40 protein-coding genes and 1 riboswitch (1 of these 41 only partly in view) are annotated in these 57,671 nt (G+C 54.0%); of the genes, 15 read left to right on the forward strand and 25 right to left on the reverse strand.

Going from position 1 to position 57,671, the window contains the following annotated elements; genetic code table 11:
• Nucleotides 1-14, reverse strand: partial view of a bifunctional alpha,alpha-trehalose-phosphate synthase (UDP-forming)/trehalose-phosphatase gene (locus TH63_RS14065; RefSeq protein ID WP_048922857.1) — the 5' end (the start) only. The gene continues 2,161 nt to the left of window position 1, outside the view; only the first 14 of its 2,175 coding nucleotides appear in the window; its start codon is at nt 12-14; its stop codon lies off the left edge, out of view.
• A 263-nt stretch (nt 15-277) separates the two neighbouring features.
• Between TH63_RS14065 and TH63_RS14075 the strand changes: the two genes are divergently transcribed.
• The 3 genes from TH63_RS14075 (at nt 278) to TH63_RS14085 (ending at nt 4,966) form a co-directional block, all read left to right on the forward strand.
• Nucleotides 278-1,354 (forward strand): mechanosensitive ion channel family protein, encoded by a 1,077-nt coding sequence (locus tag TH63_RS14075; protein WP_048921496.1) that lies wholly within the window; start codon nt 278-280, stop codon nt 1,352-1,354.
• Nucleotides 1,355-1,464: 110 nt separating this feature from the next.
• Nucleotides 1,465-3,777: a TonB-dependent receptor gene (locus TH63_RS14080; RefSeq protein ID WP_048921497.1), complete on the forward strand. Its 2,313-nt coding sequence runs from the start codon at nt 1,465-1,467 to the stop codon at nt 3,775-3,777.
• A gap of 73 nt (nt 3,778-3,850) precedes the next feature.
• Nucleotides 3,851-4,966 (forward strand): PepSY-associated TM helix domain-containing protein, encoded by a 1,116-nt coding sequence (locus tag TH63_RS14085; RefSeq protein WP_231583479.1) that lies wholly within the window; start codon nt 3,851-3,853, stop codon nt 4,964-4,966.
• Nucleotides 4,967-5,212: 246 nt separating this feature from the next.
• Here TH63_RS14085 and TH63_RS14090 read toward each other — a convergent pair whose 3' ends face one another.
• The 4 genes from TH63_RS14090 to TH63_RS14105 form a co-directional block, all read right to left on the reverse strand.
• The gene (locus TH63_RS14090; RefSeq protein WP_048921498.1) at nt 5,213-6,436 is read right to left on the reverse strand and encodes an RtcB family protein; all 1,224 of its coding nucleotides are present in this window, start codon (nt 6,434-6,436) and stop codon (nt 5,213-5,215) included.
• A 551-nt stretch (nt 6,437-6,987) separates the two neighbouring features.
• On the reverse strand, nt 6,988-10,263 hold the full coding sequence (locus TH63_RS14095) for a S41 family peptidase (protein WP_053093818.1): 3,276 nt from the start codon (nt 10,261-10,263) through the stop codon (nt 6,988-6,990).
• A gap of 304 nt (nt 10,264-10,567) precedes the next feature.
• The gene (locus TH63_RS14100; RefSeq protein ID WP_048921499.1) at nt 10,568-11,161 is read right to left on the reverse strand and encodes a thymidine kinase; all 594 of its coding nucleotides are present in this window, start codon (nt 11,159-11,161) and stop codon (nt 10,568-10,570) included.
• A gap of 314 nt (nt 11,162-11,475) precedes the next feature.
• A complete protein-coding gene (locus TH63_RS14105) occupies nt 11,476-11,796 on the reverse strand; it encodes a 2Fe-2S iron-sulfur cluster-binding protein (protein ID WP_048921500.1) in 321 nt (106 codons plus the stop codon).
• Nucleotides 11,797-11,829: 33 nt separating this feature from the next.
• On the opposite strand from TH63_RS14105, the gene TH63_RS14110 reads away from it, so the two are divergent.
• Nucleotides 11,830-12,903, forward strand: coding sequence for a hypothetical protein (locus TH63_RS14110; RefSeq protein ID WP_048921501.1), 1,074 nt, complete (start codon nt 11,830-11,832; stop codon nt 12,901-12,903).
• 90 nt (nt 12,904-12,993) lie between these two features.
• Here the strand turns inward: TH63_RS14110 and TH63_RS14115 are convergent, their stop codons facing one another.
• The 11 genes from TH63_RS14115 to TH63_RS14165 all read right to left on the reverse strand — a co-directional run bounded on the left by TH63_RS14115 (nt 12,994) and on the right by TH63_RS14165 (nt 25,110).
• A complete protein-coding gene (locus TH63_RS14115; protein WP_048921502.1) occupies nt 12,994-13,185 on the reverse strand; it encodes a hypothetical protein in 192 nt (63 codons plus the stop codon).
• A gap of 58 nt (nt 13,186-13,243) precedes the next feature.
• Nucleotides 13,244-14,521 (reverse strand): rod shape-determining protein RodA, encoded by a 1,278-nt coding sequence (rodA, locus tag TH63_RS14120; RefSeq protein ID WP_048921503.1) that lies wholly within the window; start codon nt 14,519-14,521, stop codon nt 13,244-13,246.
• Between the two features lie 3 nt (nt 14,522-14,524).
• On the reverse strand, nt 14,525-16,357 hold the full coding sequence (gene mrdA / locus TH63_RS14125; RefSeq protein ID WP_048921504.1) for a penicillin-binding protein 2: 1,833 nt from the start codon (nt 16,355-16,357) through the stop codon (nt 14,525-14,527).
• Entirely contained in the window at nt 16,354-16,878 is a 525-nt protein-coding gene (locus TH63_RS14130) for a hypothetical protein (protein ID WP_048921505.1), read from the reverse strand. The genes mrdA and TH63_RS14130 overlap by 4 nt, the downstream gene beginning before the upstream one ends.
• A complete protein-coding gene (mreC, locus tag TH63_RS14135) occupies nt 16,871-17,752 on the reverse strand; it encodes a rod shape-determining protein MreC (RefSeq protein ID WP_048921506.1) in 882 nt (293 codons plus the stop codon). The genes TH63_RS14130 and mreC overlap by 8 nt, the downstream gene beginning before the upstream one ends.
• A 12-nt stretch (nt 17,753-17,764) precedes the next feature.
• Entirely contained in the window at nt 17,765-18,793 is a 1,029-nt protein-coding gene (locus TH63_RS14140; protein WP_048921507.1) for a rod shape-determining protein, read from the reverse strand.
• Nucleotides 18,794-19,791: 998 nt separating this feature from the next.
• Nucleotides 19,792-21,321, reverse strand: a complete 1,530-nt coding sequence (gene purH, locus TH63_RS14150; protein WP_048921509.1) for a bifunctional phosphoribosylaminoimidazolecarboxamide formyltransferase/IMP cyclohydrolase — start codon at nt 21,319-21,321, stop codon at nt 19,792-19,794.
• Nucleotides 21,322-21,546: 225 nt separating this feature from the next.
• A complete protein-coding gene (gene purN / locus TH63_RS14155) occupies nt 21,547-22,155 on the reverse strand; it encodes a phosphoribosylglycinamide formyltransferase (protein WP_048921510.1) in 609 nt (202 codons plus the stop codon).
• 611 nt (nt 22,156-22,766) lie between these two features.
• On the reverse strand, nt 22,767-23,603 hold the full coding sequence (locus tag TH63_RS14160; protein ID WP_048921511.1) for a TIGR03915 family putative DNA repair protein: 837 nt from the start codon (nt 23,601-23,603) through the stop codon (nt 22,767-22,769).
• A 20-nt stretch (nt 23,604-23,623) separates the two neighbouring features.
• Nucleotides 23,624-23,773 carry a hypothetical protein gene (locus TH63_RS20375; protein ID WP_156180626.1) on the reverse strand — a complete coding sequence of 50 codons (150 nt, stop codon included), beginning with the start codon at nt 23,771-23,773 and terminating at the stop codon, nt 23,624-23,626.
• Nucleotides 23,774-23,844: 71 nt separating this feature from the next.
• Nucleotides 23,845-25,110: a putative DNA modification/repair radical SAM protein gene (locus tag TH63_RS14165; RefSeq protein WP_048921512.1), complete on the reverse strand. Its 1,266-nt coding sequence runs from the start codon at nt 25,108-25,110 to the stop codon at nt 23,845-23,847.
• 217 nt (nt 25,111-25,327) lie between these two features.
• Here TH63_RS14165 and TH63_RS14170 point away from each other — a divergent pair, with 217 nt between their 5' ends.
• The 11 genes from TH63_RS14170 to metF all read left to right on the forward strand — a co-directional run bounded on the left by TH63_RS14170 (nt 25,328) and on the right by metF (nt 46,130).
• The gene (locus tag TH63_RS14170; RefSeq protein ID WP_197088563.1) at nt 25,328-27,202 is read left to right on the forward strand and encodes a BamA/TamA family outer membrane protein; all 1,875 of its coding nucleotides are present in this window, start codon (nt 25,328-25,330) and stop codon (nt 27,200-27,202) included.
• A gap of 633 nt (nt 27,203-27,835) precedes the next feature.
• Nucleotides 27,836-31,630, forward strand: a complete 3,795-nt coding sequence (locus TH63_RS14180; RefSeq protein WP_197088564.1) for a PKD domain-containing protein — start codon at nt 27,836-27,838, stop codon at nt 31,628-31,630.
• 11 nt (nt 31,631-31,641) lie between these two features.
• Nucleotides 31,642-32,673: a PorP/SprF family type IX secretion system membrane protein gene (locus tag TH63_RS14185; protein ID WP_048921515.1), complete on the forward strand. Its 1,032-nt coding sequence runs from the start codon at nt 31,642-31,644 to the stop codon at nt 32,671-32,673.
• Nucleotides 32,674-32,861: 188 nt separating this feature from the next.
• On the forward strand, nt 32,862-33,698 hold the full coding sequence (locus tag TH63_RS14190; RefSeq protein ID WP_048921516.1) for a CvfB family protein: 837 nt from the start codon (nt 32,862-32,864) through the stop codon (nt 33,696-33,698).
• A gap of 33 nt (nt 33,699-33,731) precedes the next feature.
• Complete coding sequence (locus TH63_RS14195; protein WP_048921517.1) at nt 33,732-36,251, forward strand: DUF5916 domain-containing protein; 2,520 nt, start codon at nt 33,732-33,734, stop codon at nt 36,249-36,251.
• 19 nt (nt 36,252-36,270) lie between these two features.
• Nucleotides 36,271-36,927 carry an oxidoreductase gene (locus tag TH63_RS14200; RefSeq protein WP_048921518.1) on the forward strand — a complete coding sequence of 219 codons (657 nt, stop codon included), beginning with the start codon at nt 36,271-36,273 and terminating at the stop codon, nt 36,925-36,927.
• A 191-nt stretch (nt 36,928-37,118) separates the two neighbouring features.
• Nucleotides 37,119-37,904 carry an SAM-dependent methyltransferase gene (locus tag TH63_RS14205; protein ID WP_048921519.1) on the forward strand — a complete coding sequence of 262 codons (786 nt, stop codon included), beginning with the start codon at nt 37,119-37,121 and terminating at the stop codon, nt 37,902-37,904.
• Nucleotides 37,905-38,050: 146 nt separating this feature from the next.
• Complete coding sequence (locus tag TH63_RS14210; RefSeq protein WP_048921520.1) at nt 38,051-38,560, forward strand: hypothetical protein; 510 nt, start codon at nt 38,051-38,053, stop codon at nt 38,558-38,560.
• Between the two features lie 946 nt (nt 38,561-39,506).
• On the forward strand, nt 39,507-40,652 hold the full coding sequence (locus tag TH63_RS14220) for a fatty acid desaturase family protein (RefSeq protein WP_048921522.1): 1,146 nt from the start codon (nt 39,507-39,509) through the stop codon (nt 40,650-40,652).
• Between the two features lie 414 nt (nt 40,653-41,066).
• Nucleotides 41,067-41,175: riboswitch (SAM riboswitch) on the forward strand.
• A gap of 82 nt (nt 41,176-41,257) precedes the next feature.
• Nucleotides 41,258-44,947 (forward strand): methionine synthase, encoded by a 3,690-nt coding sequence (metH, locus tag TH63_RS14225; protein ID WP_048921523.1) that lies wholly within the window; start codon nt 41,258-41,260, stop codon nt 44,945-44,947.
• A gap of 229 nt (nt 44,948-45,176) precedes the next feature.
• Entirely contained in the window at nt 45,177-46,130 is a 954-nt protein-coding gene (gene metF, locus TH63_RS14230) for a methylenetetrahydrofolate reductase [NAD(P)H] (RefSeq protein WP_048921524.1), read from the forward strand.
• 214 nt (nt 46,131-46,344) lie between these two features.
• On the opposite strand, the gene TH63_RS14235 is transcribed toward metF, so the two are convergent.
• The 9 genes from TH63_RS14235 to TH63_RS14275 all read right to left on the reverse strand — a co-directional run bounded on the left by TH63_RS14235 (nt 46,345) and on the right by TH63_RS14275 (nt 57,671).
• Nucleotides 46,345-47,283 carry a DUF4249 domain-containing protein gene (locus tag TH63_RS14235; RefSeq protein WP_048921525.1) on the reverse strand — a complete coding sequence of 313 codons (939 nt, stop codon included), beginning with the start codon at nt 47,281-47,283 and terminating at the stop codon, nt 46,345-46,347.
• Between the two features lie 6 nt (nt 47,284-47,289).
• Nucleotides 47,290-49,665: a TonB-dependent receptor gene (locus tag TH63_RS14240; RefSeq protein ID WP_076606497.1), complete on the reverse strand. Its 2,376-nt coding sequence runs from the start codon at nt 49,663-49,665 to the stop codon at nt 47,290-47,292.
• Between the two features lie 112 nt (nt 49,666-49,777).
• Entirely contained in the window at nt 49,778-50,710 is a 933-nt protein-coding gene (locus TH63_RS14245; protein WP_048921526.1) for a succinylglutamate desuccinylase/aspartoacylase family protein, read from the reverse strand.
• Nucleotides 50,697-51,632 (reverse strand): 30S ribosomal protein S6--L-glutamate ligase, encoded by a 936-nt coding sequence (gene rimK, locus TH63_RS14250; protein WP_048921527.1) that lies wholly within the window; start codon nt 51,630-51,632, stop codon nt 50,697-50,699. The genes TH63_RS14245 and rimK overlap by 14 nt, the downstream gene beginning before the upstream one ends.
• 22 nt (nt 51,633-51,654) lie before the next feature.
• Nucleotides 51,655-52,122 carry an ATP-dependent zinc protease family protein gene (locus TH63_RS14255; protein ID WP_048921528.1) on the reverse strand — a complete coding sequence of 156 codons (468 nt, stop codon included), beginning with the start codon at nt 52,120-52,122 and terminating at the stop codon, nt 51,655-51,657.
• Nucleotides 52,123-52,427: 305 nt separating this feature from the next.
• On the reverse strand, nt 52,428-53,639 hold the full coding sequence (locus tag TH63_RS14260) for a PQQ-dependent sugar dehydrogenase (RefSeq protein ID WP_048921529.1): 1,212 nt from the start codon (nt 53,637-53,639) through the stop codon (nt 52,428-52,430).
• 30 nt (nt 53,640-53,669) lie between these two features.
• On the reverse strand, nt 53,670-54,479 hold the full coding sequence (locus TH63_RS14265) for an alpha/beta hydrolase (protein WP_048921530.1): 810 nt from the start codon (nt 54,477-54,479) through the stop codon (nt 53,670-53,672).
• Between the two features lie 161 nt (nt 54,480-54,640).
• Complete coding sequence (locus tag TH63_RS14270; protein WP_156180628.1) at nt 54,641-55,096, reverse strand: hypothetical protein; 456 nt, start codon at nt 55,094-55,096, stop codon at nt 54,641-54,643.
• A gap of 28 nt (nt 55,097-55,124) precedes the next feature.
• Nucleotides 55,125-57,671, reverse strand: a complete 2,547-nt coding sequence (locus TH63_RS14275; protein ID WP_048921532.1) for a family 20 glycosylhydrolase — start codon at nt 57,669-57,671, stop codon at nt 55,125-55,127.

A 57,671-nucleotide genomic window follows, 5' to 3' on the forward strand; every position in this document is an offset into this window, starting at 1 on the left:
ATGGTCTTAGGCATAGTGTCGTTTTTTGGTGAAAAATATGGGAAGGTGCCAAGAGCTGGGCCAGGTTTTTTGACCATGGCACCTTACTTTAACAGTAAAGAAGCAAGCGGTATATATTCCGCTCCTCTCCTAGTTTACTCTTTTCAAAGCCTATAAGTTTACGTCTAGGCGAATAGTACAAAATCAACCAAAAGGGACCAAACCCGTTCCAAGGCAGAGACGCAACTTTTATTTCCTGCACCAGGTAGGGGTAAACTTGCCTTGCTTTTATGAGAATATGATAGAAGACATCAAACATGTCATTCAAGACCACCTCCCCTTATTCTTTAAGGGATTGGCCATTATTGTGGGCGGGCTGCTGATAGGCTATTTTATTAAATTCCTGATCATCAGGTCTATTTCACTATACAACAGCCGTTACCCAAAGGTCTGGCTACAGGCGGTCCTCGACCACATTAACCGGCCCCTCTCCTATTTCCTACCGCTTCTGGTATTGGCCATGGTGCTGCCACTGGTACCTTTGGCGCCCTATGGGCTGGAAGTGTTGCGCCGAATTGTGGAAATAAGTCTCACCTGCTCCTTTGCTTGGCTCCTTATTGGCTGGGTGTATGTGGTACAGGACAGACTCCGGCATAAGTACCAACTAGACAAAGCCGATAACTTTAAAGAGCGGAAGCTCTTTACGCAGCTGCAGTTCATCAAAAAAATAGTGATCATCCTGATTGTGTTTTTCACGGCGGCGCTGGTCCTGATGAGCTTCCCTACGGTCAGAAAAATAGGCACGGGGTTGATCACTTCGGCTGGGATTGCGGGTGTGATTATTGGGTTTGCGGCCCAGCGGTCCCTGGCCAACTTATTGGCCGGTTTCCAAATTGCCTTTACCCAGCCTATAAGAATAGATGATGTGCTGGTGGTGGAGAATGAGTGGGGCCGGGTAGAGGAAATCACACTTACATATGTGGTGCTGCGCATCTGGGACCAGCGCCGGCTCATTCTGCCCCTGAATTACTTTATTGAGAAACCCTTTCAGAACTGGACCCGCACTACCACCGAACTGCTGGGCAGCGTCTTTCTCTACCTGGACTACACCGCCCCCCTGGAGGAACTGCGCACGGAACTCAACCGCATCTTGCCTGAGAACCACCTCTGGGATGGCCGGGTGGCGGTACTACAGGTAACAGAGGCAAAGGAACGTACGCTGGAGATACGTATTCTGGTAAGCGCCCAAGACTCTGCCAGCGCCTTTGACCTGCGTTGTTGGGTACGGGAAAAACTCATCATGTACGTGCAGGAACATTACCCGAACTGTCTGCCGCAGACCCGCACCATCATGCCGGTAGGCCCCATAGAATGATCTTCGTCATCTATTTAGATTTTCTCTAAATAATTTTTTGTTTCCTATTTCCCTGCTCCTAGCTTTGCATCAGTTTTGAATGATTCTAAATAAGCTGCTGCCTAAGCCCTATGAACAGGTCCTTTTTACTCTGCCTTCTTTTCCTTGCCCTTCCCTTCCTCTTATTCGCGCAGAGCAATGGCCGTCTGGAAGGCCGCATTCAGTCTCTGAAAGGCGAGGCCCTGCCTGGTATTAGCGTGGGATTGGAAGGTACAACTCTGGGCAGCACCACCGATGACGAAGGAAAATTCGTGATCAAGAACGTTCCGGCAGGTAGCTATACCTTGCAGGCCACGGGCATTGGCTATGAGTCGCTGCGCCAGGCGGTCACCATTCAGGTGGGTCAGGCCACGCCTTTGTACATGCGCCTCAATACCTCAGATTTCACCTTATCAGAAGTAGAGATTACCGGTAACCGCAGCGGCAATTACCTGGAGCGCGAAGGCACCACCGCCACCAAGATGGAGGCAGCCCTTCGCACGGTACCACAATCGGTGCAGGTGATCTCGCGCCGGGCCCTGGACCAGTTGCAGGTAGTGAAGATTGAAGACGCCATGCGCAACGTGAGCGGGGTATCGGTAGAGACCGGTTTTGGCAGTAGAACAGATATTTTCCAGATAAGAGGCTTCAGAACAGACCAGAACAGCATCTTCAAGAACGGCTTTAGGAACCCGGCCCGTACCTACCGCGAGAGCGCCAACGTGCAGCAGATTGAAGTGATGAAAGGCCCGGCCTCTGTGCTGTATGGCGTAAGTGACCCCGGCGGACTCATCAACATTACCACCAAAAAGCCAACTGCCTACACCTTCCAATCTCTGCAACTGACCGCTAATAACTTTGGGTTAATCAGGCCGGCGGTAGATTTGGGTGGCACCGTTGGGGAAAGCAAAGCCTTAAAATACCGCTTTAACGGAGTGTATGAACGCAATGGTAGCTTTAGGGATTTCATGAAGAACAAGCGCTATTTCGTGGCACCGTCTATCACGTATGACTTCTCGCCTAACACCACCTTGAGCGTGGAGGCCGAGTTACTGAACCACAACCAACCTTCTGACCGGGGTATTTTTGCGGTAAACGGCAAGATTGCCGATGTGCCCCGCAGCCGCAGCTTAGGTGAGCCCGACAACTACTCTTTCTACCAGAACCGCTTTGTGCAGTACAACCTGCTGCACAAACTCAATGACACCTGGAGCCTGCGCCACGCCGCCAACTTCAATTACGGCACGGAGACCCGCAAACTGGTGGAGCAGACCACGCTGGTAAAGAATTCAGACCGCCTCATTAACCGCCGCTACCAGGACCAGTATTACTTTGAGCGCTACTTTGCCACCCAAAATGAGTTATATGGCCGCTTTACCACCGGCGACCAGATTCAGCACCGCACCGTGGCCGGCGTAGAGTACAGTTCTTTCCTGCTGGACCTGAACGTGAAACGCGCCGCCTATGACGTGCTGGACATCTACAACCCGGTCTATAGCAGCAAACCGAAGCCCGTTGACAAGCTGGCCACCTCCCAGGATTACCAGGACGTGACCCGTAATTACGGTTTCTACGTGCAGGATTTCATTACCATTCGCCAACGCCTGAACGTGTTGCTGGGCGGCCGCTATGACATCTATGACTACCGCTCTGAAGACTACTTAGGCAAAAACACCGTGGAGCAGAAAAATTACGCCTTCAACCCCCGCATTGGTGTATTGTATGAATTGTACGGACCGCTTTCTGTGTTTGCCAACTTCTCTACCGGGTTCCAGACCGAGATTGGCCGCACCCTGGAAGGCGACACCTTTGATCCATTGACTACCACCCAGCGGGAAGGCGGTGTTAAGTTAGGCCTTTTCCAGGACCGTCTTAACCTGACTACCAGCTACTTCAAGATCAAGAAAAGCAACGTTTCTGCCGCTGACCCCAGAGATATCAATTTTAAAGTACAGATTGGCGAGATCATCAGCGAAGGGATGGAAATTGACGTAACGGGAGAGGTTTTACCCGGCCTGAACACCATTGCCACCTACAGCTACATCAACGCCAAAGTGAGTTCTGACGGCACTACCCCCAAAGGCACCCGCTTCCAGAACGTGAGCCCCCACAACTTCACCTTCTGGAGCACCTATGAACTGCAGAGAGGCCCTTGGAAAGGCCTGGGCTTTGGCGGCGGCTTCACCTCAGTGCAGTCGCGTCCCGGCGATGCCACCGACAGCTTTAGATTACCCGGCTACACCAAAGTAGACGCCACCATTTTCTACCGCATTGAACACTTCCATCTCAGCGTGAACGTAAAGAACCTGACAGATGAGCATTACTATGACGGAGCGCAGTCATCTACGGCCATTATGCCGGGTGCCCCGCGCACCATCATTAGTACTGTGGGTATAAACTTTTAACCTAACTTCCACTACTTTTACGGCGCCAGCCTTCCGGCATATTCTGTGTTGAAAGGCTGGCGCTTTGATTTTTATGAGGCTGAGGCAGATTCTGGTTTTAGTACACCTGTGGGTGGGGTTGGTTTGCGGGGCCGTGTTGTCTGTAGTAGGCATCACGGGTTCTTTGTATGTGTTCCAGCCGGAGCTCACGGCCCTGCTGTACGCTGACCAATACCAAACCAAAAATAGCGGCCCGGTTTACCCGGCCCTTGAGATAGTCAGAAAAGCCGAAGCTCAGTTTAAAAGCCAGCTGGCCACGCTCAACTTTCCTACCCGCGAGTTGGAGAACTACCAGGTAAAGCTCAAAGACAAGAAAGAGTGGCTGTATTATGACCTGCACACCGGCCAGTTCCTGGGCGAGATGAAAAACCGACGGGGCGTGTTTGAAGGCGTTCTGGAACTACACCGGCAACTGACCATGGGTGAAACCGGCTCCACTATCACAGGCACCTGCGCTTTATTGATGGCGTTTGTCCTGCTCTCTACCGGTCTGTACCTCTGGTTCCCGCGCAAGAAGCGTTTGTTGCGTGACGGGCTGCGCTACAAACCCCACGCCGGACCCAAACGCCGCACCTATGACCTGCACAATGTGACCGGCTTCTACGTGGCAGTACCGCTTTTCTTCATGGCCATCACGGGCGCTTACTTCGCATTCCCCGAAGGCACCCAAACAGCTGTGAACCAACTTACCGCCACCAAAGAACGCCTGCCCGAAGGCAAGAAGCTGAAATCTGTATACGCCCTTGACGCCCCTGCGCTTACCGTAGAACAGGCCCTGGCCCGCATGAGCAGCTTCTACCCCACCCTACCCAAACGCAGCCTGGCCATGCCCAAAGACAGCATAGGCACCCTCTTCTTCACGTTTGTGAAAGACGCCACCGTAGGCGCCGGCCCGGAACTCCGGCCCATGGTCTACCTGGACCAATACTCCGGCCAGGTCCTTTTCCAGTTTGACCCGCACACGGCCCCTCTTGGCGCCAAGATACTCCGCAACTGGTTTATCCCTTTTCACTTCGGGGAGATTGGCGGCTATGTGACCCGCGTGCTTTGGTTTATCCTGGGTTTTCTGCCGGCCTTTCTGTGGGTTTCTGGCTTTATGATCTGGCGCAACAAACAGAAGAAGAAAAGGCTGCAGTTGAAACTGGCGTAGCCAATCTTGTTTTAAGCCTGTTTTTGGGAAAACGGGCTTAAAACGTATTACATGCATTTAGCCTCTGTCTATCTAGTTTGCCCACAAGGTCCTTTCAGGATGACAAAAAGGGAGTGAGTAGGTGAGTGAGAAAGTGCAAAACCTTCTCTGGTTCAAGTTTTCAACTTGGACCTAACATGAATGGAAGTTTTCAACTTCCGTGAGGCACTAGCCTCACTAGTAGCGGTACCTGCCACATATACCAACTCAATCTTTGTACGGGTCATACACATCTTCCCCGGCCATGGCTACGCCCAGCGGTTTGAGGGTGTGCAGTACGCGTATGGTGTTGCCCTGGTACTTCAGGACGTCTTCCAGTTTCTTATAGGCTTCGGGGGCTTCATCGGCACCGGCGCCACGCAGTTCAATGCCTTTTTCTTTCATGCGCTGTTGTACGGCGTCAAAATCTACCAGACCCTTAGATACCACTGTTTTACGTTTCACGCCGTTTTTGTCGCGCATCCATTTGGTCTTGCCTGCGGCGGCCCGGCGGCTGAGCAGGCGGCCCGCGCCGTGTACTGTAGAATATAATCCCCGAACGGACAGCTCACTTTCCACGCCCTCTATGATTACAGAATTGTCAGACATATTAGCCCCAATAAAGCCTTTCTGCCCGGGGAAAGCGGGAGTACAGCCCTTACGCACTACCCAGTAGTCTTCACCCTGGTGCCGCTCAAACCACGCGAAGTTGTGGTGGTTGTGGATCATTTCCGTGGACTTGGCGCCCAGAATCTGTAGCACTTTTTCTACCACCACATCGCGGCCCGCGTAGGCGTATTCGCCGGCCAGAGACATGGCGGCTATGTAGTCCTGGCCCAGGGCAGATTGAATATCAAACAAGATAGGCGGTCCATCCATGGGGCCTTCCTTGGCTTTGTCAAAAAAACCGAGGCCCTGTGACATGGCAATAAACCCGGTGGCGGTCCGGTGCCCGAAGCCCCGGGACCCGAAGTGCACGCCAATCCAGAGGTAGCCTTCCTCGTCCTCGAACAGGTCTATGAAATGGTTGCCGCTGCCCACGGTGCCCAGCTGTTCCGCGGCTAGTTTTTTAAGTTCGCGCTGGGGTCTAAAATCGGCTTTGCCGATGTGGTCCAGCACGGGGTGGTCAATGGGTTTGGGGTTGGGCCGCCCTACGCCAAAACCGATGCTGCGCACGATCTGGTTCATGATGCGGGCAATGTCCACGTCTTGCGCCAGCAGGTCGGTGCGCACGGCTTTGTTGCCGCAGCCAATGTCAAACCCCACCCCAGAGAGCGACACGTGGTTCTTGTAAGCCACCGCGCCGCCAATGGGGTGCGCGTAGCCGTAATGGGCATCGGCGGTGAGCACGCCAATGTCTTCTTCGCTCACGCAGCGCTGGATTTGGTCAATGGCGCTTTGGTCAATAATCTCTTCCCCAAAAACGGTGATGTTGTTCAAGACAATAGCCATGGCGGTACAAGTTGGTGGCTATGGCTATACGGAAAATCTGAAGTTCGTTTTGGGGCTGTTTTCGGGAAAACAGGCTTAAAACAGGAATCTTCCGCTGCAATGCGTGGTAGAGACAAGGCAATGCCTTGTCTCTACAGTTGCCGATGACATCTACTGTTGGTTCAATCTAATGGTACTCTGCCCTATGTTTCTTGCCCGGCGGCCCATCCAGGTCCCTCCCCTCCATTGTCATCCTGAAAGGACCTTGTGGGCCAATGGTAAACAAGAAACTATGCAATTTAAACCTGTTTCTCTTCTTAAGCACATAGGAGAAAGAGGTAATTGTGGTATGCCCGGGGCCTTTCTAGTTCGCCCACAAGGTCCTTTCAGGATGACAGAGGAGAAGGAAAAGTTGTTTAATTCCCTTTTGTTACCAGACCTCGTAGTGCGCGCAGCTCCTACGAGTGTCTCTGCGATTTGCGTTTTAAGCCTGTATTTCCAAAAACAACCCCAAAATGCAAAAGCCCCACCATTACTGGCGGGGCTTCTTCCATTCTCAAGAATCAAACTCTTTACCTCTTCTTAGGCAATTCCTGCAACAACACTTCCACGGCCTTCTCCAACTGTTGGTCGCGACCTTGGGCTACCAGGGCGGGGTCGTTGGCGACCAGGTAATCTGGCTCTAGTTGGGTGTTCTCCAGGAACTTGCCGCCGCCCAGGGTACGGTAACCAATCTGCGGAATCCCGAAGACCATGGTAGGGTCAATCAGGGTTTCCCACCAGACAAAGGTACCGGTTCCGGCCACGGGCATGCCCACGGTTTTGCCCAGGCCCTGCTCCTTGTAGAGTACGGGGAAGATGTGCGCATCGGAGTAGTTGCTCTCGTTCATGACCACAATAGACGGACGGGTCCATTTGTTGCGGGGCTCCGAGGAAAGGAACTGACCGCGGGGCATAAACTCGGCGTAGGGTTTGGTGTTCAGGAAACTGATGAGGTCATCATGCAGGTTTCCGCCGCCGTTGGAGCGGGTGTCTACCACCAGTGCCTCTTTGGTGGCGCTTTTGCCCAGGGCCTCTTCATACACGGTGCGGTAGCTGGCGTCATTCATGCCTCTAATGTGCACGTACCCTAAACGGCCACCCGACAAGCGGTCTACCTCCTTGCGGCGATTTTCCACCCAACGCTGGTACAGCAGTTCATTTAATTCTGCCGCTGTAACCGGCTTCACGGTTTCCTCCCAGCGCTGCTTGGTTTTCTCATTGTAGAGAGACACCAGCGTGTACTTGCCGGCCTTGCGGTTCAGGAATTGGTCAAAATCAGTATTGTCTTCAATGGCCTGGCCGTCAATTTTCTCCAGGATAATTCCTGATTTCACCTTGGAGCTGGCGCGGTCAAAAGGACTCAGGTTGATGACTTCTTTCACTTTCAGGCCGGGGCCGGTGTACTGCTCGTCATAGAACAGGCCCAGAGAGGCGGTGGCATCAGCGTTGGCCTGGCGGTGGCTGTAGCGGCCGCCGGTGTGCGAGGCGTTCAATTCGCCCAAGAGCTCGCTAAGGACCTCAGCATAGTCATAGTTGTTAGCGATATGCGGCAGGAACTGACGGTAATTATCAGTATAGGTTTTCCAGTCTACGCCGTGCAGGTCTTTCACGTAGAATTTCTGCTCCAGCTCCCTGATGATGTGGTCATACATGTAGGTGCGCTCGGCGGTGGCGTTCAGGTTCATCTCGCCGTTCACCTTGAGGGTTTCCTGCTTACCGGTCTCGGTGTCCAGCTTAAGAATCTTGCCTTCGGTGAGCACGAACAGGTTTTTGCCATCTTTGCTCATCTTCATGTTACCGCCACGGGCGCCCAGTTTGGCCAGCAGCTTGGTGTCATTGTCGCGCAGGTTGGTTACCCACAGGTCATGGCCTTTCTCAAAGCGGCTCAGGTAGAACAACCGGTCGCCTTTGAGGGACACCACGGCATCTGCCAGATCTGAGGACGTGACCGTGAGGCGCACTTTGCGGTAAGGCAGGTTGTCCAGTTCCAGGGCCATTCCGGCCGGGGCCGCGGTTTTAGAAGCTTCTCCCTTCTTGCCTTTGGCTTTAGCGTCTTCTTTTTCAGACTGGGCTTTGGAATCTGCCTCGCGTTTTTCCTGGTCTTCCAGCAGGGTGTAGTCTTCTTTGTTCAGCTTGAAGCGGTCAAAGGCATCTTGCGTGGTGAACAGGGCGTAGATATCGCCGGTGCCGGAGTTGTTTCCGTTGCCGCGCAGGCCTTCGCGGTTAGAGTAATAGGTGATCATCTTACCACCCATCATCCACTTGGCCGCTTCTTCACCGTAGCCGCTCTGGCTCAGGTTCATCACCTCGCCTTTGCCGCTGGCGGAGATCAAACCTACTTCACTAATCCATTGCTTGGCTTGGTTGTAATCCACTAAGAACCACTTGCCGTCCGGTGACCATTCATAGTACTGGTCTCCGTCTGAGTAGGAGTAGTTGTTGGAGTTGGCCAGGATGGTGCGCACCTGCTTAGAGGCTTTGTTCACCACTTTCAGCTCCACGCGGTTTTCCAGAAAGGCTACCTCTTTGCCGTCTGGCGAGTAGGCCGGCTGGAATTCCTCGGCGGCGGTGGCAATGACCGGCTCTTCCTTCAATACCGTGGAGGCATAGAAATAAGGCTCGGCGCTGCGCCCAATGCTGGTTTCATACACGTTCCAGCTGCCGTTTCGCTCGCTGGCGTACAGAATTTTGCGGCCGTCTGGCGAGAAGCTCACACTGCGCTCCTGCTCCGGGGTGTTGGTGATGCGGCGCGTAATGCCGCCTTCCACCGAAGACACGAACACCTCGCCCCGGTTCACGAACACCACTTCCTTGCCGTTAGGCGACACTTCCATTTCGGTCATGCCACCCGAGATTGGCAGCACGGTCTCCAGGTTGGAACGGGTATCTGCGTACAGTTGAATGGCTACTTTCTGGGGCTGCGCGCCAGGCTTGAGAGTATAAATCTCGCCGTTGTAGGTAAAGGAAAGCACGCCGTCTTTGGAACCGCTCAGGTTACGTACCGGGTGCTTTGTAAAGCTGGTGACCGCCGTGCTTTGCTTGGGGTTCTGCAGGCTCATCTTGCGCACGTTGAACGTGCCGTTGGGCTGCTCGCTCAGGTAATACAGCTCCTGCCCACCGGGCGCAAACACCGGCTGACGGTCTTCGCCCACGTTGTCGGTGAGTTTGGTGTGCTGTTTGGTTTTAGTGTTGTAGGCCCAGACGTCTCTGGCTGAGGAGGAAGTCTGGTGCTTCCGGAAGTTGTTCTCGGGGCTCTTTTTGTCCTGGTAAACCACCAGATCACCGTTGGCGCTGTACCGGGCCGCCTCGGCGGGCGTGGTCAGGACCATGGCGTTGCGGCCTCCGCCCAAAGACACGCTGTACAGCTCTGGGAATGCCGCCGAGGGGAACATGGAATTTGAGGCCGCATCTACCCTTGAAGAGGTAAAAATCACGCTCTTGCCGTCGGGCGTAAAGTCTGAAGGCACGTCTGCGGAGGAGTGGAAGGTAAGGCGCTTAGCCTCCCCGCCCTGGGCCGGCATCACGAACACGTCAAAGTTGCCGTGGCGGTCAGAGGCGAAAGCGATCTGCTTCCCGTCTGGGGACCAGACGGGCGTGTGCTCATAGCCCTCGTGCATGGTGAGCGGCGTGGCGTTTCCACCGGCGGCCGGCACCTTATATAAATCTCCCTTATAGCCGAAGACAATGGTCTGCCCATCCGGGGAAATGGCGGGCGTAGACAACCAAAGCGGCGTCTGCGTCTGGGCCATACCGCTTATACTCCCGGCGCCCCAAAGCACCAGCGCGGCTAGAAACCTCTTTTTCATGTGTAAGCTGTTGTTAGTTAGAATGGAATACTAAATGTAAGGAAAGATAGCATGTTTTCAAGCAGCGGCTGGTACAAAAAGAAGAAATGCGTTTTGGAGGTGTTTCGGGGAAAACAGGCTGGAAACAGGTGAGTATTTTCTGTAGGGGCAATCCCTTGTGGTTGCCCTAACGCGGTTGCAAACGCAAAAGGGCAACCACAAGGGATTGCCCCTACAATTGCCACTGACAAAAACGAAAAGCCGTTTTGAGGCCGTTTTACAGAAAACAGGCTCAAAACGGCTCTTTGCTAACTCAGAACTTACTTTACAATTTCCCTTTCATTCCCTCCTGGAAACAATGGCGGCAGCGGGCTTCATAGGAATCGGTTTCGCCCAGCAATACCTTCTCCTGAGAGGCGGCGTTTCTGAAGGAGTAGGACGCGATTTCGCCGCACTGAACGCAGATGGCGTGTACTTTGGTCACGTATTCGGCTACGCCCATTAAGGCAGGCATGGCCCCGAAGGGTTTGCCCAGGTAGTCCATGTCCAGGCCGGCCACGATCACGCGCACCCCGCTGTTGGCCAGTTGCACACAGACCTCGGTGATGGCCTCGTCAAAGAACTGGGCCTCGTCTACGCCCACCACGTCGCAGCCGCTGCCCAGCAGAAGCATGTCGTTGGCGAACTGGATGGGCGTGGACCGGATAGAGGTGGCGTTGTGAGAGACCACGTCCTCTTCATGGTAACGGGTATCAATGGCGGGCTTGAAAATCTCTACCCGCTGCCGGGCTATCTTGGCGCGGTTCAGCCGCCGGATTAATTCTTCGGTCTTCCCCGAGAACATAGACCCGCAAATCACTTCTATCCAACCACGCTTATGGGCTTGCTGGCGGTTTCCCACCCGGGGTTCTATGAACATGTTACTTTATTGAATGATTGAGAGATTGAATGATGGAGAGAATCAGGAGCGCCCCATCACATAACGAAGGTACTAGCGCTACCCCCTTTCCTAATGCACAACTTTTCCACACAGTTATCCATTTTCCTGAAGAACAAGGAATTGAATGATTGAGAGAGTGAATGAGTGAGAGAATAAACTAACCGGGAGAATTGGGTGGTGTAGATTTGAAAATGGCGCAACGGTCCAATCTACCATCTCAAAATTTCCGGATCTCCCTTCCAATCCATTTACCCCATTCTCTCAATCTCTCATTCATTCAATCATTCAATCTCTTACCCACTATAAGAAAGATGCGGAAGTTTCGTTTGATTAGGGACGCGGACGGTGACGGGGCCGGTGAGTTGGGCCTGGCAGGTGAGGCGCTCGTTGGGTTTGAGGCGACCGTTCTCCCGGAAACGGGTTTCGGGGGCCGTGTCAGGGGCCAAGTTCTCAGCGCCTTCCACCACAATCATGCGGCAGGTGGTGCAGCGGCCTTTGGCGCCGCAAGCATGCATCCAGTCAAGGCCAGCCAAATGAAGGGCGCCCAAAACTGTCTGCCCCTGTGCCACGTTAACCACTATTCCACCTAGATTCTGCACCGTTAATTCGGCCATATTTCGCTATCTTTACAGCGTATGCTTCCGCCAATGAAAGACAAATATAATCAAATACGCCTGGCACAGTACAGCCAGGCGCTTGCCCAACGTCTCAGCGAAGAACACTTTGCGCACCATGAGAACGTTACCGCCCAGCAACTTATCTCTTTCACCCCTATTAAACAGGTAAACCTTTTCATGATCAGAGAGCTGCTCACGCTCTGGAACCATGAGATGGCCAACCTACGCAGCCCTTACTTTGATTTTGAGCACCCAGAGGTGAAAGACGCCCTGGTACAGTTCATGAACGTGCTGTCCCGCAAGATTTCCATCAAGCGCCCGCACTTTGAGCCCTTGCTTTTGAAAGCCATTCAGGACACGTTCCGGACGGTGCTGGAGCCCGTGGCGGTATTTGAGGAGAAGTACCTGCGCCTGGATGATGTGTCTACCGCTAAACTGCAGGATACCCTTAAGTACCAAGATATTGATAAGGACCTCTATCGCCAGTTCCTGTCATTGCTTCCGCAAGGCAGCCTCGACCGCAGCCAGATTACCGCCCAACTAGAGCAGTTTCTGGCGCAGAACACAACCCAACGCACTTCATTAGAAGAGCTGGTGAGCCGGTTCAATGAGTTGCTCCCACTTAGAGCCATGGAATTGCTGAACCCGGTGGAAGCGCCAGTACAGACCCCTACTCCGGCCGTGAGCACCTATGTAGCCCCTGCCCAACCGCAGCCAAGACCGCCCTTCATACCCGCGTCCCGCGAGGCAGATGAAGACGAAGACACCTTGGTAAGCCAGCGGTTCCAGACCGAGCATAAACCCACGTTGAACGACCGCCTCAAGCAGCCCAACAACGTAACGTTCATTGACCGCAACCAGGAACAGAAGATTGGTTCTTTGAAAGACGCCATCTCTATTAACCAGCGCTTCTCGTTCATCAATGAGCTGTTTGAGGGCGATAACATGGCCTACCACGCCGTGATCAAAGACTTAGACGCCTACGGCAACCCGCAAGACGCCAAGAACTATCTGCTGCAGGAGGTAGGCAGCAAGTACAACTGGTCTAAAAAAGAAGAACACGTGCAGAAACTGGCCAAACTTATTGACCGCAAGTTCATGTAATCGTTTTGGCCCTGTTTTGCTGAAAACATGCTTAATACGCCCGGCCCTTGTATAGGAGCCGGGCGTTTTGTTTTGGTGCCTATAAGGATTTTATGGAAGCTTCCGTAGCAATCGGCCAATGACTACGGTAGTCTGGCCATTCTCCACAAACCTGACCAGCATCGCGCCGTTCCTTCCCCTGATGCACTTGCCGGCCGGGTTCCTGACTGCCACGCAGACGGCGCCTTTCAAGCTATTGGCCGTGTGCCGGTCTCCCAGATAACGGTACTGCGTTTCAGGCATGTTTTTCAGAAAAGAGGGCTAAAACAGAATTCTCTTGGTACGTGCTACTTACTACGCCTTACCCTCTTCCCAAATCCAGTTTGCGGTGGGCGTCAATGGCCAGCAGGATGAAGAGCAAAATGGTGAACGACCAGAGCGAAGAGCCGCCGTAGCTGAAAAACGGCAGCGGGATACCCACCACCGGGGCCAGCCCAATGGTCATGCCCACGTTCACCAGAAAGTGGAAGAAGATGATAGAAGCCACGCAATAGCCATAGGTTCGGCCAAAGACGGAACGTTGCCGTTCGGCCACGTAGATGATCCGGAGCAGCAGGCCTATGAACAGCCCAATGATGACCAAGCTTCCTAACCAGCCATGCTCCTCGCCCACGGTGCAGAAGATAAAGTCGGTGCTTTGCTCGGGCACGAAATCGAACTTGGTTTGGGTACCCTCCAGAAAGCCTTTCCCGAAGAAGCCTCCGGAACCGATGGCAATCTTGGACTGGGTCACGTTCCAGCCCACACCCAAAGGGTCCACCTCGGGGTCAACCAATACCTTAATGCGGTTCTGCTGGTGGGGCTGCAACACATCATCCACAAAGTAGCTCACACTGAACACCATGATTACAACCGCGGCCCAGATACCGGCATACGTATACAAATACCGCTTGATCCTGTGGAAGTTGAACCAGAGATACGCGCCCATCAGCACCGTGACAATACCCACCAGGTACCACTGCGGAATCAAGAGAGTGAGCACAAACACAAACACGGCCACGGCCCCAATAATCAGGATCAAGGGCGACATTCCTTCTCTAAAGAACGGCAGGGTAAAGGCAGCAAAGACCAGGGCAGACCCCGTCTCATTCTGCAGAATAATGATGATGGGCGGCAACAATGCCAGGCCGGCCAGCTTGGCCTGATCGCGCCAGTTCTGCTGCCGCAGGTTAATCCCGCTCATGAATCTGGAGACGGCCAGGGCGGTCGCAAACTTGGCAAACTCAGCGGGCTGCAAGCGCACCGAATCTGTGATTACCAGCCACGACCGGGAACCCTTGATGGGCGAAGCCAGTAACAGCGTACCCAGCAAAACCAGAATAACCAACCAGTAAATACCGTAGGCCAGCGAGTCATAGGCCTTGTAATCAATGGCAAAAAGCATCACAATTATCACCACCGAGGTCCCGATCCAGGCCAGCTGCTTCCCGGAGTTGAGCGAGAAGTCAAAGATGCTGGCCACGTTCTCTGGGTTATAGACGGCGGCGTAAATGTTCATCCAGCCCAGCAGCACCATCAAGCCATAGAGCCCAATGGTGATCCAGTCAATGTTGCGGGTAAGTTTATAGGAGGTCCGCATAGGTTAGTCAATTGAATAGAAGCCGCCTTTGATGATCCAGTCTTCCCAGTTCTTCCGTGGCGCCGTCTTAATGGTATCGGTGAGGTATTTCTCTATCAGGAGGCTGGCCATGGGTGCCGCAGCCACCGCCCCACCACCCGCATTCTCCACATACACCGCAATGGCAATCTTAGGGTTATCCTTAGGCGCGAACGCGATGAACACCGAGTGGTCTTTGCCGTGCGGGTTCTGCACCGTCCCGGTCTTTCCACAGACCACCACGTTGATATGCTTTAACTGGGCGTAGCGGGCCGTGCCAGACTCTACCACCCGTTGCATACCCTCCACTACCGCCGGGAAATGCCGGGGCTCCACTGAGGTGTAGCGTTTCACCAGGTACTCAGGCAGAGGTTTGCCCTTGTCCCCTACTGAGCGCACAATGTGTGGCGTGTAGTAATGGCCCCGGTTGGCCAAAATGGCAGCAAAGTTGGCCATCTGCAAAGGCGTTACACCCGTCTCCCCCTGCCCGATACTGATGGAGTAAATGGTTGGGAATTTCCAGCCTTTGGGGCCGTAGATCTTATCATAGAACTGCGCCGAAGGCATCATGCCCTTTTTCTCGTTGGGTAAGTCAACCCCAACCTTGGTGGCAAAGCCGAAGGTCTGGATATGCTTGCGCCAGATGTCCAGGCCCTGGTGCGTGTCCTGGTAGATGTTCTGGGACCTGCCTTTGTTCACCACCGAGCGGAACACCTGGTAGAAATAAGGGTTACAGGACTGCTCAATGGCAATGCCCAGGTTGGCCGGGTACGGGTGCCGGTGCGAACATTTCACCAACGACCAGTTGCATGGATACCCGGTCTCAGGGGTAAGCACGCCTTCCTGGAGAGCAATAAGGGCCTGGGCCAGTTTAAAGATAGAGCCCGGCGGGTAGGTGGCCATGAGCGGCCGGTTAAAGAGCGGCTTCACCGGGTCAACCAGCAGCTTCATGTAGTTATTACCCAGCTCTTTACCGGTCAGTTGCGAGGGGTCATAATACGGCGCCGACACCAAAGACAGGATCTCACCGGTACTAGGTTCAATGGCTACAATGCTACCGGTCTTGCCAGCCATCAGCTTTTCGCCGTAGGCCTGCAGGTCCAGGTCAATGGTAGTGGTCAGGTTATTGCCGGCTACGGATAAGGTGTCATAGGCGCCGCTCTTGAAGGAGCCCTTCTCAATGCCGCGCACGTTCACCATAGTGTACTTGACACCGCGCTTGCCCATCAGGAACTGCTCGTACTGACGCTCCAGGCCACTGATGCCCAGGTAATCGCCCTGGCGGTAGCCCCGGTAAGAGGAGTCCTCCAGCTGGCGCGGGCTGATCTCGCCAATGTAGCCCAGGGCGTGCGCCAGGCTTTTATGCGGGTACCCGCGCACCGTACGGGCGTTTATGTAGAAACCCGGAAAATCGACCAGATTGTCCTGGATGGCGGCAAACTCGGCGTTGGTAAGACGCTGCAGGAATGGAGAGGATTTAACGTAGGAATAGGCCTTGGCGGCTTTTATTTTTTCGCGGTACTCAGGCAGGGTCATGCCTACCAGCTGGCAGAATTTGAGGGTGTCAATGGCTTTGGCCTCTTTGGGCACCACCATAAGGTCATACACCGGGGTGTTCTCTACCAGCAACTTCCCGTCGCGATCATAGACCAGCCCCCTGAACGGGTACTGCACCACCCGACGCATGGCGTTGTTTTCCGCCGCCGTTTTGTAGCTATCGTCCAGTACCTGCAGGTAGAAAAGCTTGATGAGATAAACCGCCCCAATGGCAATGAAGATGGCCTGGATTACGTATTTGCGGCCTTCTAAGTATTTCATCTAAATCCCCTTGCCCTTCGCTCAAAAAATAACATCTGAAAAATAATCAGCACCGTTCCGGTGAACAAGGTACTGGCTATTATCTTGGCTAACGTAAAACCTATTAATTTAAATCCGTTGAGCTCCAGAAAAAACAGGGCGAAATGGTGCACGAAGATAAGCGCGGCGCCATAGGTCAGAAACCAGCGCCAGCCCATGGAGGGCAAACTGGCGTTGTCTGAAACCTCGTACCCGTCTCTGGGGGTGATTAACTGAAGCATGGAGGGCCGCAGGTAGGCCATAAGCACCGTGGCGGCGGCATGCACCCCAGACGTGTCATAAAACAGGTCAACGGTAAACCCGGCCACAAAACCCAGAAGCAGGAGCAATACCTTGTCCATCTCAATGGGCAAAAACAGAATAAAGCCCACGTACACAAAGCAGAACCCGGTCTCAAACAGCACCAGGTTACGCATGAGCAACACCTGCAGGCCAAGCAGCACCACAAACTGCACTAAATGAATGAACCTGAAATTATTCATTTTCTTCGGTTATGCCTGATTTGATAAACAAGCTGTCTACTTCTTTTTTACGCTTGTTTTCCACCACGTACACATAGGAGAGTTTCTCGAAATCAACGCTCAGGCGTACTTTAATGGTGTAAAAGCTTTTGTCCAGCTCCTTGCGCACGCTAATCACGCGCCCCACCAGAATGCCCGGAGGATAAATGCCCCCGGCCCCTGAGGTTAAGACAGAATCGCCTTTGTAGACTTTCTCACTTAGGGGAATATAGTGCAGGCTGGCAGTTTCGGGGTCTTCGGTATCCCATCTGATGGAGCCCAGACTTCTGTTTCGCTTGAGCCTCACGGAAATAAGGGTCTGGGAATGGAGCAGAGACGTGACCGTGGCATAGTGCTTGGAGACTGCTTTTACCCGGCCCACTACCCCATTGGCCGTGAGCACCCCCATGCCGGGCTGTACTCCCGCGTCTGACCCAATGTTAAGGGCCAGGTGGTTGTTAAGCCCCCGGACTGAGTTGCTGGTGACCCGCGCCGGGCGGTAAGTATACAAGGCCGGACCCAAAGAATCTGCCGCCAGTGAGTCTGCGGGCACAAAAAGCGAATCTTTGGCCAGGCCCATGCTGTCATCCAGTTGCCTTTCATACAGCTGCGTGAGTTGGGCCCGTAACTGGGCATTTTCCTGGGCCAGCGTCTGGTTCACTTCCGTGAGCCTGAAATAATCAGATACCTGGCTCTGCAGCTCCAGCACCCGTCCCACGTAGTAGTTAGAAGACTGGTAGAAAGCGGCGCTGTGGTACGAGTTATTCCGGTACAGCAGGTACAAGGAGAAACCTTCAAGCAACAGGAATATCAGGAAAGCCCTAATCCGGAAGATGAAAATAAATAGTTTCCGCATGGGCGCGTGCTCTTAGCTCAATAGCACGTTGCGGAAGCCCTCAATGTTTTTCACGGCTGCGCCGGTACCGCGCACCACGGCACGTAACGGATCCTCGGCAATGTGGATAGGCAGCTTGGTTTTGGCAGCCAGACGCTTGTCCAGACCGCGCAACAGGGCACCCCCGCCAATGAGGTGAATACCGTTGTCATAAATATCTGCGGACAGCTCTGGCGGAGCAATCTCCAAGGCCTTCAGAACGGCCTCTTCAATCTTAGATACTGATTTATCCAGCGCGATGGCGATTTCCTGGTAGGTTACCTTAATTACCTTCGGGATACCGGTCATCAAGTCACGGCCCCTGATCTCAAAGTCGGCCGGTGGGTTCTCCAACTCAGTGAGCACGGCGCCCACCTCAATTTTAATTCTTTCGGCAGACCGCTCCCCAATCAGAAGGTTATGCTGACGGCGCATGTGGTCCAGAATGTCTTTGTTGAATACGTCTCCCGCTACCCGGATGGACTGGTCGCACACAATACCAGACAAGGCAATCACGGCAATCTCAGTGGTACCACCTCCTATGTCTACCACCATGGTGCCCACAGGCTGCTCCACGTCAATGCCTATCCCAATCGCGGCGGCCATCGGCTCCTGGATCATCCAGACCTCGCGGGCATCGGCGTGTTCGGCTGAATCTTTAACGGCCCGTTTCTCCACCTCGGTGATACCAGAAGGAATACAGATCACCATGCGGTAAGATGGCTGGAACAAACGCTTCTTGCCTTTGTCAATCATCTTGATCATGCCCCTGATCATCTGCTCGGCCGCGGTAAAGTCGGCAATCACGCCGTCTTTAAGCGGACGGATGGTTTTGATGTTTTCGTGGGTCTTCTCGTGCATCTGCATCGCCTCCCGCCCCACGGCTATCACCTTGCCGGTGGACCGGTCAATGGCAATAATGGAAGGTTCATCAACTACTATTTTATCGTTATGGATGATGAGGGTATTGGCGGTACCCAGGTCAATCGCTATATCGGCAGTAAAAAAATTAAATAATCCCATTATGTGTCTTTGTGGTGTTCTCTTCTAGAACACTATATATGAAAAACTATTTCTCTACAAGGTACTATAATGGCGCAAAATTACGTATTTCCCGCCAATAAATTCTGCACATCCCAAACCAGTTGCGTTTTTAGCCTTATTTCTGGATTTCAGGTCCTAAACGGTAGTTTTCCTGGTAATAGTATGGCCAGATTTCAACAAACCTGAAGAACTTTTACGGCGGTGGTCGCTTTTCCCTTAGGAATCAATCAAAGGTGCCACAAAATTGTCTTTCTTTTAGATTTACTTTTGATAAGGGTTTGTTGCTACTGACCTACTGCCGCCTATGCCTCAGCCCTTTTGCATTTCCTATTCCGGTTATCGCTGGCGTAGTGTCCTTTCTTGCCTGAGTCCTTATGCCTTGGTGGTTGCACGGTTTCCCTCCGAGCGCTCACGGCCGCGAGGCCCCGTCTTTCCCCCTCGCACTGCCCTTGCGGCCTAGACTTGTATTCCTCTCTTAGCTTCTGCAGTTTCAAGGCCACAAGCGAGGCGCTCGAGGTAAAGACTGGAAAAGAGGAATGCGTAGAAGGCTGCGATGCTGAGTTTTGAGCACGTTTTTGGAAAAACAGCCTCAAAACGCAGTTGCCTTTACTAAGCGCAGACTCTCCCCTTGAGGGGAGCGCAGAGGAGTGTTTACATAGGAGAGGCCTTTAGCAAAGACAATCGTAGGAACTGTACACGCTAGGAGGTCTCTGGAACAACGGTCTGGCTTATTTAGCTCTTCCGGATTTATAATCCGGAAGTTCCGAAAGGGGGATTTGCAATCCCCGGCAGCAGTATCACTGGCCCTTCTCCCAGGCGGATTACAAATCCGCTTTCCCTCGTTCGGGATTACAAATCCCGAACAGCACAATTTAAAGTCTATCGCGTTTCCAGCCCGTTTTCCGCAAAACAGCCCCAAAACAAAAATCCCGGCTGCTCTTGGAGCAGCCGGGATTTCCTAGGCAACATAGCGCCGCTTAGTGTTTGAAGTGACGCACACCGGTCATGACCATGGCCTGGCCGCGGGCATTGCAGGCGGCGATGGAGTCCTGGTCTTTGATGGAGCCACCTGGTTGTACCACGGCGGTGATACCGGCATCGGCGGCAATTTCTACGCAGTCCGGGAAGGGGAAGAACGCGTCTGAGGCCATCACGGAACCCTGCAGGTCAAACCCGAAGCTTCTGGCTTTTTCAATGGCCTGACGCAACGCGTCTACGCGTGAGGTCTGCCCTACCCCGCTGGCCAATAACTGGTTGCCGCGGGCGATCACGATGGTATTGGATTTGGTGTGCTTGCACACCTTAAGCGCAAACTCCAGGCCTTGCACCTCTTCCTGAGACGGAGCGCGCTCGGTTACGGTCTTGAAATCGGCGGCGGTTTCGGTGGACAGGTCTTTGTCTTGCTCAATCACGCCGTTCAGCAGGGTCTTGAACAATTTAGTAGGCAGTTGCACTGGCTTCTGGCGCAACAGAATGCGGTTTTTCTTGGAACGCAGCAATTCCAGCGCATCCTGGTTAAACTCAGGGGCAATTAGCACCTCAAAAAAGAGCTTGTTCAGTTCTTCGGCGGTAGCCAGGTCAACGGGCTGGTTCACAATAATCACCCCACCAAACGCCGATACGGGGTCGCAGGCCAGGGCGTTCAGGTAGGCCTGGTGCAAAGAATCGGCGACAGCCACGCCGCAGGCGTTGGTGTGTTTCAGAATCGCGACGGCGGGTTGGCTGGAGAACTCAGCCATGAGCAACACGGCGGCGTCTACGTCTACCAAGTTATTATAGGAGAGTTCCTTGCCGTTAAGCTTGTCAAACAGGGCGTCCAGGTCGCCGTAGAAGGTGCCGGCCTGGTGGGGGTTCTCGCCGTAGCGCAGGGTCTGGCTCTGGCGGAGGCTTTGCTTGAACACCGGGGCCAGATCCTGCTCCTTGTTCAGGTAGTTAAAGATATGGGTGTCATAATTAGACGAGATATCAAAAGCCTTAGCCGCGAAGCGCTTGCGGTCAGCCAGGTCGGTGTTGCCTTCTTTGTTTTGCAGAAGCTCCACTACCTCAGAGTACTGCTCGCGCGACGACACAATCAGCACATCCTGGAAGTTCTTGGCTGCGGCCCGAATAAGCGAAATACCGCCAATGTCAATCTTCTCAATCACCTCTTCCTCCGGAGCGCCTGAGGCCACAGTTTCCTCAAACGGGTACAGGTCCACAATCACCAGGTCCAGAGCCGGAATCTCAAACTGCGCTACTTCCTGCTGGTCTTGCTCATGGCCCCGGCGGTGCAGAATGCCACCAAAGATTTTGGGGTGCAGGGTTTTCACACGCCCCCCGAAGATAGAGGGGTAATCAGTGACGCTGTCTACGGCCACTACCTCGGCGCCAAGCCCTTCCAGAAAGGTCTGCGTGCCGCCCGTGGAATAAAAAGTGACCCCTTGCTTCTGGAGTTCGCGCACCAACGGTTCCAGGCCGTCTTTGTAGTACACAGAAATAAGGGCAGATTTGATTTTTACGGTATTCATATGATTTGACAAAAAGTGGTTCTGAAATAGGAAAGGTTGAACCCAAAGGTTCGGCCATAGCCTACCAACCCAATTTTTTGGGCAAGCTGATAGACAATAGTAAAAGGCATCGTATTAGCAGGCTTACGGGATTGCCCGAAGCCAGAATAAGGCGCTCGCAGACACGGGTGGGTCGGTAAAAGAAAAACCTGGGGCCGTATCTGGTGCATCATATGGGTTATGAGGTTAGGCGGCGGATGTTCCCGGCTTCTTTTGGTCAGAGGTGAGCAGTTCCTCCACTACCCGCGGCAGGTGCTGGTGCTCCAGGGTGAGCACGCGGGCGGCAATGGTCTCGGCAGTGTCATGGGGCTCTACCGGGCAGCGTTCCTGGAAGATGGGGGCGCCCTCATCATAATGCTCATTCACATAATGGATGGTAATGCCCGTCTCAAACTCATTCGCCTCCAGCACCGCCTGGTGCACATGTTGCCCATGCATGCCTTTGCCTCCGAACTTGGGAAGCAATGCCGGGTGAATGTTGATGATTTTATGGGGGAAAGCCTGCACAAAGGCGGCCGGCAACAGCCAGAGGAACCCGGCCAAAACAATTAAATCTGGATTATATGCCTCTACCTGTTTCTGCACCTCGCCGGCTTTCAGAGAAGGTCGGTCAAAAACGGCCGTGGGTACGCCAAAGTTCTGGGCCCGTTGCAGGGCATATGCGTCTGGGTTGTTGGAGAAGAGCGCCACAATCTGGATGTGCGGGTGGTGCTCAAAGTGCTCCAGCAGGCGCTGGGCATTACTCCCAGACCCGGAAGCGAAAATGATGATGTTCTTTTTAGAAGAGGTACCCAAAACGGCTTGTACTGCGGATGGAAAAGCAAAGATAGCGTTTCTGGGGTATTTTCAGGAAAACAGGTGAAAAACGTGAAAATTTATTAGGATTGGCGCTTTAGATGGCGAAAGTAATATTCATTTCTGATGAATGATTTCCTCCTCGCGTTTTCGTTCTGTCCTTCTAAAACACGTTTTGGGCCTGTTTTTCAGAAACTAGGCTCAAAACGTAAAATTCCCTCCACTGTCTCTCCATTGTTGGTGTTCTCACCAACAATAAAAATTGCCGCTCTAATTAGCTATTACACCTTACCATTCTCTGCCGTTGTTGGTGAACCAGAAGCCCACTACCAAACTAACCATTCCAACCCAATGATTTCTTTCCCTCACAAGAAAAGGCATCACCTTGGGTTTAGTTCAAGCTCCCTGTTTTGAGCATATTTTCGTGAAACCGGGCTCAAAACGTCTACTCCCTCTCATACCTAGGGCCGTTTCATTCTGTTAGTTGCATGAAATTTCTGAATTAGGCGTGCGTAATTTGAGGCTTTCGCCTCACTGAAGTTGCAAACTTCAGGTCATTTTAGGTCCAAGTTAGAAACTTGAACCAGAGAAAATTCAGAATACTTCCTTCCCTACCTGTTCAACCTTTTCAAACCAGTAGGCACCTGCTTGTTCTGGATGGGTTGGTGCGCCTGCACGCGGGGCTTTTTCTCCGTGAGGTATTTCCAGTAGCGTTTGGGCATGTGCCGAAGGTGCAGCTTACGGTTGCGGCGCTCCGGAATGTTGACGTGGTCAAAGTAGGCCTGCCAGAGTTGCTGGTATAGTGGCTCAATATCGGTGAGGATAGAAGCCGAAAGCTGGCCTTTCTGCAAGCCTTTAGGGGCCTCTTCCAAAGATACCAGATTTACTTGCTGCAGGTCATAATAGGCCCCGTACTGGCGGCGCACGTCGTAGATAAGCCAGGGCTGGTCGGCGTAGCGTTTCTCAAAGTGCGGGACAATGAGCGGCACCACGTTAAAGTCGGGGTTGATGGGGGCGACGTAGAGGCCGTCCTGGGTTTGCTGAAACCGAATGAAGGCTTCCATGCGGTGTTTCTCGCGGTGCATCTGTTTGCCCACCTGCGCCATCTTCTGCACGCAGGGCTCCGCGAAGTTTTCCTCTACGCCCGCTAGGGGGCTGGAGAACACCAGACGCGCAAACTGGAAAATGAGCATCTCAAAGCCGGGTTGCTCCCAGAGGTAGGCCTTGTACACGTTTTCCCAGGCGGCTTTGGAGAGTTTCTTACCAAGGCCTTCCCACACGCGTTTGGCTTTGGCCTCATCCGTAGCCACAAAATGGTGAGTGGCGAAGATACCGGCCGGGGCCTCCCCTTCCGGGTCAATCTGGGTGGGCCATTCTTGGCGGTCATACGCCTCAAACACTACTGTGAGCAGTCCTTCAAAGGAGCCGTCATAGGTATAGAAATGCATGCGCGCTGGGAAAGGCTGGCTTAGGAAGCGATACGGATAGGCGTGCGGCTTCCGGAACCGGTGGCTTCATGGCGCTGGCTGGAGAGCTGGCGCAGATACGGCACCAGCGTGCTCAGCTTGCAACGGAAAGAAACAGGTGCTACGGTTTGGCGGGCAGATAAAGTAGGCATATCTATAGAAGTATGAGGTTTAACAAAGGTTATTTTTTATCGCTTGTGGGATGATGGGCCTTTTGGCAGATTTAGCTTGCCTGGCTGAACAGGTCCAGCTGGCTGCCCCAAAGGCTGGCGCGGCCGCCCTTCTCCCCGAAAATGATTCTTCTCCTGATGGTTTCTTCGTCCCATTCTCTCGTCTCCAAACTTTTACCATGGCAGGTAACAAAATACTTGGCCCGTTTCAGCACTACCCCAATCTGGCGCAAATGGTCCCAGGTGAGGGCGGCAAAGCGGCGGGCCGCCACTATCTTCTTCGCCGACTTAATGCCGATGCCCGGTACCCGGACAATCAGTTCATAGTCAGCCGTATTAATCTCCAGCGGGAAAATCTGCCGGTTGCGCAGCGCCCAGGCCAGCTTGGGGTCAATCTGCAGGTCCAGCTGCGGGTTCTGTTCGTCCAGCAGTTCGTTCACGCCAAATCCATACAGGCGCACCAGCCAGTCGGCCTGGTACAGGCGGTTCTCCCTGATGATGGGCGGCGTGCTGATGAGCGGCAGGCGGCTGTCGGTGACTACCGGCACATAACCCGAGTAATACACGCGCTTGAGCTGGTAATTCTGGTACAGGCCGTCGGCTAGGGTCAGTATCTGCCGGTCGCTTTCAGCGGAAGCACCCACAATCAACTGCGTGCTTTGTCCGGCGGGCGCAAAAGAAGGCGTAGACTTGAACAGCTTCTTCTCTTCCTTTACCAGCACCAGCTGGTCTTTGATATTGCCCATGGGCGTGAGCACGTCTTTGAAGTTTTTCTCCGGGGCCAGGCTTTTCAGGCTTTCCTCAGAGGGCAACTCAATGTTCACGCTCAGTCTATCGGCGTACAGTCCGGCTTCCTTGATGAGTTCTTCACTGGCGCCGGGTATGGTCTTGAGGTGGATATAGCCGTTGAACTTATGCTCCAAGCGCAACTTTTTGGCCACCCGTACCAGACGCTCCATGGTATAATCGGCGTTTTTGAAAATACCCGAACTCAGGAACAGGCCCTCTATATAGTTGCGGCGGTAAAAATTGATGGTCAGGTCCACCACTTCCTGTACCGTGAAAGCCGCCCGCTTCACGTCATTGCTTTTCCTGGACACACAGTAGGCGCAGTCAAAAATGCAGAAGTTGGTGAGCAGTATTTTAAGCAGTGACACACAACGTCCGTCTTCGGTATAGCTATGGCAGATACCCATGCCTTCGGCGTTGCCTAATCCTTTGTCCTGGTTTTTGCGTTTACCGCCGCTGGAAGAGCAGGAAACGTCATACTTGGCAGAGTCTGCCAAAATACTTAGTTTTTCTATTAGCGGTGAAGACATGCCAGATGCGGTTTAGGTTTCTGAATATGTTAGCAAGTTAGTACATCTACGGATATTAACCCAATATAATTAGCAATTATCTTTCCACCAGTTATCAACAATACTAATAACAATAGCATTTTAACAGTCTAGCACCAGTTTTGACGTTTTTTGACGTATTTTAAAGAATGAATCAAAAGGGATAATGGCGCGCAAGGGAAGGTATCAACAGGTTAGCGTGTGCCTGCTGCTTACGGTGGCAGGCTGGTTGACCTTTTTTGGCGCTCAGGCCCAGGTGGTTCCACCGGTCACCACCCCACCAGTGACCCAACCGCCACCTGATTCCCTCTCCCAGGATACTACCAAGACCCAGGAATTTCTAAAGACCCTGAAAGACATTAGCCAGCGGAAAACCCTAATGGGCCGGGCGGTGAAAGCGTTGGTGGTCTTTAAGCCCCGCAAAGTGGAAGGCCCCGTGGAAAATGCGCGGCTTCCGCAAACCTATGACCAGCACAACTATAAGGTGGTGCGCAGCATTTACTTTAAACGGCTGGACGCCTTTGGTTACTCCATCAATGACACCCTGGCCGTGCCAGACAACTACCTGGAGCGCCTGGGCAACGGCCTGCACATGCGCACCAAACAAAGCATGCTGCGGAACCAGATCCTGTTCCAGGAAGGCGATATGCTGGAACCCCTGGACCTCTCTGAATCTGAGCGTTTGCTCCGCCAGACGGCCTACATCTTAGACGCCCGGGTGCTGGTGAATGACTCCACCTCCACTGAGGACAGCGTAGACGTAGTCATCATTACCAAAGACGTGTTCAGTATTAGCGCCTCGGGCTCTGCCAGCACTTCCAGTACCCGCCTTTCTTTGCGGGATATCAATTTCATGGGGTTAGGCCACCAGATCAGGACCAGTTACCGGTTTGGGTTGTCTGAGCCGCAGCCCTGGCAGTTTCAGGGCCGGTATTTCATAGAGAACATTTCCAGAAGCTTTATTTCCGCGGAGCTTCTTTATAACAACACCTATTATTATAAGCAGCAAAGCATCAGTTTCCGGCGTGACTTCTTTGCTACCAACACTAAATATGCAGGCGGGGCCTCGGCCAGTTGGTACCAGACCCTGCAGCCAGATTATTATCAGGTAGAAGACCCTGAGCCAGGCGCGCCCATTCCCCATACCCCTCTGGATTATTACGTACAGGATTTCTGGTTGGGCCGCGCCTTCCGCCTGAAGTCCTATGACCTGGCGCAGGACAACCCGGGCCGTTTCATTACCGCCGCCCGCGTAATGAACGTGCGCTACACCCAGGGTGGCGGCCCCACCCTTCAGAGCGCCCGCCTCTACCTCACGGCCTTTGGCTACAGTTTCAGGAGGTATTACAAAGATCAGTACCTGTTCGGGTTTGGGCGTACCGAGGATATTCCCGCCGGAAACCTGCTGGCCATTACGGCCGGGTTTGAGGACGGCTCTGTGAAGAACCGCCCCTACCTGGGCCTTAAAGGCGCCTTTGGCAAGTACCGCTCTAATTTCGGATATCTCTACGGGGGGCTGGAGTATGGCAGTTACCGCTACAAAGGCGGCTGGGAACAGGGGGTGCTCACCACCGAGGCCCTGTATTTCACGCCCCTGTACCGGCTGCGCAACTGGCGCTGGCGGCATTTTCTGTGGAGCAGGTCCTCGCTTGGTCTGCGCCGGCCCGATCTGTTTGCCCTGGACATTGACCAGGAAGACGGCATAAGAGGGTTCAGTTCGCAGGAGGTGCGCGGCTACCGCCGGTTCGTGCTGAATTATGAGACCAATTTTTTCACGCCCCTTACCCTGCTGGGCTTCCGGCTGGCGGTGGTGGGCTTCGCCGATGCTGCCTGGCTCACCAGCGTCAAAGACCGCTCCCCTTTCCGCGAGAAACCCTACACCGGATTTGGCATGGGCCTTCGGTTCCGGAACGAGTATTTCACATTCAACACCATCCAGATCCTGCTGGGCTATTACCCGCGCCTGCCCCAATTAGGCAATCACCAGGACTTTAAGTTGTTCCAGACCACGCGCCAGTATTATGATTTCAATGATTTGCGCTTTACCCAACCCCTTATTTCTGAGTTCAGGTAAGACTAACAGGAAACCCTCTCAAAAATTATCCTAAAATACGGAGCCATGACTTCCCATGGTGCCATTAAAAACTCTATATTGTCATATCAAAGCAACCCTTTGAGAGTGAGCGGCCTTGCTATCCTTACCAAAGAATAGCCTGGGAAGGTTACTGGAAGAATTTAAGCCAAGCAGGAGGCTTACGGGCTACTAAAATTAAATCAGGTTTAGGAGTGAGAGGGTTTAGCACCTTAGAAAAGGGTAAACAAAATTTGGCTTGGGAGTAAGATCAGAAGGCTTCTGAAAAGAACCTTTGCGGTATGCCTTCTCAAAAAATTGACTTTTTTTCTGAACCTGCCATTTAACCTTTTGTGCTTTTGGAGCTCTTACATCTCCATGAAGAGATGTAAACCCGGGCCAACGAACAGCTTCAGGTTTCACAGGCTTTTTAAGAGGTATAGGGAAAGCGAGAACGACAGGCAATTACAGGCACGTCTGCTCAAATTTGTCTTTTACATACAGAGTTCCATACAAGAATCTTTTACTCCCTTAACGGCGCACACGCTTACAAGGGGCGCTTAGTCTATCTGTTTCCTGTCCCCCCGACCGTCAGGAAACAGAGTCATTTTTGATTGACCCTAGTTCAAACAGACAGTGAAACAATCCTTCTTCTTTCTCAGAAGCATGTGCCTTTGCCTTATGCTTCTGGCGCAGTATGCGGCAAGTGCCCAGAACACCTCCAACAAAGGCCGGGACTTTTGGCTGGGGTATATGGCCCACTTTGAAGGCACCAAGTCACAGATGAACCTGTATGTGACCTCAGATCGCAACGCAGTGGTAACAGTGACGGTAGGCACCCTGGCCCCTTCTACCTTTAATGTTACTGCTAACAAAGTAACGGTGATTCCAGTTAGCCCGCAGCAGGCGTACGTTTCAAGCACAGAGATCATAGAACAGAAAGCGATCCATGTTACCTCAGACGTACCGGTGGTGGTGTATTCGCATATTTATTTCACCAATAAGTCCGCGGCCACGCTGGTGCTACCCAACAATACGCTAGGCAGATCTTACTACGCCATTAGTTATGACCAGCACCAACCCAATGCGAACCAAGCTACATCGCAGTTAATGGTGGTGGCCCTGGAAGACAATACCACCATTGAGATAACGCCCACCGTGGCCACCGTGGGTGGAAAACCAGCCGGAGTACCCTTTTCGCCACCCAGGCCCCTTATGAAAGGCGAGGTATACCAGGTGCGGACCCTCCAGGATTTAACCGGCACAAAGGTAGAGTCTATTGATGTAGGCTTGGGCTCCTGCAAAAGGATAGCCGTCTTTTCCGGCAGTTCCTGGACGGCCGTACCGCTTACTTGCCCTGCCACTATCAGCGGTGACAACCTTTACCAGCAGCTTTATCCCATTAGCGCCTGGGGCAAAAACTTTGTAACGGCCCCATTCAAGAGCCGTTTAGCCGGTGACGTTTTCAGGGTAATGGCTTCTGAAGACTATACCTCCATCAACATCAACGGAACTACGATCACCAAAAACAAGGGCCAGTTTCACGAGTTTGAAAGCAGCCTGCCCAACTATGTCTCGGCTGACAAGCCTATCCTGTTTGCACAATACGCCAAAACTCAGTCCTGTGACCGCGTGCAGGCCGACCCCGAGATGACCTTAGCAAACCCTGTGGAACAGACCCTGAAAGATATCACACTTTACTCCTCCAAGGATTTCCAGATTTCCCGCCACTACATTAACGTGACCATGCGGGCGGCAGACACGGCTACCTTTAAGTTAGACGGGAGTAAGATTCCTTTCCTGCCAATTGCCGCCAACCCGGTGTATGCCTATGCCCAGCGGGATGTGGCAGAGGGCAACCATACCCTTAAAGCCGACAGTGGCTTCAATGCCGTAGCCTATGGCTTTGGGCAGGTAGAGTCCTATGGGTACTCAGCGGGGGCTAACGTAACCAACCTGGTGCAGAACATCACGGTCCTTTCAGACAGCATCTGTGACGGCCGCAACATCCGGTTCAAGGGCTTTGCCATTTATGAGCCCCTGGCCTGGAAGTGGTACTTTGGCGATGGCCAAACCTCCGCAGACCAGAACCCCTCGCACGTATTTCCGGGGCCCGGCACCTACACCGTCTCTCTGGTCACCACTAAATCCAACGGGAATGACTGCAACTCCCAGGACTCTACCTATATAGAGGTGGAGGTGTTCCCTAATCCTGCCGTGGGCTTCTCTTATACTACTGTCTGCACCAATGACAGCACCCGTTTCCTGGATGAGACCAAATTGACCACCGGCGAGAAGATCCTGGGCTACCGTTGGGATTTCGGCGATGGCACCACCTCTACCAAGCAAAGCCCGGCGCACCTGTTCAAAACCCCGGGCACCTATACCGTGCGGCTTTCCATCACCAACCAGAATCTCTGCGTGAGTGAGACCAGCCGTGACCTTACCATTTACCCGCCGCCCAAAGCCGCCTTTACTGCCCCCGAAGTCTGCGACAAAGAACCCGTAGTTTTCCAGAACGCCACTACGCTGGCGCAAGGGACCATTGCCCGTTGGGTCTGGGATTTTGGCGATGGCACTCAAAGCACCGAGCAACAGCCCCAGCACACCTACGCCCAGCATGGCACCTACATTGTTAAACTGAAAGCCATCTCAGACCAAGGCTGCGCTGACTCTGTGCAAGTAAGCGTGCGGGTAAACCCCAAACCGGTAGCAGCTTTCAACCTCCCCGATATCTGTATCAAGGATGACGCAGCCTTCCAGAACCAATCTACCCTGGCTTCCGGCACCATGACGTACCTCTGGGACTTTGGCGACGGGGCCACCTCCACCCTGCGGGAACCGCGGCATAAATACACCGCCGAGGGCGTGTACACCGTCAAACTGGTAGTCACCTCAGACAAAGGCTGCCAGGACATGGTCTCCAACACCTACACCGTAAGTGGCGCCGTTCCGGTGCCGGCCTTTTCAGCGTCTTCCTTCTGCCAGGAGCAGGGCGTGAACTTCAAAGACGAGAGCACCATTGCCTTCGGGAACATCGTCCGCCGGAGGTGGACCTTCGGGGATGGCAACTTCTCTGATGAGAAAGACCCCATGCACATATATTCCAAAGCGGGCACGTACACGGTGAACCTGCAGGTGTGGTCGGGGATCGTCTGCACCGATAATATCACCAAGACCATTACCGTGCTGCCTAACCCTGTGGCCGGCTTTACCACTGCCAACGTCTGCGAGAGCGACGCCGCCAGTTTCACCAACACCACTACCTACAGCGGCAGCGGAGCCCCATCTTATGCCTGGACCTTCGGCGATGGCGGAACCTCCGCAGCAGCAAGCCCTACGCACCTGTACAAAGCGCCCGGCACCTACACGGTGACCTTGGTAGCTAAAGGCGGCAATGACTGCGCGCAGACGTTTAGCCGCTCCATTACTATCTACCCCACCCCCAAGGCAGATTTCTCGCCCACCGTGGGCTGCGTGACAGATGCCGTTACCTTCCAGGACATGAGCAGCCTCTTTTCCGGCAAGATCACGGGCTGGGCTTGGGACTTTGGCGACGGCGGCACCTCAACAGTTCAGCATCCAACCCACAAGTACACCAAAGACGGCTCTTTCTCCGTGCGGCTTACCGTTACCTCAGACTTGGGCTGTACCCACACCATCACCAAGACCATCCAGATCTCCCCGGCCCCGGTGGCGCAGGCGGGTCCGGACCAACTGCTTTGCGGCAAATTAACCACCCAATTAGCGGCCAACGCCCCGGCGCCGGCCACCGGCCAATGGATGGTAGTGCAGGGCACCGGCGGCTCTTTCTCAGACGTTTCTAATCCTACAGCCACCTTCACCGGCACCATGGACCAGACCTACACCCTGCGCTGGACGGTAAGCAACAGCCCTTGCGTGAATGCCACCGATGAAGTGCAGATAAGGATAAGGCCAGTCCCAACCGTAGAGGCCGGGCCAAATATTGTGCTGGTAGAAGGAGAAAGCATTCAACTGCAGGGTCAGGGGCAAGGAAAGCTCACGTGGTCACCGGGCACGGGCCTCAGCAACACTAACACTGGCAACCCGGTGGCCTCGCCGGTGGTCACCACCAAATATTATCTGAGCGTGGAGTCTGAGGCGGGTTGCTTTAACAAAGACAGCCTGGAGATAAAGGTGCTCAAGAAACTTCAAATCCCTAAAGCCTTCTCGCCGAACGGCGATGGCGTGAACGAGACCTGGGAACTGGGCGGCATTGAGGATTACCCCAACATTTCCATAGAGGTCTACAACCGCTGGGGGCAACAGGTCTACACCTCCCAAGGCTATCCTTTGCCCTGGGACGGGAAGCGCAACGGAGCTGATTTGCCCGTGGGTGCCTATTACTACCTCATTAACCCTAACAACGGCCGTGCGAAGATGACGGGACCGCTTACCATTTTGCGCTAACCTGCCAGACCATGAGAAAGAACTACTTCCTTCTGCTTTTCCTGGCCTGCCTGCCCTTTCTGGGCCTGGCGCAGCAGATTCCGCATTACAGCCAGTACATGCTCAACCCCGTGCTCCTGAACCCGGCCGTGAGCGGCACCGACAATTACCTGGACGTTCGCGCCGGATACCGCAACCAATGGACCGGGCTGGAAGGGGCACCTACCTCCTACTACCTCAGCGGCCACATGCCCCTCAACCGCCTGGACTACACCAGCCCGCCCACTACTTTCAGGCCCAGGCCCCTCACAACCGCCAAGTCCCGCACCCAATGGAAGCCTGAGCGGCGTAACTCAGCCCAGAAGCCCCGGCCCCACCATGGCTTGGGTATTCTGGTGCAGGCAGACAAGGCCGCCGGCCTCAAACGCACCGAGGTGCAGGCCCTCTACGCCTACCACGTGCCCCTCACCTCGGGCATGAAACTGTCTGCCGGCCTGGCCGCGGGCATGACGCAGCTGGGCCTCAACCAGGACATGCTCACCTTCACTAACCCCGGCGACCCGGTCATGCACGCAGATGATTACAACCAACTGCTGCCTAACATTGGCGTGGGCGTGCTCTTGTACAGCTCCCAGTTTTTTGCGGGGGTATCTGTGAATCAGGTGCTCCCTACGCCGTTCAGTTTCCGGGAGTCAAGGGCAGGGGTGTCGGCTGAGCAGCAGCGGCATTTCTATGGGCACGGCGGCTACCGGTTCATGGTAGGTCCGCACCTGAGCGTGATGCCTTCGGTGGTGGTGAAATACGCCAGTCCCAGTCCGGTCTCTGTGGATGTGAACGCCAAGGTGTACTACCGCAACCAGTTCTGGGTGGGCAGCTCTTACCGGCTGGATGACGCTGCGGTGGTGATGGCGGGGTTTCAGGTGAAAGACAAGTTCCATTTGGGCTATGCCTACGACCTCACCACCTCGGGGCTGAACCAGGTGAGCAACGGTTCCCATGAACTGGTGCTGGGCCTTATGCTGCGCAACAAGCGCGAAACCTATTCGCCTTCGCAGTACTGGTAAACCCGTTTTAAGCACGTTTTCCTGAAAATGGCCCCAAAACATAATTCGCTGTTTGGGGTCATTTTCTGTTTTGAGGCCGTTTTGCCAAAAACAGGCTCAAAACGCCAGACCCGCACAAACTTTGCCTAACGCATGATAGGAGCCGGATAGATTCAATATCTTTGTTGCATAAAGCAACTCCTGAGCCCATGCTACATCTAGGCGATTACAACTATCTGGAAATATTACGCGAACTGGACCACGGCCTGTACTTGGGCTCTGATGACGGTGACGTGCTGCTGCCCCGCAAATATGTGCCCGCAGACGCTCGCATTGGCGACATGATCTCCGTTTTTGTGTACCGTGACTCTGAAGACCGCCTTATTGCCACCACCCTGGAGCCCAAGGCTAAGGTAGACCAGTTTGGCGTGCTGCAGGTAAAAGACGTGAATGACTTTGGCGCGTTTCTGGACTGGGGCCTGGAGAAAGACCTCTTTGTTCCCTACAAAAACCAGCATGATCCGCTTTACCCGGGGCAGTGGGCGCTGGTGTACGTGTACCTGGACGAGAACTCAGACCGGCTGGTGGGCTCTACTAAACTGGGCCCGTTCCTGAACTATGACCCTATTACCTTGCAGGAAGGTGACGAGGTGCAACTGTTGATTGGGCCGGAGAAAGCGCTGGGTTACCAGGTCATCGTCAATAACAAGTACTTGGGCATGCTGTACCGCAATGAGGTGTTCAGGCCCTTAACGCCCGGCGAGTACACCAAAGGTTACCTGAAGAAAGTACGCGAAGACAACAAACTAGACGTGAGTCTGCAGAAGCAGGGCTATGATGAGGTGGAACAGGCCGCCGATTTGATTGCCCAGCGCCTGAAAGAACAGAACGGCTTTCTGCCCCTCACAGACAAATCTGCCCCAGAGGAAATCTACCAACAGCTGGGCATGAGCAAAAAAACCTTTAAAAAAGCCATTGGCGCCTTATATAAACGCGGCGACGTGCAACTACTAGACAACGGGATTAGTCTTTCTATTACCCCCTAATCTGCTGTTGTATTTTTTTGCCTTGCCAGCCCTATGAAACACCTTTGCCTTCTTCTGCTTACCTGTTGTTGCCTTACGCTCATCGCGCACGCCCAAGCGCCTAAAATCACCAAGCAGTTCACCGCCGTCCGGACCACTGCTGCCCCTAAAATAGACGGCCTGCCAGACGAGGAAATCTGGAAACTGGCTACCCCGGCCATTGATTTCAGGCAGGCCGTTCCAGACAACGGGGCCCCGGCCCGCCAACGCACCGAGGTGCGCATGTTGTATGATGACGATGCGGTTTACATTGGCGCCATGCTCTTTGACACCGCGCCAGACTCCATCCTGTTACAGTTAAGCCAGCGCGACGGCGGCCAGGTGAACGCTGATATGTTTGGGGTGTATTTTGACACGTACATGGACAAGCAGAACGCCTTGGGCTTTGAAGTCTCCGCCGCCGGCGTGCAGACAGATTTCAAGGCCACCACCAACGGAGACGAACGCTCCTGGGACGCTGTCTGGCAGAGCGCCGTGGCCCGTAAAGCGCAGGGCTGGTCCGTGGAACTGCGCATCCCCTACTCAGCCATCCGGTTCTCTAACCGCGAGGTGCAGACCTGGGGCATTAATTTCTGGCGGGGCGTACGCCGCTACCGCGAAGACTCCTTCTGGAATTTCATAGACAGTTCGGTGCAGGGCTTTGCCAACCAGTTTGGGGTAGTGGACGGCATCAAGGGCATCAAGGCGCCCCTGCGGTTATCGGTAATGCCTTACCTTTCGGCGTACGCCGACCATTACCCGCATAACCAGGAAGGCAAGAAGAACCTCACCACCACCCTTAACGGCGGCATGGACATTAAATACGGGCTTAATGACGCCTTCACCCTGGACATGACCCTGGTGCCGGACTTTGGGCAGGCGCAGTCAGATGCGCAGGTGCTCAACCTTTCGCCGTTTGAGGTGCGCTTCAATGAAAACCGCCAGTTCTTCACCGAGGGCACCGAGCTCTTCAACAAGGCCGGCCTCTTCTACTCCCGCCGCATAGGCGCGCAGCCGCTCCACTACAATGACCTGGCTTATGATGAGGCCCGCTATGGTAAAAAGGCCGAGGTGCTGGAGAACCCAGAGAAAACCAGCCTGGTGAACGCCACCAAGATCTCAGGCCGCACCAGCAAGGGACTGGGCATTGGGCTCTTCAACGCCGTGACCCGCAACACCTACGCCACCCTCAAAAGCCGTGACACTCAGGAGGAATTCAAGGTGCTCACCGACCCCGTCACCAATTACAACGTGCTGGTGCTGGACCAGAGCTTACCCAACAGCTCCTACGTGACCTTTACCAACACCAACGTAACGCGTGGGCACGGCTTCTACAACGCCAACGTGACCGGCCTCATGACCCGGCTCACCAACAAAAAGAACAGCTATGCCCTGGAAGTGGCCGGTAACCTGAGCCAGCACTATAACAAAGGGGAAGTAGCAGGGGGCAAAGAAAAGGTGGAACTGGGCCATGCCTATGAGGTGGAGTTTGGCAAGACGAGCGGCAATTTCCAGTTCACGGTGGAGCATGAGAGCATGAACCACACCTATGACATCAACGACCTGGGCTACCTGAGCAACAACAACGTCATCCAGAACGAGGCCAATGTGCGGTACAACTTCTACAAGCCCTTCTGGAAGTTCAACAGCCTCTACAATGCGCTGGGCGTGCAGCACCGCATGCTCTACAAACCGGCCTCTTATGCGCAGATGGTGTATTTTTTCCAGACCAACGCCACCACCCGCAAGTTCCTTTCCTTCGGTTTGACGCTGGCCTTGCTGCCGCACAACAACTATGACTACTTTGAGCCCCGGTCTTACCAGAACGGCCTGCCAGACCGCAAGTTCCGGAGCCCCGCGGGCGGCGAGGTAAGCGGCTACATCTCCAGCGACTACCGCAAGAAACTGGCCCTGGACGTGAATTATGGGTTTTACCGTTCCGGCGAATATGACCAATTTAGCGGCTGGCTGGGCTTGGCCCCCCGGGTGCGGGTCAATGACCATTTGCAGATTGTATACCGGGTAAACTACAACCGCTCTCTGCGTGATTTTGGGTACGCCGGAAAAGACACCAGCAGCCTGAACGGAAACGGCCTGCAAGACAGCATTTTCTTTGGTGCGCGCACGGTGAATACCGTCAACAACACGCTTACCGGCACCTATATCTTTAACGCCCGCACGGCCCTCAACCTGAACATGCGCCACTACTGGTCCAGTGCCACCTGGCAGGACTATTACCTGCTGCTGGCCAACGGCGACATAGATCCGCTGGGGTACCGGCCGCCCGCGCCGGGCTCCAATAACCGCAACTTCAACGCCTTCAACATTGACCTGGTGTACAGCTGGCGGTTTGCGCCCGGCAGCGAGCTGAGCGTGGTCTGGAAGAACGCCATTTACAACTCCATTATCCCAGAGCAGAACCTCTATTTCTCTAACCTGCGCAACACCTTACAGGCCAAACAATTGAATAGTTTCTCCGTTAAGATGCTATATTACCTGGATTACCAGGTCATCAAACACGTCCTGAAATCTTAACGCTTCTTACCCCAGAACTATGGTATCTCCCAAGGTGGCGCTTATTGCCGGCGCAAGCGGTTTGGTGGGCGGGCAGTGCCTGCACCTGCTGCTCAACAGCCCCCGCTACAACAGAGTTATTTCTGTGGGCCGTGTCACGCTGCCCATCCGGCACCCCAAGCTCCAGCAACTGGTGGTAGACTTTGACCACCTGGAGAAACACAGCCTCATGGCCGATGACGTGTATTGCTGCCTGGGCACCACCATCAAGAAAGCCGGTTCCAAGGAGAAGTTTTACCAGGTAGACTACACCTATGTGGTGAAGCTGGCCAAGCTCACGGCCTCCCACTTTGCCTCGCAGTTTCTGGTGGTGTCGGCGTTAGGGGCAGATGCGCATTCCCGTATTTTTTATAACCGTGTGAAAGGCGAAATGGAAGAAGCCGTCAAAGCCCTGCCCTTTACCAGCGTGCACATTTTTCAGCCCTCCCTTTTATTGGGAGAGCGCCAGGAGTTCAGATTAGGTGAGAAGGTGGCGTCCGCGCTCATGAAGTGGGTAGGTTTTATTTTCAGCGGCCCGCTGCGCAAATACAAGGGCATACCCGCCAAGGCCGTGGCCAAGGCCATGCTGGAGGCCGCCAAGCAAGACGGCGGCGGCGTACTGGTGCACTCCTCTGAGCAGATGCAGGAATTTGCTTAATTGCTAATTGTTCTTTTATAAGAGGCGTTTCAGGGCTATTTTCTGGAAAACAGGCCTAAAATGGAAATGCCTCAGAAGAAACGCTTTCCGCGCTACCCCTGCTAAAATTCCGGCATTCGGCGTGTTGGCTCCGCAGTTGCCACCAACCTCTCTTCCTACTTTGCGTACCTCTCGGGAGAAAAACCGCCACCATGGACGCAGACCAACACCAGATCAAACACTTTTTCCCACGCAGTACCCAGTATGACCCGCAGTGGGTGCGCGAGCACTCTATGGGCGAGAACGTCCTTTACAACCTGGAGAGCATCACCTCCCAGATTCCGCTCAAAAAAGGCATGCGCGTGCTGGACCTGGGCTGCGGCAAGGCGGCCAGCTCCGTTTTCCTGGCCAAGGAGTTTGAGGTGCAGGTCTGGGCCGTAGACGAGGCCATTTCAGCTACGGATAACTACCAGCGCGTGCTGGAGGCCAACCTGGAGAACCAGGTGTTCCCGCTCCGCGCCGATGCCCGCTCCCTCCCCTTCCCCGAGGAATTCTTTGATGTGGTGCTGGTCATTGACTCTTATACCTACTTCGGCACCGATGACAAGTACCTGCCCTACATTTGCCGTTTCCTGAAACCCGAGGGCTACATTGGCATAGTGGATGTTTGTTTCAAGGACGAGATTGAGACCCTGGATCAGGTACCTGAGTTTCTGCAGCATGACTACCAGAATTACTGGTACTACATCCACACCGTGGAATGGTGGCGGAAGCTCTGGGAAAAGACCGGTCTGGTGCAGATAAAGACCGCTGACCTGCTCCCCGCCGCCGACCTCATACGGGAGCAGTATGTGCAGGACTTTGAGGAGACCGGCAGAAAAAAAGACCCTTTTGCGCGGGCTTTAAAAAAGGACAAAGACCACAGAATCAGCTTTTTCAGGCTCATAGGGCAACGTACCACTAAGGAAGCGTACCTGCAGTCTTACAAAAAAAGCTAACTTTGCCCCAGAATCTCTCCCGCAAAAAGAGATGGAAACTTTCTGAGGCTTGTTTTCCACCCCGTAAAATAATACCCGGTTCTGCGCAGTTAAGTAGATGCCCCACCTTTCGGGGAAGCCTGCTTTTCAGCAAAGAATCTTTTACCATGAACAACAAACATCTTATTTTTGCGCTGGCCATACTGGTGCTTGCTTTCACTAACTTGTCAACAGCCCAGGCCCAGAAGCATGGGGTGGGCCTGCGGGTAGGAGGCTACACGTCAGGCATCTCAGGGAAGTTTTTTATTAAGCCAGACGTTGCCCTGGAGGCGATTCTGGGAACCGGATTCACCAGAAGGGGGTTCCAATTAACAGGTTTGTATGAGAAGCACGTCCCCGCCTTAGGCGTAACCGGACTGCAGTGGTTCTACGGCGCCGGCGCCCACATTGGCTCGTTCAGGGGCAGGTACTACCACCCGCGTTCTTACAAACGTTACGAAGAATCTTATGACCGAACGCTCACCACGGTGGGTATTGATGGAATTGTAGGTTTGGAATATCAGATTACGGAAATTCCGATTTCTCTGGGGCTCGATTTTAAGCCATTTATCGAAGTCAACCGAGACGGACTTTTCCCGTTTGCAGATGGAGCTCTGACCATCCGCTATACATTCTAATGCTTCCCCAAACCTACTTGAAAAGCCTGCCTCGTGCAGGCTTTTTCTATTTTGGGGTATTTGGGATGTAAGGCTGCAGCCCTATAACATAAGGCTTTTCTAATGATGTTTGCTTTCCTTAGCCTAGTTGATAAAGAATTCGCCTTTGACTTAGATTGGCCGCCTTGCCTGAGTCCTTATGCTTTGGTTGTTTCATTTGTTCCCTCCGAGCGCTCACGGCCGCGGAGCCCCGTCTTTCCCCCTCGCACTGCCCTTGTGGCCTCCTTGCAGTTTTCTCTTAGCTAAAGCCACTGCAGAGTCACAAGCGAGGCGCTCGGAGCAAAGACTGAAATCGGGGGAATGTGTAGGGCTGCGGAGATTCTCAGGCAAGGGTCTTCCCAGTGAGAACCATCCCCCCTCATCCTACCCTTCTCCCTCAGGGAGAAGGAACTGCAGTGTTGCGTTTTAAGCCCGTTTTCAAAGAAACAGCCTCAAAACGCTGTCCCGCCTCTTCACCGCAGACTCCCCCCTTGAGGGGGGCGAGGGGGGTGTTTACACAGGAGAGCACTTTTAGGGAAGTCACTTAAAACCAAAAGTCAAGGAAGTAAATCCGCACCATTGAAGGGAATACTTCTGCCTTCTTCCTCGTCCCCCTTTGAAGGCCTAGGATGACCACTCCTGCAGATCAACCCACGTTTCCGGCCCGTTTTTCCCAAAACAGCCCCAAAACGGCTTTCCCGTTTCTACCTACTCCTACCTCAATCACCCCTTTTTTCCTAACATTCTCTTTACCAATGGCTTTATCCGTAGAAACCGCAAAACAAAGGCACTTAACATTCGGTTTCTACGTTGAAAGGGAGCAGACCTGAAGTCAGATTTGTTTTTTATCTCCATCTTTACGCGCAAAGGCCCATTGCGCAGGTTCAATTGATTTCCCCCTTGGTCCTCCATTCATTACTTCAACTTCATGTCATCCAAATTAAGATTCATCAATAAAGAAAAGTCCACTTTTTATGCCACCACCCGCTCCAGGGTAGAGGATTATTTGAAAGAGAAAGGAATTTCCCGAAACGCCAATCCGGCCATGTGGCGCAAAATCGCTTTTTACCTGACGGTGTTCGCGGGTCTCTATGCCTTGATTCTCTCCAATCAGTTTGGGCCCTGGACCATGTTTGGCATGACCTTGCTGCTAGGGGTTTTCAGTGCGCTGGTAGGCTTCAACGTCTGCCATGACGCCATCCATGGGTCACTTTCTCCCAACAGCAAAGTCAATAAGGTCTTCAGTTTTGTCTTCAACCTAGTGGGGGCTAGTCCTTATGTCTGGAACCTCACGCACAACGTGGTACACCACACCTATACCAACATTCCCGGCCACGACGAGGACATTGAGGTGGCCCCTGGCTTGATTAGGGTGGCCCCGGGTGAGAAAGTGAACAAACTGCAGCGGTTCCAGCACGTGTATGCTTTCGGGTTGTACAGCCTGTCGTCCCTTTCCTGGGTTCTGAGAAAAGACTACATCAAGTTCTTCCAGAAGCAGATTGGCGCCCAGGACACGACCAACCACCCCAAAGCCGAGTACTACAAACTCTTCGCCTACAAAGCCCTGTACTATGTATTGTTTATTGTACTGCCTTTGGTAGTACTGGATATCACGTGGTGGCAATTTATCATCGGTTTCCTGGGTCTGCACCTGGCCGAGGGCCTGGTGATGGGACTGGTGTTCCAGTTGGCCCACGTGGTGGAAGGCACGGAGTTTCCGGAGCCCAACGAGCAAGGCAACATGGAAGAAGCCTGGGCCGACCACCAGATGCGCACCACCGCCAACTTCGCCATGAAAAACAAGCTGGCCGGTTTCCTTTTGGGCGGCTTGAACCAGCAGATTGAGCACCACCTTTTCCCTAAGGTCTGCCACATCCATTACCCAGGCATCTCTAAAATTGTGAAGGAAACTGCCCATGAGTTCGGCCTGCCCTACATTGAAAGCCCTACTTTCTCACAGGCCCTAGGCTCCCATTATCGCATGCTCAAGAAACTGGGCTGGCAGGCCTATAAGGAACAGGAGCTCGCGTACGCGGATGAGATTTTAGCCGAGAAGCAACTGGCCGTAAATTGAACTTTCGATAGTATTCAAAAAAAAACCGGAAGAACCCGTGTTTCTGGCATCTGCCTGAGATACGGGTTCTTCCGGTTTTCTTCAACAACCACTGCTGCTGGTTACTTTTGCCCTCCTCCCCGTCCCACTTTGAAGACAATCCCGTTTCATTCAAAATTTTCCCTGGTTCAAGTTTGTAACTTGGACCTAAAATGACCTGAAGTTTTCAACTTCAGTGAGGCGCGAGCCTCAAATGGCATAAAGCTGATTCTGAAATTCCCTGTAATTGAAAGAAAGGAACGGTCTTACCTTTGAAGGGGGATGACCACTTGTGCAGAGAAAATCTGTTTTCTCCTCGTTTTCCGCAAACCAGCCCAAAAACAACCCAATTCCACCCCATTTGCATCTTCCGCCCCCAGCCCTTACCTTTGCTCCTGCTTATCAAGAAAGACGGAGGGATTAGGCCCTGTGATGTCTTAGCAACCCAATTCAGTTGGGTGCTACTTCCTGCCCACCACGCCCGCCGTGCTGGGGGAGATGAGTGACGGTTTTCCTACACCCCTACCCGCCACCCTTCCTCCTGCCCTTTCTTGAGCCGCAACCTACCCTTTTGGTGAGCAAAGAAGATGACAAGAATAGAGGAAGAAGTTCAGAAACGCATTTTAGTCTTAGACGGGGCCATGGGCACCATGATCCAGCGGTACAACCTGCAAGAGGCCGACTACCGTGGCGACCGCTTCAAAGACTTCCACCTAGATGTGAAGGGCAACAATGATCTGCTCTCGCTTACCCAGCCCCACATCATCAAGGAAATCCATAACCAGTACTTTGAGGCCGGGGCCGACATTGCCGAGACCAACACCTTCAGTGGCACGTCCATTGCCATGGCCGACTATGACATGCAGGACCTGGTCTATGAGTTGAACTTTGAGTCGGCGCGCATTGCCAAGGAAGCTGCTGAGGAATGGACCGCCAAAACCCCAGACAAACCCCGCTTCGTGGCCGGCGCCATCGGGCCCACCAACCGTACCGCTTCCCTGTCGCCGGACGTCAACAACCCCGGCTTTAGGGCCATCACTTTTGATGAGTTGTTTGACGCCTATACTGAGCAGGTGCGCGGGCTGGTAGACGGCGGCGCAGATTTGCTGCTGGTAGAAACCATTTTTGACACCCTCAACGCGAAGGCGGCCCTGTTCGCCATTGACCAATACAGCCAACAGACCGGCAAGCGCCTGCCGCTTATGGTTTCCGGTACTATCACCGATGCCAGCGGCCGCACCCTTTCGGGCCAGACCGTAGAGGCGTTCCTGCACTCAGTGTCCCACATGCCGCTGTTGAGCGTGGGCTTTAACTGCGCGCTGGGCGCCAAACAGCTGCGTCCGCACATAGAATCCCTGAGCAAAGCCTCTAAATTCCACATCAGTGCCTACCCTAATGCCGGTCTGCCTAACGCCTTCGGGGCGTATGACGAGACCCCAGAGCAGATGGGGGCGCACGTGCGCGATTTCCTGGAAAACAACTTCGTGAATATAGTAGGTGGTTGTTGCGGTACCACGCCACCCCACATCAAGGTCATCGCGGAGATTGCTGCGCAGTACCCGCCGCGTCCGTTGCCTAAATTGCCGGAAGTTCCTACCTATTCTGGTCTGGAGCCGCTCACCGTGTTTGAAGGCTCTAACTTCATCAACATTGGCGAGCGGACCAACATCACCGGCTCCAAGCAATTCAAGCGGCTTATATTAAACGAGCAATACGAAGAGGCCCTGGCCATTGCCCGCGGGCAGGTGGAGAACGGCGCCCAGATTATTGACGTGAACATGGACGAAGGCCTGCTGGACTCTGAGGCCGCCATGACTCTGTTCCTGAACCTGATTGCCTCTGAACCAGATATTGCCAGAGTGCCCATCATGATTGACTCCTCTAAGTGGAGCGTGATTGAGGCTGGCCTAAAATGCGTGCAAGGGAAAGCCATCGTGAACTCCATCTCCCTTAAAGAAGGCGAAGAGAAATTTAAAGAATACGCCCGCAAAGTGCGCAGCTACGGCGCCGCCGTGGTGGTGATGGCCTTTGACGAAGAAGGCCAGGCCGATACCTACAAACGCCGAATTGAGATATGCCAGCGCGCTTATGACATCCTCACCAAAGAGGTAGGTTTCCCGCCCCAGGACATCATCTTTGACCCCAACATCCTCACCGTGGCCACGGGCATGGAGGAGCATAACAACTACGCCCTGGACTTTATTCAGGCCACCCGCTGGATCAAGGAAAACCTGCCCGGCTGTAAAGTAAGCGGCGGCGTGAGCAACGTGTCGTTCTCCTTCAGGGGCAATGACCCGGTGCGCGAGGCCATGCATAGCGTTTTCCTTTACCACGCCATCAAAGCCGGCCTGGACATGGGCATCGTAAACGCGGGCATGCTGGAGGTCTACGAGGAAATTCCGAAAGACCTCCTGGAGCGCGTGGAAGACGTGATTCTGAACCGCCGCCCAGACGCCACCGAGCGCTTGGTGGAGTTTGCCGAAACCGTTAAAAACAAAGGCAAAGAAGTAGTGCGCGACGAAGCCTGGCGCAACGAACCCGTGAAACAGCGCCTCACCCACGCCCTGGTAAAAGGACTGGTGGAATACATTGACCAGGACGTAGAGGAAGCCCGCCACTTGTACCAGAAACCCCTGGAAGTGATTGAAGGCCCCTTAATGGACGGCATGAACGTGGTAGGCGACCTGTTCCAGGAAGGCAAGATGTTCTTGCCTCAGGTAGTGAAAAGCGCCCGCGTGATGAAGAAAGCCGTGGCCTATCTGTTGCCTTACATTGAGGAAGAGAAAGTACGCGCTGCCGCCTCCGGCGATACCTCCACCCGCCAGACCAACGGCAAGATTCTCATGGCCACTGTGAAAGGCGACGTGCATGACATCGGCAAAAACATTGTGGGCGTGGTGCTGGCCTGCAACAACTATGAGGTAATTGACCTGGGCGTGATGACGCCTACCAGCAAGATTCTGGAGGCCGCCCGCCAGCACAACGTGGACGTGATTGGCGTATCTGGCCTCATCACTCCGTCTTTAGACGAAATGGTGAGCGTAGCCAAAGAGATGGAGCGCCAGAACTTCCACATCCCGCTGCTCATTGGTGGGGCCACCACCTCGCGAGCCCATACCGCCGTAAAGATTGCCCCGGCCTACAGCGGCACCGTGGTGCACGTGCTGGATGCCTCGCGCAGCGTACCCGTGGTAGGAAACCTGCTGAGTCCTGAGAACAAGGAGAAATTCGCGCTGGATACCCGCACCGAGTATGATCAGATGCGTGAGGGCTACCTGAGCCGCCAGAAAGACAAGAAATACCTGCCTATCAAAGAGGCCCGCGCCAACAAGCTGCCTGTGGAGTGGAAAGCCGAAGACGTGTACACCCCCGCCAAGCTGGGCATTCAGGAATTCAAAAGCTTTCCGCTGGAGGAACTGGTGCCGTATATTGACTGGACCCCCTTCTTCCAAGCCTGGGAACTCCACGGCAAATTCCCGAAACTGCTGGAAGACCCGATTGTTGGCGCCGAGGCTACCAAACTTTATGCTGATGCGCAGGCGCTCCTGAAACGCATAGTAGACGAGAAGTTGCTTACTGCCAACGGCGTGGCCGGCCTGTTCCCCGCCAACACGGTGCAGGACGATGACATAGCCGTGTACGCCAATGAGCAGCGCACGGAGGTAGTAACCCACTTCCGCACGTTGCGGCAACAGGGGCAGAAAGGCCCGGGCGTGCCTAATTTGGCGCTGGCTGATTTTGTGGCCCCCAAAGAAACCGGCCTGCAGGATTACGTAGGCGGATTCGCCGTCACGGCCGGTCATGGCCTGGACGAACTGGTGAAACACTTTGAAGCCGACCACGACGACTACCACAGCATCATGGCCAAAGCCCTGGCTGACCGCCTGGCCGAAGCCTTCGCCGAGAAACTGCACGAGATTGTGCGCAAGGATCTGTGGGCCTATGAACCCGAAGAGAACCTCAGCAACGACGAGCTCATCAAGGAGAAATACCAGGGCATTCGTCCGGCCCCCGGCTATCCCGCTTGTCCGGACCACACCGAGAAAACCACCCTGTTCCAGTTGCTGGACGTGGAGAAACACACGGGCATTACCCTAACCGAGAGCCTGGCCATGTACCCCACCGCCGCCGTGTCAGGCCTGTACTTCGCACACAAGCAGTCAAGGTACTTCGGGTTGGGCAAGATTGAGAAAGACCAGGTAACCGACTACGCCCAACGCAAAGGCATGAGTGTAGAGGAAACCGAGCGCTGGCTGTCACCTAATTTGAATTACTAAGATTCTGTTTTGGGCCTGTTTTTCAGAAAACAGGCCCAAAACAGAATCTTCTCTCCCCCCTTTCCTGTCATCCTGGAAGGATCTCGGTGGAGAACGGTAGTGGCTTTTAATCAATGCCTTTCTAGTTCGCTACCGAGATCCTTTCAGGATGACAAATAAGCGTTTTAGCATCAAAACGCTTACATAAAAAACAAAGGCCCAAAGCCAAAAGACACCCGACACTACGTCAATGAAAGTTACCGAACACCTGCACAACGCCACCAAGACCCTTTTCTCTTTTGAGATTCTGCCGCCTGTGAAAGGCACCAGCATCCAGTCCATTTACCAGGGTATTGACCCGCTCATGGAGTTCAACCCGCCATTCATCAACGTGACCTATCACCGCGAGGAATATGTGTTCAAGGAGCGCGAGAACGGGCTGCTGGAGAAAATCACTATAAGAAAACGGCCCGGCACGGTGGGTATCTGCTCGGCTATCATGAACAAGTACCACGTAGATACGGTGCCGCACATCATCTGCGGGGGCTTCAGCAAAGAGGATACTGAGAACGCGCTCATGGACCTTAACTTCCTGGGCATTGACAACGTGCTTCTGCTGCGCGGCGATGCCGTGAAGACCGAGCCCGGGTTCCGGCCGCACAAAGACGGGCACGCCCATGCCTCAGACCTTATCCAGCAGGTGGTGCAGCTCAACCATGGCCATTACCTGGACGAGGAAATGGAGAACCCCGTGCCCACCGATTTCTGCATCGGCGTAGCCGGCTACCCCGAGAAGCACGTGGAGGCCCCAAACCTGGCCTCTGACCTGAAATACCTCAAACAAAAGGTAGACCTGGGCGCTGACTATGTCATCACGCAGATGTTCTTTGACAACAAGAAGTTCTGTGATTTTGTAAAGGCCTGCCGCGAAGCGGGAATCAACGTGCCCATTCTACCCGGCCTGAAACCCATCACCGCCAAAAGCCAGCTGAATGTGCTGCCCCGCTACTTCAACATTGACCTGCCCGAGGATCTGGTGAACACCGTGGAAGCCTGCAAAACATCAGCAGACGTGAAACAGGTGGGCATTGAGTGGACCATTCAGCAGTGTAAGGAACTGGTGGAGTTTGGCGTGCCTTGCCTGCACTTTTATACCATGAGTAAATCTGAGGCTACTGCGGCCGTGGCCAGAGCTATTTTCTAAAAGGCGTTTTAAGGCTGTTTTCCTGAAAACGGCCTTAAAATAGAAAGGCCCTTTACCAGTTGGTAGAGGGCCTTTCTATTTTTACAAAACCTTGATATGGACTAAGCAAGGTACAACCTTGCTATATCTTCACCACAAGTTACGCTAGCGCTAAACTTGCGGTAGGAAATTATTTTGGGCCTGTTTTCAGCAAAACAGACCCAAAACAGAAATCCTACAGGTTGATTCTGTATTTGGTAGTGGTGATGCCCCCGAAGTTGCCGTAGCCGTTCCTGATGTTGCTGTAGAGGTTCAGGGGTTCTGCAAAGGGGTTGTCCTCAGTGTAATTCTCGCGGGAGCGCTCGTACAAGTACAGGTCCTGGGTCAAGTGCTGGAGCGTGACTTCAATGTATTTCACGGGGTAGCCGCTGCCAATATGGGTGATGACCCGGTCTGAATACGTGATGGCGCCTTGCTTGGCCCAGCCGTCATCAAACACCTTGCCGGGGGTAATCTGCTCCACATCCTCTCCAAAAACCTCGTCGTTCTCATTGTCTGGGTAAAGGGTTCCTACCTGACGTCCCTGATCATCAAACAGCTTCAGGAAGAATCGGTAGTAATCCTTTTCTGCCGGGGCGTCGTTTATCTGGATTTTCAGCAAGCCCCTAAACTCATATTGGTCGTTTCTAGCGTCGGGCTGAAAGGAGGCTGTGGCTACGGGCACCTCGGCGGGCTGGGTCAGTTTGCCTTCAATGGGCGCAAAGCCGGGGGCACTAATAGAAAGCACGTAGGTCTGGCCTGGCACCGGGGTAAACACATTGGTGGGTTTGTAGGAGCCTTGGGTCATGCCAAACTCAAAGGGCTTGAACACAAAACCCTGCTTCAGGACGCCATTCTGGTCTTTAATGGCCACGGTGGCGGTGGTGACCAGCCCGTCGCGCCAGAGGTTGTCAGAGGCCAGTACCGGCTGGCTGCGGCCCACAATCAGGGCTTGGTTAGGGTCTTCGGTATTGAGGTTGAACTGCACGGCCAGCTTGGGGGTATGCGTGGGCACGTCTATCTCCACGGTGGTCTCGCAGGCAGACAAACCTACCGCCAGGCCAAGACCCAGCAGCAGCCGTCGGCTGATTATAAGGTGTTTTTCGGAAATCAGGGGTAAACTAAAACGGAACATGCGCTTCTAGAACTTAAAGGTTTTACTCACAGACGGCAATACAGGAAACAGGCTCACTTGCTTGAACCTGGGCGCATCGCCCTCGTTCTCGCCGCCGGCGATGTAGATGTAATAGGGGTTCTTGCGGTTGTAGGCATTGTAGAAACTGATGTTGTTCACTACCTCGCCCCAGCTTTTCTTTTTGGTATGACTCAGGCTGATGTCGGCGCGGTGGTAGGCAGCCATGCGGTAGCCGTTGCGCGAACCGTAGTCATTATAGGTCTGGGTGCCGCCGTAGCCACCCTCCCAGGCCTCGCCCACCACGTAGCGGGCCTCAGGTAAGGTAATGGAGTTGCCGGTGCCGTACACCCACGTACCAGATAAAGACAGATTGGGCTTCAGCTGATGAATGACCACTAACTCAATGTCATGGCGGCGGTCATAACGGTAAGGGTATTTCTCGCCGCGGTTCAGGTCTGGAAACTGGCGGTTAGACCAGGCCAGGGTGTAACCGATCCAGCCGTTGGTGCGGCCGGTCTTTTTGTGCAGGAACAGCTCCAGGCCATAAGCCCAGCCTTTGCCGGTAGTCACCTTGGTGTCCCAGCTGTTGGAAATGCCAATAAAAGAGGCGCCCTCTTTGTATTCAATGAGGTTGTGCATGGTTTTGTAGTAGCCTTCCAGACTCACTTCCAGCTTGTCTTGTGCCAGGGTGCGGGTGGCACCCATGGCTACCTGATGGCTTCGCTGCGGCTTTACCTTGTCCGTTGACGGAACCCAGAGGTCGGTGGGCAGGCCGATGCCGCTGTTGGTGAGCAGGTGGATGAACTGGGTCATGTTGGCGTACGAGGCCTTGAGGCTCAGTTTCTCATTGGCAATGAACCGTACCGAGGCCCGGGGCTCCAGCGAGGAGTAAAACTCTTTGTTCACCGCAAAGCCATTCGCCCGCAGGCCCACGTTCAACTTCACCCGCTCCGACAGGCGCACATCGTCCTCCAGGTACAGGCCCATCTCCTGCGCATTGGTTTTCACGGTGTTCACGTCCAGGTCCTCGGCGGTGCCGCCGTTGTTGCCCCGCACCTGCAAGGCCCCCGGCTGAAACTGGTGGTCCACAAACTGCGTCCCGAACCTGATGTAATGGCTGGGGTTAGGGATAAAGTCAAAATCTAGCTTGGCGCTCAGGTCCCGGATGTTGGAGAGGTACTTGAGTTTGTAGTTGTAGTCCTTGCCCTGGTAGGTGGCCTCCTCTTCGTTGCTGATGTCAAACTGGTACTTGGTGTAGGTGAGGTGGGTGTTTAGGAAAAGGCGCTGGTTCAGGACCCGGTTCCACCGGAACGCCGAGGTGAGGTTGCCCCAGCCCAGGCCGGCGCGGCTTTTCTGGTTATCGGTGCGGCTGCCTTCAGAGGTGGCGTAGAACTCGTCGTAGCCGGTATAGGCGCTCAGGTAAAGGCGGTCTTTTTCGCTTACCTTCCAGTTGAGCTTGCCGTTGAGGTCATAGAAATAATAGCCGGCCACTTCGTCTTTGGGCATGAACGGGCGCGCCAGCACGTCAATGTATGTCCTTCGGCCCGAGACAATGAAAGAAGCCTCGTCTTTTTTGATAGGCGCACTTACGGTGAGGCGGGAGGCAATGAGCCCGATGGAGCCTTCGCCGTCTACCTCGTTCATGTTGCCTTCCTTCATGGAGATGTCCAGCACCGAGGAGAGCCTGCCACCGTAGCGCGCCGGGAAACCGCCTTTCACCAGTTCCACGTTGTTGAGGGCATCGGCATTGAAGACCGAGAAAAACCCGAACAAATGCGAGGCATTGTAGACCGGCACGCCGTCCAGCAGAATCAGGTTCTGGTCTGGGCCGCCGCCCCGCACGTAGAGGCCGCTGGTGCCCTCGCCCCCACTCTGCACGCCCGGCAGCAACTGCAGCACCTTAAGCACGTCTACCTCGCCAAACAGCGCCGGCACCGCCTTTATCTGGGCCACACTCATGTTAATGGTGCTCATACGGGTGGTTTCCCTGATGTCTTCCTCTACCTGAGTATTGACAATCTCCACCTCTTGCAACGTAGTCACGGCCGGGGCCAGCAGCAGGTTATGTTGCAGGTCCTTGTCCAGGTAAGTGGTGAACAGGCCCCGCTCATAGCCCACGTAAGAGGCCACCAGTTTCACGGAGTCTTTGGGAAGGGTAAGGCTGTAGAAGCCATAGGCGTTGGTAGCGGTACCCTGGCCCGTCACGGAATTGAAGATGGCTACCCCAATGAGGTTCTCCCCCGATTTGGCGTCGCGCACGTAGCCACTGATAGTGAATTTCTGGGCCAGTCCGGTGAAAGGCAGCAACAGGAACGCCAGCGCCGTAAATAGCAGCCGGCCACGCCTGGACGCAGAACCAGGGCGCTTGGTGAAAAAGGACATTGATAGAAGGGTTTAGGTGTATTGGTCTAGGTCAGGAGAAGGCTTCTTTTTCTCCCTATTATGCCTATTGACAGCCTAAACTACCAATACCCTTACGTCCTTCCAAAAAAATCTACTTTAAGCCCAAATGGATAATGGCATCGCCTTGGTTTACCACCGGCATGTGGTTCACGCCTACCACGTAGCCGCTGACCAGCGTAGTGATAGGGTGCGTGACGTAGCCGTAGGGGTCAGAGACAGCGCCTATCTGCTGCCCGCGGCTCACCGCCTGCCCATTCTTCACGAAGCTCCTAAACAGCCCGGCCCGCGGCGCCCGCACCCAGGTGGTGCGCTCACAGATGATAGGCGGGTGCGAGATGGGCACCGATGTCTCCAGCATGCCCAAATGGTGCAAAACGCGCACCGCGCCTTCCATGCCCATGATAATGCCCTGTTCATCAAACCGAAGCGACTCGCCGGTCTCGTATACAATGATGGATTTGTCCAGCTTGGCGGCCTCCTGGCGCAAAGAGCCGGGCCGGTAATTGGAATTAAGGATGAACGGTGCCCCGAACGCCTTGGCCAGGGCCTCGCTTTCGCCGTGCTCCAGGCGGCAGCGTACCTGCGGGAAATTTGATTTGCTGCGTCCACCGGTATGGAAGTCAATGCCATAGTCAACCAGCGGCAGAATCTCCTTGGTGAACCTATCTGCCACGCGGCTGGCCAAAGAGCCTTTGGCGTTGCCCGGAAAACTGCGGTTCACGTCTTTACCGTCCGGCACTTCGCGGGAGAAGTTCAGGAAGCCGTAGATGTTAAGGATAGGAATGGCTAGAATGGTGCCTTTCAGGGGTTTCAGGATCTCACGCCGGATCATGCGTCGGATCACCTCTACCCCGTTCACCTCATCGCCGTGCATGCCGGCCAGGAGAAGCAGCACCGGCCCCGGCTCCTCCGCCCTGAACACATGGATAGGAATGTCTATCTCGGTGCCGCTGGGCAGCTTGGAGATGGTGAGCCTAACCAGTTTGCGGTCTCCCGGGTAGATGGGAATATCATTGATGATCATCACCGCTGTCTGGGTTATTCTTCTGCTTCGCTTTCTTGGCCTTCGGTTTAGCCACCAACAGTTCTGTAAACTCAATGATCTTGCCGGCAATGTCTTTCTGGGTGGCTTTCTCAATGCCTTCCAGCCCCGGCGAGGAATTGACTTCCAGAATAAGGGGACCGCGCTTGGATTGCAGCATGTCTACCCCGGCCACGTCCAGGCCCAGAGACTTGGCGGCCATGAGGGCGGCGGCTTTCTCGGCGCGGGACAGTTTGATGAGGGTGGCGCTGCCGCCGCGGTGCAGGTTAGACCTGAACTCACCTTCCTTGCCCTGCCGTTTCATGGCACCCACCACCTCGCCGTTCACCACAAATACGCGTATGTCGGCGCCCTTGCTCTCGGCAATGAATTCCTGCACGATAATGCGGGCCTTGAGGTTATGGAAGGCCTCAATCACCGACTCGGCGGCTTTCTGGGTTTCAGCCAGTACCACGCCCAGGCCCTGTGTGCCTTCCAGCAATTTAATCACCAGCGGGGCCCCGCCTACTTCCTTGATCAGTTCCTTTACTTCTTTGGAGTAGTTAGTGAAGGCGGTTTTGGGCATACCCAGGCCGGCGCGGGCCATAATCTGGAGGCTACGCAGTTTGTCTCTTGACCGCACAATGGACTGGCTGGCTACCACGCTTTTCACCTTCATCATCTCAAACTGCCGTACCACCGCCGTGCCGTAAAAGGTCACTGAGGCCCCAATACGCGGAATCACGGCATCTATGCCGGTAAGCAGTTCGCCTTTGTAAAGAATATGCGGGTCGCCTTTTTCCATGACCAGGTCACAGCGCAGGTGGTCCAGCACCACTGCCTCATGGCCCCGCTGTTGGGCGGCTTCCACCAGGCGGCGGGTAGAATATAATTTAGGATCGCGCGAGAGGATCGCTATTTTCATAAAAGGGAATGTCTTGGGTGAGTTACTTCTTTTTGGCTTTGTTCTTGGCCTTGAGGGACAGATTTTTCCGGGACACGTCTACGATGAAACGCTTGCGGAGCAGCGTACGGCCCAGCAGCACTGGGTACTTCAAGTCGCTGCGGTCTGAAAGGGAAAACTCGGTTTCCACCTCCTGCCCGTGAATAATGATCTTAGTACGGATAATGTAGCGCTCCTGCACATCACCGAAAGAACTTTTTACGTTCCGGAGCGAAAAATCTGTGAATTCAAAGGCCTTATGGTTATAGGCAGGGTGCCGGTCATCTAACAATTCAAAGTGAATGGCGCGCTGCCCGTCCGGCTGGTTTACCTCCCGTATGTTATTGCAGTGGATGGATGAGGTAAAGGCGCCTGTATCTACCTTAGCCTCTATCTCAAACAGCTCCAGCTCCGGAAAATCAACCATTTCGCGGCGGCCTATAATACTTTTCTCAGGACTTTTCTTTTTCATAGTAGCTCATTTCCGGCACCGGTGAAAACGCGTTTTGGGCCTGTTTTCAGGAAAACGGCTCTAAAACGGCAAAGGGGTTGAACACTCAGTTTGGGGCCGATTTAAAGAAAACGAGCCATAAACAGAGTCTGCTCTCCTTTTCTGTCCTTTTGGAAAAATCTTGTGGGCAAGCTGTAACAGGTTTACTAAAGCGCTTTTCCAGTTCGCCAACAATATCCTTTCAGAATGACAGAAAGAGGGGCAATATAAAAAGAAAAGGAGCCATACTCGTAAGTATAGACTCCTTTCCGAACTCAAATTTTATATTACTTTTTGCCGGTGTAGATAATGCGGTAGATGGCGTCGTTCATGTCATCTGAGATCAGCATAGAGCCGTCTGGCATCAGTTCCACGTCTACGGGGCGGCCCCACTCCTTGCCGTTCTGCAACCAACCGGAGGCAAACGGCACAAAGCTGGACTGGCCCTGGGCATTGGTGCGCACCAGACTCACGCGGTAGCCAATCTTCTCGGTGCGGTTCCAGGAGCCGTGCTCGGCCAGGAAGATCTGGTTTTTGTATGTGTCTGGGAACATGGTGCCGGTGTAGAACTCCATGCCCAGCGTGCCGCCATGCGGATTAAGCTTCTGCACGGGCGCCACGTAGTCTGCGCATTTCTTGCCTTTGCCAAACTCGGGGTCCAGGATCTCACCGGCATGGCAGAACGGGTAGCCAAAATGCAGGCCTTTCTTTGGGGCGCGGTTCAGTTCATCGGGTGGCAGGTTGTCGCCCATCAGGTCACGGCCGTTGTCGGTGAACCAGAGTTCCTTTGTAGTGGGGTGCCAGTCAAAGCCAACGGTGTTACGCACGCCATGGGCGAATACCTCCAGGCCTGAGCCGTCTGGGTTCATGCGCGTGATGGAGGCGAACACCGGGTCTTTACTGAGGCAGATGTTGCAGGGCGCGCCCACCGGCACGTAGAGTTTGTCATCGGGCCCGAAGGCGATGTATTTCCAGCCGTGGTGTTCCTCCGTAGGGAATTTATCATAAACCACCACCGGCTTAGGCGGGTTCTTGAGGTTGGCGGCTATGTTGTCATAACGGGTGATTCGGCTGATCTCGGCTACGTACAGGGCGCCGTTACGCAGGGCCACGCCGTTGGGCATCTTCAGGCCTTTGGCCAGCACAATGACCTCGTCTACCTTGCCGTCTTTGTTCTTGTCTGGCAGCGCGTACACGTTGCCTTTGTCGCGGGAACCCACGTACAGCGTGCCATCGGGGCCCAGCACCATGGAGCGGGCGTTCTCTACTTTCTGGGCATAGTAACTGATCTGGAAACCGTCTGGGAGCGTGATCTTGGCCAGGTTGGCATCGGTGGCCGGCTTTTCGGTTACGTTTTCTGAGAGCGTGTCCTCGGCCGCAGCCGAAGGCGTTTCCCCTTTGTCTGTGGTGGCTGGGGTATCTGTTTTGGAGTTACAGCCCGCCAGGCATAAAAGAACCAGAAGGCTCGCGCTTAAATTAGTGAGAAGTGTTTTTTTCATAGTCAGGTGATAGTTGAAGGTGTTGGTTTATTATGAGGTGGCTTTCCGGTTTTTCCGGAGCCAGGTGGCCACTGTGTATAGCAGATTGGTATGGCCGGTTTGCAAGACTACCAGTTCATGCTTTTCCAGTTGATTGAGGAACTCCTGCAGCCGGTCTTGGGAGATGATTTGGTCATACTTGCCCAGAAACACGGTCACCTCAATGTGGCTGTTGTTAAGGATGCGTACAATTTTACGGATGTCAAAGGTAAGGTTACTGAAGCCGGTCCAGCTACGGTATACGCGCATTCTTTTCTGCGGCGAGTCCATCTGCCAATTGGCGAATTTCACCAGACCCGAACTCACCCACTTTTTACGCTCCAGCCAGTTTAGCGTCTTAAAGAAGCGGGTGGGCCGCAGCACAATGCCCTTGAACACGCCCTGCAGCCAACCCGGGTAGGTAGCAAGGCTATAGAGCAAATGCGTTCTGATACCGTCTGGGGCAATAAGGTACAGTTCGTCTATCTGGTCATGGAACTTCTCCAGCGTAGCCAGCGCGAACTTGCCGCCCATACTAAACGCCATCACCGAGAACCGCCCAATTTCTTCCTTCTCCAGTAACTGTTGAATAAACTCCTGCAGTTTTCTTTTAGACAGCGGCTGGTCTGCCTTGCTGAGCGAGCTTTGCCCATGAAAGAACAGGTCAACCGCATACACCGTGTAGTCTGGCTGCAGCGTGCGCGCCATGGCGTCATAATAGTGTCCTTCCTGTCCGTACCCATGAAACGCCACCAGCGCCTTGGGCCCGTTACCCATGACGCGGTAATGTAGTTTAGAGGATTTGAGTTGGATGAAGGACACGGATTGGTGACTGGAATTAGATGTATCAGGTCTCGGGCGCAAGTTATTGACCAAAGAAGTTTCTTCTACGGATAAAGTTTGGGCAAGAGTTGTTTTAGGGGCGTTTTTCTGAAAAGAGGGTGGAAACAGGATGTTCCGTAATTCACCAAACCAATAAAGTCCTAGCTTAACTTTGCGACTATCCGCTTCCAGTTTTGCATATACAGAGTAGCCGCCCAGATGAATATACTGCTCAACCAAAGGAAGTATCCTACTCCCCTCGAGGTAATTGGGCCCATGGTACCACTTTCAGCAGCTAACACCTCTTTCCAGAAAAGGAAATCTAACGCTAAAAGAAAAGCAATACCAATGGTTGAAAGAGCATTTTTATCATTCTTCAAGGCAAAAATGATTGAAAAAATATATAACGGGTTTGCAAGCCATATCACCCATTCAAGTAGTCCTCCACCGGCAATGGACATTCCTCCCATGAAAACGAGAAGCCAACCCTCTATGGATTGTACCTGCTCTTGGTACACATAGGAAAAGCCTACCTGGGTAAGTGAGATGGCATACAAAACTAAACTAATACCCAAAAGAACTTTTTGTCTGGAGGAAAGCACCTCCAGCTTAACCATTTGCCCCATTTCGTTAGTTGCCTTCTAATTACTTATTCTCCACAATCGTCACCCGGCTACTCCGGCCTGCGGCGTCAAAAACGGCCAGGGAAATTTTACCTTTCTCTCCAATAGGCCCGGTATATACTTTGCTCTTAATGGTAGGCACGGAGCCGTTGGTGGTGTAGCGAATGGTAAAACCAGGCAGTTGCACGTTGGCTATTACTTTTCCGTTTTCCACTTTGGCGCCCACCGTGGGTATGCGGTAATTGAAGCCTCCGGCGTAATAGCTCAGGCGCGGCAGCTCGCGTTTGCCCAGCACGTTCACAAAGGCAGACCAGTCTTTGGCGTAAGCCGCCTTGCTTTGATCAGATTCGGGGTTGGTGACCCAGGCAGGATCTGGGGCCCAGGCCCGTTCGGCTAAGCCCAGAAGTTTAGGCAGCAGCATGTACTCCAGGCGTTCGGGGGTGCGCACGGCTTCGCTCCAGAGCGGGGCCTGAAGGCCTACAATGTTGGCGCGGGCCTCGGGCTTCAACTGCTCTTTGCTAGCATAGGACGACAGTACCGTGGCCGAGAGCGGTTGGTTGTCTTCACTTACCCGCATGCTTTTCATGTAGTCAAAGGGATTAAAGTAGAAGGTCTTGTCCAGGTCCACGTAACCTCCCCAGTTATGGCCGGGCTCATCATACTCCCGCTGGTAAGCCAGGTCCAGGTAATAGTGCGACACATTGGTCAGGACCACCTTGTAGCCGGCGTTGGCCATGCGGTAGGCCAGGTCAATGTTACTGCCCTGGTTGTTCCAGACGTCCACATGGAAGTTCTCCTTTACAAAATCGGGGTTAGGCACGTAACTCAGGCGGCCGTTGGTGCGCACCTTGCTCAGGCCAATTTCCTCCCAGCCAGACAGGTACAGGTTACGCGCCTTGAGCATATCGTTCACCTTCCCGAAGAAGTAATACCACAGATCATCCACGGTCTTCACCTTGGGGTTACTGGCCATAAGGTTCTGCGCCACCGGCGACTTTTCCCACACGCCGTTGGGCACCTCGTCTCCCCCGAAGTGGATGGTCTCAATAGGCGCGCCGGCTTCTTTGTACATGGCCAGCAACTCATCGGTTACCTTCTCCAAAAAAGCATAGGTAGACGGCAGGGCCACGTTCATGACGTTGTCATTGAAATACTGCACCGACCGATACTGTGATTTATCATTCACATCGCGCAGCATGTATTGCTCGGCTTCGGCCTTTTTGCCTGCTTTCATGAGGCGCTCATAGCGGGCATCCATAGATTTGACGGCGGCCCGGGCATGGCCTGGGGTCTCTATCTCCGGAATCACTTTTATGTGCCGGTCCATGGCATATTTCAGGATCTCAATAAAGTCTTTTTTGCTATAGTACCCGCTGCCCGTAGAGGTAGCCGCGTCAGGCCCCGAAGCCAGGGCCGGAATCAGGAATTCCTTCTCATCCAGCGTGTGGCCCCGGCGGGCGCCTACCTGCGTAAGTTCGGGCAGGCCCGGAATCTCAATCCGCCAGCCCTCATCATCATTCAGGTGGAAATGGAGCACGTTGAGTTTGTACAAGGCCATCAAATCCAACACCTTCAAGACCTGCTCTTTCTTCTGGAAATTACGCACCACGTCCATCATGAACGCCCGGTGCCCAAACCGGGGCGTGTCTTTCACCAGCACCCCGGCTACGGCCACAGAGGTTTGTTTTTTGGCTAAAGCCGAAGGAGGAAGCAAGGTCTTCAGCGATTGGGTCCCGTAAAAAGCCCCGGCTGGCGTGGTGGCAGAGATCAGGATCTCCTGCGGACTCACGGCCAGTTCATACCCCTCGGGCCCCAGGCCTATCTTCTGCTGCAACCTGATGGACTTGCCAGCGCCCGTGGTGGTAACGGCTGGCTTTTTCCCGAAAACCGTGGCCAGGTGACCGGCCAGCAAATTGGCTTCTTTCTGGAAAGCCTGGTCCGTGACTACCGGCACGGCGCCCGTTAAGGTAAAGTCCTGTCCGGTTTCCTGGTACTCCGTGGGCGTAGGAAACACTTTGGTCAGCTTCTCGGCTGGCAGGTCTTTGATGGTGGTGTTTTGCTCGTAAATTCCTTCGGGCTTAATCCAGTTGATGCTGTTATGAGTAGGCTTTTTGATTTCCACCGCTATGGGGTGCCCCTGGGTTTTAGTGTCATCATAGACCAGGTAAAAGCCTTTGGGTGTGCGGTAGTCATTCGGGATCTGGCCGGCGGCCACAAACTCAATGCGCTGCGTGCCCCCGGCTGGAATGGCCTTGAAAGCAGCAGTAGGTTCCATGCGCAGCAGGTCGCCGTTGATGGCCTCTACCTTTACCGGGGCAGGGGTTTCCTTCGCCTTGAACGAAGGGGTGGAATGGAAATAAAGGCTCCAGCCCGTGGCCGTCAAAGGCACCGTGCCCGTGTTCTTAATGGTGAGCGCCGACAGCGTTTGGTTTTTGCCCTGGTATTTCTCTTCTACCACTTCCCAGGTAAGCCGAATCTGTTTGGGCTGTACTTTTTTAGCGCCCGTCTGGGCCTGCGCGGCAGCGACAAGGGAGAAAACGCTTAACAGGGTAAAGAGGAGGTGCTTCAT

It is taken from the genome of Rufibacter radiotolerans, assembly GCF_001078055.1.
Lineage (GTDB): Bacteria > Bacteroidota > Bacteroidia > Cytophagales > Hymenobacteraceae > Nibribacter > Nibribacter radiotolerans.

Excerpts from the sequence above, each read along its gene's own strand:
- TH63_RS14075 (WP_048921496.1), top strand. The coding sequence starts at position 278 with ATGATAGAAGACATCAAACATGTCATTCAAGACCACCTCCCCTTATTC.
- TH63_RS14080 (WP_048921497.1), top strand. The coding sequence starts at position 1,465 with ATGAACAGGTCCTTTTTACTCTGCCTTCTTTTCCTTGCCCTTCCCTTC.
- TH63_RS14085 (WP_231583479.1), top strand. The coding sequence starts at position 3,851 with ATGAGGCTGAGGCAGATTCTGGTTTTAGTACACCTGTGGGTGGGGTTG.
- TH63_RS14090 (WP_048921498.1), bottom strand. The coding sequence starts at position 6,436 with ATGGCTATTGTCTTGAACAACATCACCGTTTTTGGGGAAGAGATTATT.
- TH63_RS14095 (WP_053093818.1), bottom strand. The coding sequence starts at position 10,263 with ATGAAAAAGAGGTTTCTAGCCGCGCTGGTGCTTTGGGGCGCCGGGAGT.
- TH63_RS14100 (WP_048921499.1), bottom strand. The coding sequence starts at position 11,161 with ATGTTCATAGAACCCCGGGTGGGAAACCGCCAGCAAGCCCATAAGCGT.
- TH63_RS14105 (WP_048921500.1), bottom strand. The coding sequence starts at position 11,796 with ATGGCCGAATTAACGGTGCAGAATCTAGGTGGAATAGTGGTTAACGTG.
- TH63_RS14110 (WP_048921501.1), top strand. The coding sequence starts at position 11,830 with ATGAAAGACAAATATAATCAAATACGCCTGGCACAGTACAGCCAGGCG.
- TH63_RS14115 (WP_048921502.1), bottom strand. The coding sequence starts at position 13,185 with ATGCCTGAAACGCAGTACCGTTATCTGGGAGACCGGCACACGGCCAAT.
- rodA (WP_048921503.1), bottom strand. The coding sequence starts at position 14,521 with ATGCGGACCTCCTATAAACTTACCCGCAACATTGACTGGATCACCATT.
- mrdA (WP_048921504.1), bottom strand. The coding sequence starts at position 16,357 with ATGAAATACTTAGAAGGCCGCAAATACGTAATCCAGGCCATCTTCATT.
- TH63_RS14130 (WP_048921505.1), bottom strand. The coding sequence starts at position 16,878 with ATGAATAATTTCAGGTTCATTCATTTAGTGCAGTTTGTGGTGCTGCTT.
- mreC (WP_048921506.1), bottom strand. The coding sequence starts at position 17,752 with ATGCGGAAACTATTTATTTTCATCTTCCGGATTAGGGCTTTCCTGATA.
- TH63_RS14140 (WP_048921507.1), bottom strand. The coding sequence starts at position 18,793 with ATGGGATTATTTAATTTTTTTACTGCCGATATAGCGATTGACCTGGGT.
- purH (WP_048921509.1), bottom strand. The coding sequence starts at position 21,321 with ATGAATACCGTAAAAATCAAATCTGCCCTTATTTCTGTGTACTACAAA.
- TH63_RS14160 (WP_048921511.1), bottom strand. The coding sequence starts at position 23,603 with ATGCATTTCTATACCTATGACGGCTCCTTTGAAGGACTGCTCACAGTA.
- TH63_RS20375 (WP_156180626.1), bottom strand. The coding sequence starts at position 23,773 with ATGCCTACTTTATCTGCCCGCCAAACCGTAGCACCTGTTTCTTTCCGT.
- TH63_RS14165 (WP_048921512.1), bottom strand. The coding sequence starts at position 25,110 with ATGTCTTCACCGCTAATAGAAAAACTAAGTATTTTGGCAGACTCTGCC.
- TH63_RS14185 (WP_048921515.1), top strand. The coding sequence starts at position 31,642 with ATGAGAAAGAACTACTTCCTTCTGCTTTTCCTGGCCTGCCTGCCCTTT.
- TH63_RS14190 (WP_048921516.1), top strand. The coding sequence starts at position 32,862 with ATGCTACATCTAGGCGATTACAACTATCTGGAAATATTACGCGAACTG.
- TH63_RS14195 (WP_048921517.1), top strand. The coding sequence starts at position 33,732 with ATGAAACACCTTTGCCTTCTTCTGCTTACCTGTTGTTGCCTTACGCTC.
- TH63_RS14200 (WP_048921518.1), top strand. The coding sequence starts at position 36,271 with ATGGTATCTCCCAAGGTGGCGCTTATTGCCGGCGCAAGCGGTTTGGTG.
- TH63_RS14205 (WP_048921519.1), top strand. The coding sequence starts at position 37,119 with ATGGACGCAGACCAACACCAGATCAAACACTTTTTCCCACGCAGTACC.
- TH63_RS14210 (WP_048921520.1), top strand. The coding sequence starts at position 38,051 with ATGAACAACAAACATCTTATTTTTGCGCTGGCCATACTGGTGCTTGCT.
- TH63_RS14220 (WP_048921522.1), top strand. The coding sequence starts at position 39,507 with ATGTCATCCAAATTAAGATTCATCAATAAAGAAAAGTCCACTTTTTAT.
- metH (WP_048921523.1), top strand. The coding sequence starts at position 41,258 with ATGACAAGAATAGAGGAAGAAGTTCAGAAACGCATTTTAGTCTTAGAC.
- metF (WP_048921524.1), top strand. The coding sequence starts at position 45,177 with ATGAAAGTTACCGAACACCTGCACAACGCCACCAAGACCCTTTTCTCT.
- TH63_RS14235 (WP_048921525.1), bottom strand. The coding sequence starts at position 47,283 with ATGTTCCGTTTTAGTTTACCCCTGATTTCCGAAAAACACCTTATAATC.
- TH63_RS14240 (WP_076606497.1), bottom strand. The coding sequence starts at position 49,665 with ATGTCCTTTTTCACCAAGCGCCCTGGTTCTGCGTCCAGGCGTGGCCGG.
- TH63_RS14245 (WP_048921526.1), bottom strand. The coding sequence starts at position 50,710 with ATGATCATCAATGATATTCCCATCTACCCGGGAGACCGCAAACTGGTT.
- rimK (WP_048921527.1), bottom strand. The coding sequence starts at position 51,632 with ATGAAAATAGCGATCCTCTCGCGCGATCCTAAATTATATTCTACCCGC.
- TH63_RS14255 (WP_048921528.1), bottom strand. The coding sequence starts at position 52,122 with ATGAAAAAGAAAAGTCCTGAGAAAAGTATTATAGGCCGCCGCGAAATG.
- TH63_RS14260 (WP_048921529.1), bottom strand. The coding sequence starts at position 53,639 with ATGAAAAAAACACTTCTCACTAATTTAAGCGCGAGCCTTCTGGTTCTT.
- TH63_RS14270 (WP_156180628.1), bottom strand. The coding sequence starts at position 55,096 with ATGGTTAAGCTGGAGGTGCTTTCCTCCAGACAAAAAGTTCTTTTGGGT.
- TH63_RS14275 (WP_048921532.1), bottom strand. The coding sequence starts at position 57,671 with ATGAAGCACCTCCTCTTTACCCTGTTAAGCGTTTTCTCCCTTGTCGCT.